The following is a 54,812-nucleotide window of genomic DNA, read 5'->3' as shown; positions in this document are numbered from 1 at the left end:
AGAAAAGGACCGGGTGATAGAGGAAAATGCCAGGGTGATAGAGGAGCTCAAACGCAAGCTGCGGGAAGCCGGTAAAGATACGTAGTAACAAGGTTTGTGGTTAATCCTGTGGGTCAAGTTTAGCCTCTGGGAGGCCCCATACTTTTCCTTCCTGACAGGCCCCCCCGACCAATTGTGTGCTTTCGGTAACCCAGTCAGCGCATGGCTTCACCGGGTATATTTTACAGAGCTTCTACCGCATTAACAGAAAAGCCGGTTATTTCGGCGATCTGGTCTGTGGGTACTCCCCTGACTTTCATCTTCCGGGCAACTTCCAGGCGGCCTTCCTCGCGGCCTTCCTCCCGGCCCTCTTCCCTGCCTTCCTCCCTTTGAATACGGCGTTCCTCTTTTACTGCCTCCACAAACCCATCAAAAAGCATATTACCCTCCTTCCCGGTAATTTGCATGGTCACTTCCCGAATTGTTTCTTCGGGGTAGTCCAGGCGGTCTAACAGAACGGTTATTACATCATCTATCACTTTACGCAGGTTTTCCGGGATTTTCAATGCCCGCTTTGCAAAATATTCCCGGGGTATCTTGCTCAAAACCGAATCCCCATCATGGGTTTCCAGCTGATCGATAAGCATGATAAGGGAGATGGTGTCGTTAAACCGGGTAATGTCCTCCTGGGTATACCGCTTCAAATCCACCAGTTCGTACTCAAACTTGGGGATGTACTTGTGAAATACCTCACCCAGGGCGGTTCGGTTCAGAAAGTTCAGCTCCGCCGTCCAGGGGCCGGGGCCGTCGTAGAAAACCACGGGTAATACCGGGGGATAGCGGAAGTCCTTGGTTGAGCTTATCCCCTTCGTTTTTTGATTTTCCTCCTTTTCGTAGTTGTCCAGGACCAGGCAAATATATTGCAGCATTTTGAAGCTGGACCGGAAATTCACCTTGGACTCGTGTTCCACAATGGCGATAACGAAAAGGGGCGTCTTTCCCCGTAGGTTAATCCGCTTTACCGTGTCCGAATCCTGTCCATCCTGAAAGAGGGGCAGGAACCGTTCGGAAAGATCTTCGATATCCTCCGCATGGATATCCTTCAACAGGTCGATGGGTATGAAATCCCGCAGGAATTCCACAAAGAGTTCGTGGTTACCCAGGATAAGTTTAAAACTGTTGTCCTGGGTATGATAAATTGACATAAGCGCCTCCTCCCCGTATTAGGGGACGGGGGTGGATTATGCTTTACCGGATACGCAGAAAGTTTATATTTTTTAGTGGCCCCCGGCGCCTTTTCCTGAAAACAAAACACAATGAAACGTGACAAAAAAGGCTCATTTTTTTTAAATATACTTGTATTTTTTAATTATTATGGGTATTATCCTGTAGTGTTTCTTTAAGATTGATTCTGTCAGGGGTACCGGGCCCAATGGGTGTGGCTGCTCAAACGAAACTAACCCATACCAAGGTAAATTGAAAAAATGTGTGTAAGTCTTTGTAATGTAATGAATTATACCCCCCCCCCCCCCCCAGTCACGGTAAATTCTTTCTCGGTTTAGTTAAACGCTTTTTTTCCTCCTTCGCTGCCCCCGGGTATTACCCCGGTTTGGGCTTATTGGCGTTTGCGCCGCTGTATACGGGTTAACGAAACGCCGTATATGCGGCGATAGATTTTTGTTCAGGAGTTTTTTATGAAAAGGAAGAGTGTTTTAAAATGTATTACCGGGGCGGCTTTGCTGCTGGCGCCGGTCATAGGGCTTATGCTGCTGGGATGCGAAAACGGTTCCAATTCCCCATCACCGGCGGTCACCAGCGTTACGGTAACCCCGGCTGCAACGGAGCTAGAACAGGGTACGAACCTGCAATTTACCGCTGCGGTGGTGGTAAAGGGGGATGCGGCGAATACGGTGACCTGGGAAATCGGAGAAACTACTAAGCCGGGTACGGGCATTACGGCCGATGGGCTTCTGACGGTGGCGAATGATGAACCCCTGGGAACGCTGACCATCACGGCAAGTTCCACCTTTGATACCGGCAAGTCCGGGAGCGCTGCGGTTACCGTTATAGCTCCTGTGCCGGTCAATGGGGTTATACGGGTTACGGTAAGCCCGAAGGATACATCGGTGGATAAAGGCAGTACCAAGCAATTAACCGCAGATGTTGAGACAGAAAATGATACGGTGTCAAAATCGGTGATCTGGGAAATTTTAGAGGACGCCGATGAGGGTACTTATATTACCGGCCTTGGCGTACTGACCGTAAGTCCGGAGGAAACCCTAACGACCTTGACTATCAGGGCAAGTTCCACGGCGAGTCCCGGAAAATACGATACCGCCGCGGTTACAATAACCGTGCCGTCAAGCGAGCCTACGGTTCTCAGCGTTACGGTGTCCCCGAACACGGTGGAAGTGGAGAAGGGAACAACCCGGCAGTTTCAGGCGGATGTTGTAGTTTCAGGCGGGGCAGCGGATACCGTTACCTGGACGGTGAGCGGCGGCATAACCGAAACCACCATTTCGGACGCCGGTCTGCTCACCGTGGCAAGCGGGGAAACGGCGGCCAGTCTGACGGTGACGGCGGCCTCTACAGCGGATACCGCTAAGTCCGATACGGCCGCAGTTACGGTGACGGCGCCGGTTACGGTCCCTGGTATAACCAGTGTTGCGGTAAGCCCCAAGACAGTTTCCGTACAGAAAGGAACAACCCAACAGTTTGCCGCCGCAGTTGCAGCGGTTGGCGGGGCAGCGGATACCGTTACCTGGACGGTGAGCGGCGGCATAACCGATACCACAATTTCTGACACCGGTCTACTTACCCTTGCAGCAGGAGAAACGGCGGCGACCGTGACGGTCACGGTAACATCTACCTTTGATACCACCAAGTCTGATACCGCCACAGTTACGGTGACGACAACACCGGTACCCAAGGCAACGGTGGCGAATGTGAGCATCCCCGGTACTGCCGGACTTGCCCTTGCCGCTCCCGCTGCTGCGGAGGTGAAAATTACCCTGACCGATGAGACTTTCAAGGACGCTATTCTTCAAGGTGATGTAGTGACCACCTGGTTCACCGGGATGCCTGCGGGTAGTTTGGCTGCCAAGGCTGCGTCTAATGCTAATGCAGGCGGCAACAGTATCAGTATAGCAATCACGGGAACCCCCAGTGCGGCAAGTTCCGCAGTGCTGGCTATAAACATCCCGGCCGACGCGCTGACCGCCAGCACCACGGCCCTGACCGTTCAGTCCAATGCGGCGGCCAAGTTTGCCATTGCCCTGGCGCCTCCAACGGCGAACCCCCTGGGAGCCACCGGTGAAAGCACCTCCTATACCGCGTATTATTCTACAAATCCGGAAGTGGAGCTGAGCGCCCCCGAAGGTGCGGATATCTGGTACACCACGGACGGCACGGACCCCACCGGGGCGGCGCCGAGCACTAAATATACCGGCGCAAAAATTTCGGTGCCGATTGTCCTGCTGCCGGGAACGAGCCTGAAGGCCATAGCGGTAAAAACAGGCCTGGTAAACAGCCCGGTATTTACCGCACGGTATGTACTGAGGCCCCGGGAAGCTACGCCCGCTGTCACTATCAATTACGAGAAGGAAACACTTGACGGATTTTTGAATACACAAACGACCTATTTCCAGTACACCGGTTTCACCGAAGATGCCTACCTCTCAGGTAGCAGGGCCGGTTTGAGTCTTACTGGTACTCTTAATAATTATAGCGCAAGTATTTCGAGTTTACTAAAACCTACATCGCAATGGATTGCCATTGTCAGAGGCGCGAATACCACCCCGCTTGGCAATGGTACCAGGGACAGTGAACCCCAGTTCATTGATCTGCCCGCACGGCCTGCGGCTCCTGCTGCGCTAGGTACTGTAAAGGTAACGGAGCCCGATGCAACTGACGGCAAGATTACCGGCACAACTGCGGCAATGGAGTATAAGCTATCCTCTGCAACAAACTGGACTGCCTGTACCGGTGCTGAAGTTACAGGACTGGCCAAGGGGGATTACCTTGTCCGCTTTAAGGCGCTTACCACAGGGGATACCAAATCTTTTGCAAGTGCGCAAGAAATGGTGACTATAGAACCGCCTGCTCCAAGTCCATACGGCATCTGGATGGGCGATACAAAAGTATCCGGCGCCGAAACCCTGACCGATGCGCTGGTTTATTTCAATACCGCATCAAATTACCAGTCGACGCCAACCAATTACACCCTCAAACTTGCTGCGGGTACGGAAATGATAAGTACGCAAACAAGGTTGTGGGGTGGTGCTAATGCTGAATATACTGCTGGTTTTCAATTTTACACCGGTTCTACGCTTACCATTGAAGGGCCGGATGATGGGAGAGCAGTCATTCAAAATCCGAATGCGGCCTCCTGGATTTTGATTGAAAATATTACGCTTGTACTTAAATCAAACATTACGTTCAAGTACACGGGAACAGCCACTAACAATGAGCCTTTGATTGATGTAACCAAAGGTACTCTTGAAATGAATACAAGGGTTTTGATAACAGGAAATCTCCATACAGGTAATGGTAGTGGTGGTGGTGGTGTTAGAGTTGATGATGGGATATTCAACATGAAAGGTGGTGAAATCAGCGGCAATAGCAGTGGACGCGGCGGCGGCGGCGTAGCTGTTTATAACAAGGCAACCTTCAATATGTCCGGCGGGAAAATTGTGGGAAATAGCACAATCACGAAGAGTGCTTCTGGTGCTAACGTTGTCTCAGGCGGAGGGGTAGGTGTCAACAGCCAGGCTAAATTTGTAAAGACCGGCGGCATCATTATGGGTAGTGCAGATGATACTGACGGCGCTAAAAACACGGTTACCGGAGCTACCACTACGGGCGCTGCAGTGTTTGTGAATAACAGCGCCGTATCGGGCACAACAACAGGCGGGTATCCGCACCGTGATGGGAAAGTAGCCGCAACCGACAACATATCCTACGATGGTTTAGAAAAAGAGGAACACGATTCTTTTGCGACATTAGGTGGTACTTGGGATTAAGCCAAAGGCTGTAATAATACGGCTCCTGCCGTGTTGTTACACAAAAACAAAGATCTGGTGAAGTTAAAACTTTGCCGTGTACTCTTGTCAGGGTATACGGCAAAGTTGCCTGTCCCGGACAGGCATAGTGACCCATAACGGGAAATTGAGAAAGGAGCAGTAGAAATGAGAAATGACAACAAGATTACAAGGAAAAGGCAGCCGGTGGTTTTCTCATTCCTGCTGCTCGCAAACCTGGCGCTCCTTGCCCTTACGGGCTGTCAAAACGATTCAGACTCCGGGGGGAGCAGCGAAGCTGATGCCCCCCCGGAGATTGGCGCCCTTACCCTGAAACGCCTTCCGGCGCAGAATGCTTTTACTGCCCGCTGGGAAACTGCCGGGGCGGCGCCTTCGGGACTGAGCTACGAACTGGTCTACAATGAAAGCGGTACAGCCCCGGCGGCGGAAGCCTCAGGGTACCCCGCTGCAGACCGGGAATACACCGTATCAGGGGGCCTGACCGGGGGCGCCACCTACCATGTGTGGGTCCGCTCGGTCCTGGAAAGCGCCAGGGGTCCCTGGAGTGCGGAGAAAAGTATAAAACTGCTGAGGGACGAAACGGGCATTACCTTCCGCATTGAGCTGTTTGATCAGACCCGCTTTGGGGTGGTACAGAACGATACGGTACGGGTGATCCTGCCCGTCAATACCCCTGCGCCCTGGCTCTTCAGCCCCCGCCTGTCCCTGGCCGAGGGGGCTGCCCTGGCTTCCGGATCACCAGCATCCGGTGCGGAACAGGATTTCAGCGATCCCGCTAATCCGGTACGGTATACGGTGATCGCGGAAAACGGCAGGGAACAGATCTATACCGTCGATATGTCCATCGGAGACGAAAGCGGCATGGAAATTCTCTGGAACACCGCCCTGCCGGACCTGGAAGGCCCCTTGATGCTTTCCCGGTCCGGTGAGGAAAACAGAAGCTTTATCACCACGGTATATGAAAAATGTACCTGGTATGTGGACGGGCTGCTTAAGGGCTCCAATACCAGTTACCGGCTGCGGGCCGTTGATTACCCTGCGGGAACCCATTTTCTCACCCTGAACGCCTATGTCAGGTATGGGGTTGATCTGGTCCCCTGGTCCGGGGAACTGGTTTTTACGGTTACTGATTAGGAATAAGGGAATAGGAGTGGGTGGTATGAAAAGAATGCGGTTCATGATTGGTACGGGGATTCTGGTTGGGCTTTTGGGGCTCTGGCTTGGGAGCTGCGGGAATGGTTTCGGTCCTGAACAGAATGGCAATGACGGAACAGTGTACCTGTATTTAAGCGGGGTAGCGGGAGTTGATTTGCCGGCCCAGGGGAACCTGCGGACCCTGGTGCCATCGGATATGGATGGCCAGTACTACCAGTTGCGCTTTACCCCCCTGGAAGCGGGGATGGAGGCGGTGGATGCCGAGGCGAATACCTCCCGGTTCATCATCAAGCTTCCCGCCGGGACCTGGAATATCGCTGCCCGAGGATGGCACAGTAAGGATGACGCGGAAGCGCTTCCCCTGTTACCATTACTGCGGGGCGTTGGACAGGTAACGGTGAAGACGGCGGAAGTCCTGAACGCCCAAATCGTAATGTACCCCCTGGAAACCGGGGAAGGAACCCTGGGCTACACAATTCGTTTCCCCGGGGATACGGTTTCTGCGTTTCTGCGGGTCTATGCCCTGCCGGGAATTGCCGCCGCTGAAGCCGAAGAAGAAGATGAAACTGAAAGCGCTGATACGGATGCCGTTACCGGAGCTTCCCAACAAAACGATGCGGTCACCGGGGCCACCCCCACCGGACAAAGCGCCGCTGCTACCACCCTTGCCGCCGAGCCGGAGGAGACGGACCCTCTGCCGGTTGCGCTGGTAGATTTACTCCAGGGCGCAACACGCGAAGCAGACGGGACCCTGCTGAAAAGCGGTTCCCTGAACCTGGGAAGCGGTTTCTACCGCATAGCCCTGGACTTGGCTACAGACGGGCCTGACGGGGAAGCGCCAAGTCTTTTGCGGAAAAGCGAAATTGCCCATATTTATGATGGCACAGAAACCCCGGCGGCCTACACCATTACGGCGGATCAGTTTACCCCGGGGAAAGTCTTTACCACCACCGCAGACTTAAAGACCTGGCTTGCGGCCCAGCCTGAAAACACGGCGGACGCCCCCTATATGGCAACGCTAAACGGCCTGGATCTGAGCAGCAGCGATACTGCGGCCCTCTTCGATGCCCTCAGCCGCTATGTGGCCCTGGACCTGCGGGGGAGTACCGGCGGCGCGGAAAAAAAATTCGCCGGCCTGACGGAAGTTGAGGGTTGGGCCAGGGGGCGGTATCTGGTGTCCCTTGTTCTGCCCGATGCTATCGAAACCATCGGGAACGCCGCTTTTCTCGGCTGTTCGTCCCTGCACTACCTCAAGCTGCCCGGCCAGTTGAAGGCCATTGGTGAAAGTGCTTTCCGGGGATGCCCCTTTCCTTCTATAACATTACCCGCAGGTTTAAACGCCATAGGAGAGGGGGCCTTTGCGAACTGTACCGGGCTGCGGGAAGCGGACCTTTCTTTCCTTACCCTGACCAGCCTGGGAACCCGGGCCTTCCAAAGCTGCACCGCCCTGGAAAGCGCCAAACTGCCCACCAGTGGCCTGCCCGGTAAGCGGCTGCCGGAAGCTGTTTTTGGGGGCTGTACCGCCCTTACCGCCGTAAGCCTGAGCCCGGGCCTGGAAACCATCAACGGGTTCATCGGCTGCACTGCCCTGTCCAGCCTGGAACTCCCCCTAAGCCTTAAAACCATAGAGGATTTTGCATTTTCAGGTACCGCATTGACGCCGGATTTGGCGCTTCTGGTAAACCTGGAAACCCTGGGGGCCCAGGCGTTCAGGGACTGCACTGCCCTGCGCACGGTCAGCCTGCCTGCAAGCCTTAAAACCATTGGAAAGGGAGCCTTTCAGGGATGCATAAACCTGGCCCTGGCGGAAATCCCCGAATCCCTGGCGGACCAGATTGACCGCGAAACCTTTTTTGCCTGCCGCCTCGTACAGTTCAAGCTCGGGTCCGCAGCCCCAAACCCCGCCCTTGTCAGGACCAGAGACGGTCTTAAAACACTGGTGACCATGCCTTCCGCCGCCGGGGATTTGATCCTCCCCGAGGGGATTGAGAAAATTGCGGATTACTGCTTTTATAGCTACTCCTCCATTGGAAAGCTCACCCTGCCCGATTCACTCATCGAAATCGGGACCCTTGCCTTCCAGAGTTGCCGGGGCCTTACCCTGGACGCCCTGCCACCGAAGCTGACAACCCTGGGCAAAGGCGCCTTTGCGTCCTGCCCCTCCCTGTCCAGGCTGGAGCTGCCTGCGAGTATCCAGTCCATCGGCATTGAAGCCTTCACGACCTGTTCTTCATTAACGCTGATTATCCACGCCGAAACGCCGCCCAGTGCGGGACAGAGTTTTACCGCGTATACAGACATAAGCATCTATGTGCCTGACGCCAAGCTTGACGCCTATAAAACCGCCGGGGCGGAGTGGGTACAGGTTGCCGACCGGATTAAGCCAATAAGCGCACTGCCAACGAGTTAGGGAAATGAGTAATTAGGAGTGAGGAAATAGGAATGAGGAGTGAGGAAGTAGGAATGAAGAGGGAGGAATCAGGGATGATCAAGGGGATTGCAGACAGAAAGACTGTGGGAAAGGTACGATGTTTGGCATTACGATCATTGCGAATTTCTACTTCCTCACTCCTCATTAGTTTTGTTTTACTGCTCTGTTTGGCCGGGTGTGAAAATGATCTCATGAATGACGACGACACCGGGGCCATCCCCCGGCCTGCGCCGGATGAGCTTACCCTTATACCGGGTGACAGCAAAATTGAAGTGCGGTGGACCAAAGTTGCCACCGCCACAGGCTACGAGCTTTACTACAGCGCCGGTTTGGACCCCGATGCGGCGGAGCGCTGGCCCCTGATCGATGTGAACGAAAGCCGCCTAGTCAGCGCCCTTATCACAGGGCTGACCAACGGAACTGCCTGCAATGTGTGGGTCAGAACCGTGTTTCCCCATGGGGTTTCGGATTACAGCATCCTTGAAAGCGCCGCCCCTTTGCCGCCCCCGGAAACCGCGCCGGAATTTATTGCCGTAGAAAGCGGGGATGAACAGCTTGGCCTGAGCTGGAACACCGTGGCCGGGGCTGCATCCTACGAAGTGTATTACAGCATAACCGAGATACCCCCGTCTCAGACTCTTGCCGGCCTGGACCCCGGCCCGGACAAGGGGCTGGTCCCGATTGCCGCCGACACCACTGCGGTATCCGCAGAATACCTGCTTAACGGCCTCACCAACGGCTCTCCCTATTACCTCTGGGTCCGGGCGGCAAACAGCGCCGGTCGTTCCGGCTTCTCCACCCCCATAAGCGGAACCCCGGTTGGCGCAGCCGCTCCCCCCAACGCCGCGGTGATCAGCACAATCATCGGCGGGGACCGCCGCCTCACCCTCATCTGGCCCGCCGTCAGCTGGGCCAAGTCCTATTCGGTCTATTACAGCGATACCGCCACCCCGCCGGCAGAGCCGGTTCCCGATACCGCACTCCGGCTCTCCGTGACAGGCAAAACCGTGAGCGCCGTTATCAGCGGTCTCAGTAACGGACAGGAATACTTTGTGTGGGTCATGGCCCATAATGCCAAGGGGGATTCACCCCACAGTAATGCGAGTAAAGGAACCCCGGAGGCAAAAGCGCCGGTCGACCTGGACAATGTAAATTTCGTTATCGGCAGCGCCGCAGAGGAATTCATCTTTGCCGAAGAGGGCAACGGTGACCGGCTGACCCAGAAAAAGGAAACCGCCCTGGCCAACCTCTATGCGGACGGCCTCAACTGGTACATTCGGGAACACCCGGAACTCTACGGCCCCATTGACTTTGTATTACTGGTTGGCCGCTACACCCGGGGCGGCTCCCTCAGAAAGGGAACCATAACCGTAGGAACCATCAAGGGCATAGTCAACAGCGCCGGCCCGGTGGTTACCAGCTCACCCTTTACCATGCTCACCCTCACCGCCGATCAGGTAACCCGTCTCTTCCAGGCCGCCGCCGGGGTATCCCACAGCGGCAACGGCGGCCACAACACCGGCGCCTGGGGAGTAGTCTCTGAAGAAGTATCCTACTCCATCGACTACGCCAACCACCCCACCCACTCATCGGGTGAACTGGTCCCGGACAGTCTCAAAATAAACGGCGAAGCCCCCAACCGCTCCTACCGCATTGCCACCCTGAACTATCTGGTAGACGCCATGGACGATCTGGACTATGCCCCGGTACTCCTTGAAGCCTCCGCAACCGGCAACAAGAAAGCCTACACCTATCCCATATGGCAAGCCGTAGCAGAATATGTATACCAACAAGACCTCCCCCTGCACCCCAACGACTACCTCAAAGCGGACAAGCCCAGGGTTACCAGGGTAAATGATGTCAATGTCAAGTAGGCTTGTTTTTACCTTGTTACTAATACTGTCCACCATACCATGGGGCAGCGCCCAGGAAGCGTCCCCAGACAACACAACCCCTGCTGAAGCAGCAGCAGCCGATGACATCCCGGTATACACCCTGCCCCCGGCAGAAGTATCAGCAACCCAGGATTCCCCCAACCTGGTAACCCGGGAAGAAATGGAACGCTACAACGCCCAGGACCTCTGGGAAGCGGTGCGGCAAGTGCCGGGGGTACAGCTCTCCGGCGGCGGCAGGCGGAACGATTCCAACTTTACCGTACGGGGCTTCGGTTCCGACAGCGTGCCCATCATCGTGGACGACATTATGGTTGCCAACACCTACCGGGGGGAGGGGGATGCCGCCCGGTACCTTACCGGGGACCTGGAAAGCATCGAGATACAGAAAGGCTACTCATCGCCCCTTTTAGGGGCCAACACCTTAGGCGGCGCAGTATTACTGCGTACCGCCAAACCCCGGGACCCAGTGGAACTATCCCTGAAAAGCAGCGCGGACTTTGACGATACCGGGGACTACAACGGTACTACCCAGGTACTCAGCGCCGGGGGCCGGGGGGAACAGTTTTACGGCAATGCGGTGTTCCAGTTCCGGGGGATAGACCACTACCGGCTCTCCGCGGAGTTTGAGCCCACCTTGGGAAACCCCCAGGAAGAAGGGAACCGGCTCTGGTCTGATTCCACGGATATGAAACTCACCGCCCTTACAGGCTGGACCCCCCAGGGCCCCTGGGAAAACCTGGACCTCTGGCTAACCTGGCTGTACCAGGATTCTGACAAGGGGATTTCCCCGCCCGATGTGGAAGTCCTGGATTTCTCCATCTGGGACTGGCCCCTGTGGAAACGTCAGAGCCTTTCCCTGCACACCGATTTTGACCAGGGTCCCCTCTCCCTCAAGTTCCTGACCTACTACGACAAATACGATAACCGCCTGGACGATTACTGGAACATGACCGCCTATGAATACGGCATCCACACCGCCCATTCGGATTACGACGAATATGCCCTGGGCTTCCGCCTGGAAGGGGGTTGGATTTTTAATCCCGAACACCAGGTTTCTGCGGCCTTAATTTTCAAGAAGGACGATCACATCGGCCTCACCGGGGAAATCCAACAGGTACACATCAACGAAGACACCTGGTCCGTGGGCGCCGAATACCGCTACACCCCCTCCTGGTTACCAAAACTGCAGCTACGAGGCGGCCTGGGTTTTGACCTGCTCAACCCCAATGAATTTGAGGGCCTGACCAATTCGCTCATGCAGGAACTGGGGGAAAAATATTACATCGTCCAGTCCCGGCAAATGCTGCTGCTCAATGCCCAGGCAGGGATTTTTTACGATATTACGGAAAATCATCAGGTACGGTTTACCTATGCCCGGAAAAACCGTTTTCCCACCATGTTTCAGCGTTACTCAACCCGGTTTGGCCGGCAAATCCCCAACTCCCTGCTGGGGCCGGAAACGGCGAACCACGTTGAACTGGGGTACCGCAGTTTCATAGGAAACTGGCTTACCCTGAACGGCGCCGCCTATTACAGCCGGATTAAAGGAAAAATAGTAACCGTGCAGGTCCCCAATCCCAAAAGCCCCTACTGGACCGTGGACTTTTCCCGGAACCTGGATGAAACATCCCTGTACGGCCTGGAACTGAGCGGGGAATTCCGCCTGAACGAATACCTGAGCGCCGGCCTCAATGGCGCCCTGGCGGCCTACGAGATAAACCACAGCGAAGCCCAGGTAACAAGCCTCCCGTACTACCCGGCGGCCAGCGGCAATTGCTATGTGGAAATCCGGCCCGGCCCGGTACTATCCCTGCTGCCCCGGCTGGAATATCTGGGTAAACGGGACATCGATGCCGAAGGAACTAAAACCATGGACGCCTATTGGCTGGTTCATTTTACGGTGACGGCGGAATTCTCAGAACACCTCAGTATGTCTGCGGGGATAGAGAATCTGTTTGATACCTACTACGAAATACGGCAGCACGCGCCCCAGGCGGGGCGGACGTATAATCTGGCTTGTACAATTAAATACTGAGGAGTTCGTCATGAGGAATAAAAGACTGGGCTTTGTTTTTCTGCTTGGGGTACTGCTGTTTACCGGGTGTGAGAATGACCTCATGAATAACGATGATACTGGGGCCATTCCCCGGCCGGCGCCGGACGAGGTTTCGGTGATAGTCGGGAATGGGCAGCTTGAAATCCGCTGGACCAAGGTTGCGACCGCCATCGGGTACGAACTGTATTATAACACCGCAGATGATCCCGATACTGCCCAACGGTGGTATCTCATTGAAGTCAACGAATCCCGTCTGGTGCGGGCCGTCATAACGCCCCTGGTCAACGGTACTCCCTACCATGTGTGGGTCAAGGTGAACTATCCCCACGGCCAATCCGAGTATAGCGAAAGGGGCAGCGGTATCCCCCTGCCGCCGCCCTATTGGCCTGATCCGATAAGCCCGGTCATCGCCGCCGGGGACGAGGAACTGGGGGTACGCTGGCCTGAGGCGATGGATGCTTCAGGCTACGAACTGTATTACAGTATCAACCCCGTACCCCCCGCAGAAACACTCAGCGCCCTGTCTCCCGATAAAGACCATGGGCTGATTTCCGTCACCGGGGTAACTGAAATGATCATCCCTGGACTGCAGAACGCCCGGCCCTATTACCTCTTTGTACGGGCGGTGAATTCTGCGGGGCATTCGACTTTCTCGGTCCCCGCTTCCGCAAGTCCCGTAGGCGCAACTGCCGTCCCTGCCGCGCCGGTACTCACCCTCATCGGTGGGGATAAGCGGCTCACCCTTTCCTGGAAAGCGGTCCAGTGGGCAAAAAGCTACAAAGTGTACTACAGCCTGGAAGCGGCCATGCCCGCAGAGCCGGTAAGCGATACCGCCATGGAACTGACGATTACCGGCCAGGATGTACGGGCGGTGATTAGCAGTACTATTGAGAATGAAAAGACCTACCATGCCTGGGTAATAGCGGTCAACACCATTGGTGATTCCCCTGCCAGCCAAATGTCCAGTGCGGAAACCAGGCCCAAGCCGCCCCTGGATCAGGACAATGTGAGCTTTGTAATCGGGACGGCGGCGGAGCGGTTTATCAATGAGGAAGCCAACAACGGTGACCGTCTGAGCCGCAAGAAGGAAACTGCCCTGGGGGATATGCTCTGCGACAGCTGTACCTGGTATGTGCGGGAAGTGCTGGGTGAACCCATAGATTTTGTGTACCAAAACGGCGGGCTCATCACCGGGGCCCTTTCCAAAGGCACTGTCACGGTGGGAGATATTAAGGCAATAATCTACCCGGGGGATTCCCTTACCATCCTTACGATGAAGGGTTCCGCCGTGCTGGAACTGTTTGAATTTGCCTCCAAGGTAAGCCACGGCGGGGGCGGGGGCAGCGGCACCGGGGCCTGGGGCATGGTGTCAAAGGAAATACGCTATACCCTGGACTATACGGGCAGGGAAAACAACGATGCGGAGCTCAAGAACCTGCGCTTCAACGGCGAGCCCATTGAAGCGAACCGGGATTACCGCATTGGTATCAATAACTATATGTATACCGGCGGTGATGGCTACTGGATGTTCCAGGTAAACGGCGCCAATGTCAAGCAAACTAACCGGACCATGGCGTCCGTACTGGTAGACTACATCTATGCCCAGGATCTACCCCTGGTTCCTAAAACCGATGGACGGGTGGCCCTTATCGGAGGAGCGGTTCAGTAGAAAGGGTCTGTTATTTCAAAATTGCCTCTATTAATGTAGTGTACAGAAAAATGTGTTTAAATAATTATTCGTCAATTTCATAGGAGAATTTATATTGAGTAGCAATTTTAGACCCTTCAAGTTCTTCGATTTTATGAGGTCCATCTATCCTTTTGGCATTAATATCGACGAAATATAGTTCATAAACTTCCGTATTTTCTTTAGCAAAATTAAATTCTGAAAATGACATAAAAAATTCCTTCGAACTTGCTTTTACTTCCACAAAATATTTTTTGCCATTATTCAAATACTCCATATCGTATATTGAAGAATTGTTTCTTTCTGCTGGTATATCGGAATTTTCAGATGTCCAACGCAATGACGAATAGATTTCTTTTAATTTCTTCCAAACTACCCGCTCGGCATCCTTGCCATTTTTTGACTTTGAATTATCGCTCTTTTCAATTGATGATCTTGTATGCGGTCGGCCATGATTATGGTTAGCAGCATTCTCTTGTGGTGCAACTGGTTTAAGCTTACTATTAGACAATGTAATCTGCGTACTTTCGTCATCAGGTATCACTGGACTTCTAGCTTCTATTTCTGAATCGCTTAGGGTTTTTTCGAATCGCTGTTTGATGATTTCTTCATATTCCACATTTAAAAAGTAAATCATTGATTTTAAATCGATATTTTCATCTATAAAATCTAAAAATTCATTTTTCGATATAATAGCATTGAGTTTATTGAAATTATTATTATAGACATTACTTGCATTATTTTGTTTCGCATTTTTTTTATTAATCGGGAACTTATCATTTAAATAAGATTCAACATTAAATTCAATATCATTGCCAATTTCATCAGTTTCAGGCATAAAATATTTAAATTTATTAAAGTCATTTAAAAAGTTTTCATGACAACCTTGTGTTAACTGTAGATATTCAGCGTATAATTTATTTTTATAATTCTCTTCCTCAGTAGATAAATAGTCCCTAATTTTTTTAACCCAAAATGGTTTAAGATCAATTGAATACCCAAAGCCGGCGCTGGTAATTGTTTTAATATTACTATTATGCGAATTTAATAATTTTATCAATGATTCTGAATTATCTATTGAATTAAAATTAATGAAATCAATATCGATCAACTCGATAGATTCATAATCAATATTTAGAGCCTCTGCCAATTCTACACGTATTTGATTCTTTGATATTTCATTTATAACATTAACTATGCCGAATGTTTCCCGCACAATATCTGACCTTTTTTCCGGAGTTCGATATAGCTCACGAATTTGATTTAAAAATTCATTATTAGGAGTGTTTGCAACTTGAGCTATTATTTCTTTCATGCATTCCGAATTCTTCCATTGGTCAAACGAGCTGGAATGGTGCAAATATATAAACCATTGTGCCTTACCTTTTATTGGCGTATAATCAGTCGATATATCCTGCTGAGTACCGCCGTCGGTTAGAGTAATATTTGAAACAATTTGAACTTTTAAATTATCTAATCTTTCTTTTAATCTTACATTTTTCTCTCCCCAAGGCTTGACATAAATTTTGAAATCCCTAAAATCTGCTTGGAATTTGTTGTTTTCCGGATGGGTTTGAATACTACTTTGTATTACTTCATATTTTTCTTCAAATTTTTTCACGCCGAAAATACTATTAAATATCTCAAAGCGGGCTTTCCTCGATGGTGTTTCCATAATATGGTAATTTCCAACATTTACTTGAATACTATTACTGAAATAAGAATCAGATACTATATGATAGCCCTTACCGCTGTGGTTCTTAGTGAATACTTGACCTAAATTGACGAATTTTGCCTTATTGTCCGACTCATCAAATGGATTATTTTCAAAATCTATAATCTCACGATATATTTTTTCAGAGATTTGACCACTTTGATCATGCTCCGGGAGTTTAAGTAACACTTCGTAGAAATAACGTGATTCTAAATCAGTTATTTTATCCTTTACACCTATCTTTGTTAAGAAATCTTTTAATTCTTTCTGCGTAATGTTTAATTGATTTGCTAAATCTTTAATCTGTTGATTTGTCACTGTCGGAACCACTCCGGAAATATTAATTCCTGGATAAGCATACACACATTGATTAGGAGAATATTTTTGTTTATTTATTTCAAACCACTTTGTGTTTTCAAAGATAAATTTAATATAGCTATGTTGGTAGTCGGTATAATTCCTTGATCGGTAGCTTTCTATTTTAGCTATGTATTTAAAATTAACGCTGCCTGAATGTTTCAAGTCAAGCTCATCTTGTAATTCAGAATCTGATTTTATCCATGCTATAATTTCTCTTAATGAAAGATCCTCAAGTATTTTTTCTAATCTATTTATAGTATTGAATTCGATATTATTTAGTTCAGATACACGCTCTTTATTTTCATTACCGGGTAGTTTTTCTGCCAAAACTTCATCGGTGAAATAACTCCTAAATTTCTGATTTTTAACTTCGCGCATCACTAATTCCGGAAACTTTTTAACACCTAATTTAATAATAAAATTTTGGAAATCAAATTTTTCATTTTCTGAAATTGAAAATGTTTTAATATTTGGAAAAGCAGCAAATTCACCGCCAATAAAAAGTTTATCACCCAATTGATTATCATAATCATTATCAAAATACAGCGAACTAGATCTTTCTACCGTCCCTTTTTTGCTGGGCAAATTAAATCTTACATCAGGAGGTGGTGTCCAATCAAGTTTTTTAGAGTAATTCTCCCATAGCCATACAACAAATTTAACCGAATTAGTATTATCATCTCCTACTGATGTATTTATTGGAGATATTATCTGAGAAGCATCGGTATCTAGAAATTTTACTTGTGGAATTAAACTATTATATTGTGATCCTGAATGACGCTGGATTATACGTTCAATTTTTGATTTAGGTTCTTCATTCAGCTCTTTTTTTATGATGCTATTTTCTTTCAATTGTTTTATTAATTCAATTTCATAACTTCTGTTAAGCTGATTCACTTTTGTCCAATCCGGTATATTTAATTCCCGCTTTCTTCCAACAAAATAAATGCTCTCATTTACTTTTACATACTTCTTTTTCTGATTTAGCATTAAGTTAGGTAAGATATCTGATTTATATTCTTTGCACCACCAAATAAATGCTTCTACTCGTTCCGAAATTGACCATTGTTTTTGCGCTTCAGAAATCATTGTAGATAATTCATCTTCTTTATACTCCAAATCAATACCATGGTATTTGGCTAATTGTCGCAATAGTTCACCATTTTCTTGTGATGGCATTTGTTTTAGTAAATTAGCAAAATATTTTCCTGTAAAAGAATCAGGAAAATTGGATGCTATAAGTTTTGGCTCGTTAGACATTGAAACAAAATCGTCATTAACTGTTGGAATAAATTTGCAATTTTTAAGCAATTTCAAATAAAAGTCAAAACGATTAAATCTACTGCTATCCCACAAACTATTCTTCATATTACTAGGCGTGAGTGTTTTAATAGCCAATAAATTATCGCCTTTATGGGTAAGAGTATTTTCTGCAATAGATACGGCAAATTTTAAAAGATGCTCAAAAACCGATCTATTCGTTTCATTCGGAGGAATATCATCGCGATTAGCATTCAATTCAAATGTTGCGTGCATAAGCATATTTAGCGGTGTTGAAAAACTTCTTATGGGGAAAAAACAATACATCGTCTCATCAGAATAATCCCATTCATCAAGAGCAATGGCAATTGCCGTTCTTATCTTTCGTTTTTCATTTTTACCAGTATCAATCTGCGGTTCGTCGGGATTCTTGAAATATAAGTATTTTTCAATAGTCTCATCCACATAGATTTCAATTTCTTCATTCTCCTTAGGTGCTTTCCTAATTATCTTTGTATATTCATCTGTTTTTATTATTATTTGCATAATATTTGGTAAAAATAACAAGGTTTTATGATCAAATCTTTGTAGCTGTTTCAATATATTCTGCTCATCATTTTGCAACGAGTCATCCGTAATAATTTGAATAGTAGTATCATATTTGTTATTTAAAGAATTCACTTCAAACGGACAATGCAAAACCGGCATTGATAGATTTGGTACATTTTTTTTCTGTTCTTGTAATATTGCACATCCGGATAGAATTTTTTCAAATTCTGAATTAGCATAATTTTGAGAAAAACCAATATGAAACTCACCGGAATGAATTTCTATTTGCCTCCCCCAATTAAGTAAAGAACGAAAACCTGTCCCCTTATTCCCGATGAAGTCATCAGTTTTATTGCTTGCAGCACCATGACACAATCTTTCGATAGTTTCTGCTGTGAATTGTGTACCATTGTTCGCCACAGTAAATATGTTGTTTTTATACTCTAGCAGGACATCTGCATTCTGGATATCTGCTTTTACAGCAGCATCATCTACGTTCTGAAGCAGCTCTAACAGTTCTCGTCCGTGGTAGTCGGTTCGTCTTTGTTCGTCCTCCTTAAAATCAGACTCTAATCTGAATTTTTCTTGGGTATACTCTCGAATATATCTATCACGAATAGTATCTGCTATAATCATCTATTCATTGTCCTTACTAAACATATCTTCGGAAAAGGGTGTCAGTCACTTTTTGTGGCTTCATTATTCATTTCCCCGGTATTTATCAATACAATAATCTCCACTACCGCATATTCCCATGTTTTATAGTCTCCGCAGGATGAAAATAAAGCGAGAAAAACGGCAAATACCAAAATATTGCAAATTGTTTTATTTTTGACCATTTGTAAACTAATCATAAATATGTTTTTTATCGTTATCCTTACGGAATTAACGCCGATACCAACGGCCTCGTGAGCCGTTGTGCGAAGTCTACTTTTATGCCTACTTTTGTCTGAAGCATGGGAATATTATAGCCGTTGGGGGTAAATTCTGCAAGTCTTTTTTCTATAAAAATTGGATAAAATGGTGCTTTTTGTCAGCCGTGGGGTTGCCTGAAAAATACTTTCCAGACAGCTCCGAACCGTAAACAATCCTGGTTGAGACTGCTGAAAAACTCCTTTTGTGGTCGGCTTCTTCCTCTTAATGATGTTCAAAAACACTATTACTGCTAACTATTTAATAAATATAGTGACTTTGTTGAAATAGTCAAGCGGGTCATCTTTATAACGACTATTTTTCCCTTATTACCTCCCCTATATCGCATATTTCATCCTCTCGGCCATACAACATTTGCCTATATTGTGTACTATACAATTTGCTTTTTGAACTTATATATTTTTCAAGCCGTTGCATTAATGCGCTTATTTTATAATTTAATTTTTTATACCATTATTAAAACACTATCTATTCAACCCAATTTAGAATTTCTAAACTTTCTACATTTATAAAATGATCTGTATTATTGGTAACAAGAGGCAAGTTATGTTTCAAACAATAGGCCGCAATAAACAAATCGTCATCACTAATGCCCTTGCCATGGTTTTGCATTTTCATTTTTACCGTTGAAGCAATGTCCAAAACAGCTTTGTCAATAGCACCAACGCCTTGAGCCAAATACATTTTCTCAAATATCGCCATTTTGTTTTTTGAATTATTTCTCAAGAGCCAATTATTGATTTCAAAATAAACAGTTGGGGGAATTACAAATTTGGTTTCTTTACTATTTTCCAGTCGCATCCGTGCGACAATCGTTGCATCTTTTTTGAGAAAATAGGAAATAATATTAGTATCAAGGGCATATGTCATAGGACTTCTGTTTCTTCGGGACTTCTGAAGTGTAAACGTTCCGGCTCACCTTCAAGCACTTCATCGGAGTTTTCTATTTCATCTATTATTTCGGCCCATAACATTTGATACGCCTTCCCTTCCCTGTCTTCGTCCACATTCTCATCTAATACCGTGACGATGGTTTTCTTTCTTTCGGGGATTTGAACAGGGGTATCGGTTACAAACCGCCCTGCCTGAAAATAACCTTGAAATGCCAGCATAGTATCCTCCTAAACCGTTACTGTCTTGTAATATAATGGTTTACTTGAACATCTTCAATAGACGAAATTGGGGTATTTTGTCCCAAAGATTCTAAATCCTAGATCCTAGCCTCTAATTTGCAAATTGCGTTCCATAATTTACCAATTACAAGCAAAATTTACTAGTTTTGGGCTAGGATTTTTAGCGGACACGGTACAATTCACCCTATTTTTGTGCTTCGTCGATAACAGTATCTATTCCAGAGGCCACTTGAGCGAGAATTTCTGACTTGATCGCCTCTAAATGCTCCATATGGGAGGGGTTTTTGCCCTTTGCCGCCGTTTCGTCGTAAAAAAGCAGGTAGGCATCGATGTCCAAGGCTCCGGCGAGCTTCACAATAAAGGCAAAAGAGGGGGTTCTGCTCCCACTTTCGATCTGTCGGATATAGGTATGAGCCGCTTTGCACCGTTCCGCCAGCGTTTTTTGAGAAATTCCCCGGTTTTTACGCCATTTTTTCATATTGCGAACAAATAAACCGTTCAAATCCATAGAATGTATTCTAAAAGCTTCTCTTTGTTAACCATAGGGAAGCTTGAAGATTACATTATAAGTATGTTATGATCCCAATGTGTTTACAGTTTTTCGGAAAATTGAGGGATTTTACGAAAATCGACGGCTGAAAGGCAGCGGGCGTAGCCCATTGCTATAAAAGGAGGATTTTATGAAAAGGTTAGTATTTTTTATCGTTATCGGAACAATATTGCTGTCATTGTTTAAAGTAGTCAACATTGTTTGAACTAAAAGAGACAAAGAAATGCTTGAATATTTAGTGTTTGGATGTTCTTTGTTATTGTATTAGTGGTATTATATACTGTTTAGCCGATTATGTACGAAATAGTTCTTAGTAAATTATTGTAGGTGATGGAAAAATCACCTGCCATTCAATTGGATAGATAGGCGGCGTTAGTCGCTTACTTTTCCTATTATTCCAATTAGCAGTGTAGCCGCTTGGCATAATTCTTTACTTTATTATTTTACAAAAATTTAGAAATTTCAGGCGTCATGGAGGGCGCCTGCGACGATAATGTTGGACAAAAAAATTGCAATTAACGTATTTTTATACGCAATACACCTAAACCTCCATCACTGCTATATAAACGAATACGTATATATCTCCTTCTCTGGAATAAACATCACCCTTCGTTTTGTTGCGGTACGCAGAAATACTATTTAGTACATCCTGTGGCTTATTATTGTTTACCGCTTGGATTTGATACCTCCAGGGAATCGCTATAAAAGGCGGGTCATCCCAGGAGAAGGTCCTCCGCAAGAATCCGGATCCATGATGGATGGACCGGAATATCCATGCCCATTCCCGAAGCGGTAAATTCCTCCCCGCTCAAAAGATCCCGCCACCGGCCGCGCCCGGCGTTCCCCAATACCTCCGGAGGCATATGGATGGCAGCCCTTTCCTCCGCCGCATTTACCACCACAAGGATACGCTCATCCCCGTCTTCCCGCATAAAGGTGTACTGTTCGTGGGTCTTGCTCAGTTCCCGAAAGGAACCTCCCCGCAGGGCCGCGTAGTTTTTCCTGAGCCGGATAAACCCGGCGATACTTCTTTCCAGGTCATCCGCCCCGGCGTTTTCCAGGGCTTTTCGCATTGCCGGTGAATCCCAGGCCGGCCGGAGGGGGCTGTCGCTGTTGGGGAAGCGCTCGCCGGGTATGCCGTACTCGCTGCCGTAATAAACGGAGGGTATCCCCGGCAGGGTAAAGAGGAGACCGTAGAGGGGAAAGAGGTGCGCCTTGTTTTTAACCACGCTGGCAATGCGGTTTACATCGTGGTTATCAGCAAAACTGTAGAGCGGGATGCGTTGGAAACTGCCCTCGGGACCGAACTGGCGGTTCAGGGTCCAGGAAAGCTCGTAGAAATTTTTATCGTTAAAGCTGGACCAGAGACTCTTGTAGAGTTCGTAGTTGGTCACCGAGTCGAGCCGGGTTCCGGGCGTAACACCGCTGCTGCCGCCGCCGGTCCACCGGGTGTAATCTCCGGCTACCACCTCGCCCATAAGCCAGAAACCGGGCTTCAGCTTTTTGCTCCGCGCAGAAAGCTCATCCAAAAAGTCCGGGAGCAGGAGATCCGCCGCGTCCAGCCTGAGGCCGTCAATATCGAATTCCCTAATCCAATATTCCGCTGCGTTTAAAAGATGATCCCGTACCTCCCGGTTATGGCCGTTTAGTTTTACTAAGTCGTAACACCCACTCCACCCCTCATAGCTAAAGGAATCCCCCGCCGGACTGGGGCGGCTGAAATCAATATTGGCAAACCAGTCCCGGTACGCCGAGGCGCTCCCCCGGGCTTGCAGATCCTTAAAGGCGAAGAAGTGCCGCCCCGTGTGGTTAAACACCGCATCCAGAACTACTGCGATCCCCGCCTCGTGGAAGCGCTCGACCAGGAGGCGCAGCGCAGCGTTATTGCCGATCCTGCGGTCCACGTGGTAGTAGTCCAGGGTATCATACCCGTGGGCGGTGGATTCAAAGACCGGTCCCAGGTAGAGGGCATTCACCCCCAGATCCAGCAGCCGGGGAATCTGATCCGTGATAGATAGCAGTCCCCCTCCGGCGGAGCAGGAAAAATCGTTCCGTTCCGGCGCACCGCAAAAGCCCAGAGGGTAGATATGATAAAAAACCCTGTCCGTCATTTTTAGACCATTAATATACCTACCGTTAGGTATATAAGAATCACAAAAAACCATGTTTTCGTCCATACTAAAACTCCTATGAAAAAATTCCGTGCATATACTGGTGAACTATTCTGAAACTGAGATGATCAGTCAGCTTGATTTCGTTATTAATGGTGAGAACCGAAAAGGTTTCCAGCAGACCCATAAACGTTTCCGCGTAGATCTTCTGCCGTCCCTTCATATTACCGTGATCCTTAGCAGCGGCGCTAAAAAGTTCTTCCAGGGCCCCCGCCAGGTTCCGCCGAAGTTCCTTCCCCGCAGAAAAAGCTTCGGTTTCCGGGGGTGCGGAAAAGAGGCTCATCATCAGGCGGTAAAAATCCGGCTTGTCCCCGGCAAATTTGATGGTAAGCCGGAAAATACCGGTCAGGTTCATAACCAGATCATGGTTGTATGCCGCCGCGTTTCGGGTACTTTCCAAAAGTGCGGCGCCATAATCCGTCACAATAGCCTCCAGCAGCCCCTGTTTGCTCCCAAAGTAATAGTACAGCGTGGGCTTAGTAATCCCCGCCTGGGTAACAATCTCCTGGACCCCCGCCGCTTCGTATCCCCGAAGGGCAAAAAGAGCGAGAGCGGTATCCATCAAATGTTCCCTGGTATTCTGAATCTCATCCATAAGTCTAGTATACCGAACGGTAAGTATAATGTCAAGCGTTTTTTCTAAATAAAGCGTCCGGGTTTGATACCAAAAATTTCAGAAAGTTGATACGCCGTTTTACGGCTAATCGGTTTTAAATTATGTTCCATGTTTGAAATCTTTTGTTTGGATACCCCTAATTTTTCCGCCAAGTCCGGCTGGGTCATCTTGTGCAGCCTCCGGTAAAAACGCAGGGTATCCCCCGGTGTTTCTTCAGCCTTCATTTCTTTATACCAGTCCATTTCGGTTACCGGAACCAGCTTATTTTCGTCATCTTCCTCAATAACCGCATTGGAACCAAAATCGCTTTTTAAAAGGGAAAGATATTTTTCCGGAATAGCGCCCTGCATGATAAACTCAGTAGGGGGCATTTTCACGACTACCAACATATTCTACCTCCCCTCATAAAGTAATCCTTTTTATATTACTCGTCAAGTCGTATACCGGAACTATAGGGTATTAGCGGGGAGGGTGTTGTTTTCCGGCCTTATCCAGCAGCGCCCGTATATTCCCGGTGGTGAAGCCCATGGGGCAGACGGTACACCAAGCGCGGGGGGTGAACAAAACGCCGAAGATAAAGGCCAGGACAGTGGCGATTTCCGCTTTGGCGCCCTTGGTCTTACAAAAACCGTGCGCTTATACCGGAGAAGTCGTTGTCGATCTTCATCTCATCCAGTATCTGGGATATCGCTCCCTGGTGATGCACCGTATGTACCAGGAGCTGGCTCAGCACGTAGGACAGGGGAACCATGTCGCCGGTGAACCACTTGGTCTGAATTTTCAGATCCCCATCACTGAGGGAGTTAAGAATATCGACCAGCGCCTGGTTTGCCCTTTCGCTGAAAGCCTTGATTTCCTTCCACTGGGTTTCGGTTAACACACCCTCGGGAAGCGCTTTGGCATCAGGCAGGGACAGCGATTTCGCCTTGTAGTCAGCGGGCAGGGATGATTGCAGGGCCCCCAGGAAGATGCCCTGGGCCCCGGCTATGTGCCGGAAAAGCTCGGAAAGGCTCTTGTAGTAGCCTCCCCGGTCCTTTTCCCGGTCATCATTGGAAAGCGTGTCCAGCAGTGCAACAATTTTCTTGTCCTTATCCTGAAGGTATTTCGCATGGGTTAGAAAAATCTGTTTCATTGTAATCTCCTCAGGGGTAAGTATACCGCATGATGAGGGCAGGGGCTATACCGACCGGCGTAAAAGAGTATTGCTGTTACAGGCATCCCCTGAAAAAACAATTTTGTTACTCCGATCCAGAAGGACAACGCTGCCCTTGGTAAGTCCGTTAATTCCCGGCAAAAAGCCTCTACAAGCGTGCGAGCGTCCGGCTCCCGTGGTTTCCTCAAACCCTAACTATTCAGTAACGCTGCGATATCCGACCGACGCCATTTCAGCGCCACATCCCCCGGGCTTTCGGAGGAAATATTCCTGATAGTTTTATTCGCCCCCAGATCGATGAGCAGGGAAACCAGATCCGGTGTACCCGTGTGGGCGGCGTAGTGCAGAATGGTGTTTCCCGTGGGGTCCCGGGCGGCGATAGCCCTGCCGCTAAAGGTGGCGTTTATTGCTTCCCGTCCTTTGGTAATGGCGATTTCTGCGGGGCTCTTCCCGTCACCGGCCACGGTAAAGACGTTGGACCCCGCATCGGCCAGGAGTTTGGCCTGGTCCCACTTATCTTTTTCCAGGGCCAGCCTGAGGGGGGTCTTCCCGTCGGCGTCAATGGCCGAAACCCGCCCACCCATATCAATGATGGTTTTTAGTATTTCCACCGAAGCGTTTGACAGGATGGCGATATGCAGGGGCGAGTGGCCGTTGTCATCCGGCACACCGATCCATTCCCTGGTGAGCAGGGCGGAAACCATCCGGGGGGAAGTTGCCAGGGCGACCTGGAAGGGGGTCTTCTCCATAATATTTTTTGCGTGGATCTTGGCGCCCCAGCCGAGGAGGAGGGTGACCATGTCGACCCGGTCCTGGGCGGCGGCAATATGCAGGGGAGTATCTCCCCGGTTGTTCCGGGTATTGGGGTCCGCCCCAATTTCGGCAAGCCGTTCCGCCGATGCGCGGTAGCCGGCGAGTATCGCTTCCATGAAGGGGGTGTTCCCTTCGGTATCACGGACTTCCAGGTCCGCACCGTTGCTGATGAGCAGGGTTTCCATCTGGATTATGCCCCAGCGTATGGAATCGTGGAGGGGGGTCTTCCCGTTCAGGGCATGGGCGTTGACGTTCGCAGCTTTACTGATAAGCGTCTGGGCCGCATTCACCGCATTCCACCGTACCGCTGCGTGGAGACAGCTGTTTCCCTGGAAATCCCGGGTTTCAATATGGGCCCCCGCCGCAAGCAGGGCGAGAACGGTGTTGCGGGAATCTACCTTAACCGCCATAAACAGGGGCGGTTCCCCCATGGCGTTGGGGACATCGGGGTTTACACCCTTCTGCACGATCAGGGGGATATGGGTGTCCAGTTTCCACTGGGCGGCATAGTGGAGTATCGAATTCCCCGCCCCATCCCGGGCCCGGACGGTGGTGGAATTGAGTATCCACTCCCGGACTTTCCCCGGGGGTATTTTTTCAGGGAAGCTCAGGTAGAGGGGACTTTCCCCGTTCGCGTTATTGGCAAAGATATCCGCTCCCCGGGCAATAAGCAGTTCTCCTGCTTCCTGCAGATCTTCCCTAACCGCTATATGAAGGCTGGTATCCCCCGCCTTATTCCGGGCATTGACCAGGGCTTTTCTATCCAGAATGATGGCCAGGATGTCCGTATCCGCGTGGACCTTCACCCCGATATGCAGGGCGGTGTTCCCGGTACTGTCGCTTTGAAGCACCGTTTCTTCGGTAATCAGGGCGGGCAGCACCGGGCTGTTGTCCCGCAGGGCTAATTCAAAGGGGGTAACACCTTCGTTATCCGCCGCAAAGAGATCCGACTTATACTTGAGGAGGATACCAATACTGTCAACGCGGTTTTCCTGGACCGCAAGGTAAAGCGGGGTCTTTCCTTCAACGTTTCTGATGGATACATCCGCTCCGCCTTTTAAAATCGTTTCGATTGTTTCCGGCGTCCGGTTCAGGGATATCAATATATGCAGGGGAGATTCGCCGTGCTCATCCCGAAGATTCGGGTCCGCCCCGTTGAGGAGGAGCATGGACAGGGCTCCCATGTGGCTTGCCAGGGGGGTCCCGATGTGCATGGGGGTATTTCCCTTGGCATCCTGGGCGTTTACATCCGCACCCCGCTGGAGGAGGAGATCCATGATGATAAGATTTCCCGATCGGGCCGCTTCGTGGAGGGGGGTGGTTCCCGCAGCGTTCTTAACATTGATATCTACATTTTTATCCAGGAGGTATTGGGCCATCCCGGTATAGCCTTCTCCCGCAGCAAAGTGCAGGGGAGCAATGCCGTCACCGATACGGGTGTTGTAGTTTGAGGCCCGTACCGCCGGGGCAAGGTGGTTATAGATGGGGTTCTCCGAGAAAGCGCCCGCCAGGATGAGTTTTTCCGCCACATCAAAATGGTCTTTAGAGTTTACCTCTTCTAAGGCAAGGTCCAGGGCGGTTTTTCCGTCCTTATCCGCAGTTTTAAGATTACTCTCCGCATCAATGATGATCTCTACGGAGGATGCATTTCCCGCTATGGCCGCCAGGTGCAGCATGGTTCTGCCGTTGGTATCCACCGCCTTAAGTGAGGTGGGGGTCAATACTGTTTTCAGGAAATCGCCCCCTATGGCGATGGACGCCACCGCAGGGGTTTGCCGCTTCGGCTGGGGATGATGAATATTGGCGCCGGCTTCAATGAGCAGACGGGCGCTTGCGCTGTCCCGTTTCTCCACGGCCACAGAAAGGGGAGTATGATTTTCACGGTCCAGTAAATCTACTTTAGCGCCCTGGGCAATAAAGAAGGCCGTCATTTCCGGGTTCCGGGCTTCCGCTGCGATATGCAGTGGGGTGCGGCCCTTGAGATCCGTAGAATCGATCCGGGTCTGTCCCACAAAAAACTTTTGAGCGGCGCCGAATTCGCCGTTTTCCAGCAGGGTCCAGACATCGTCATTGACAATTTCCTCCACCAGCGGCGGGGGAGGGGGTGGTGGAGGGGTGGCGCAGGATGTAAGCAGGGAAAGGACAATACCCAGCCCGGGGAAGAACCGTATTAAATGAGAACTCCAATTGGCGCTATTCGTATTCATCATACCTACAGATATCGACCAAATTGGGGAAAAACTTTTGTATTAAGGGAAGCTTATTTCTTTTTTGCCGGAGCTGCGGCAGCGGCTTTGGCATCCACATTGTTCAGTATCGCAGAGAGCCGGTCCTTCTCGATAAGGTCGATGAGCCGGGCTTCGGTAAATCGTTTGGCCTCATCGGAAAAGGTCCCCACGGTGATACAGATACCCTTGCCGGCCTTTGCATCCTTGAGGTGGGAGTGGAAATCCCGCATGATAAGTTCCCCGATGGAGCCCGGGGTTCTGATAAAACGGAACATCACCGTGTCGGACCACTTAGAGGTGTCAACATCCGCAAGAATATCCGCCCATTCGTTCTTATTTACCGCAATATTGGTGATCTTTGTTTTGGCCTTGGTATAAAAACTCATCACCACCTTCCTGCAGAGTGCGACAAAATCCGCCGATGGGGCCATGAGGAAGATCTGCAGGTTTTTGTTTGCGTTGAGTTCCTGGTATTTTCCGATGAGGATGTTCACATCCTTATAGGAAGCGTTGATACTCTGAATATCCTTAAGGTGGACCAGGGCCTTACCGATTTCCTGCCGCTTAAGAAACAGGGTAGCCAGACGGTACTTTAATTCCAGTAAAACATCCGGTTTGATACTCTGATGTTTCAGCCCAATCTCAAAGTCCAGGATGGCCTTCTCTTCCTGGTGCTGGTTCATGTTAATGGTCCCCGCAAAGAGGCTGGCCTTGGGACCCATCACCGGGTCGGGCCGCAGGTGGCTGAAAATCTTCAGGGCCTGATCAACCTGGTTCGCATCGTAGTAACATTCCGCCAAAGTATAGAGGGATTCCTTATCATCCGGGGCAATTTCGATGGCCTTGCGGATAAAATTCATGGCTTCCCGGTATTTTTTAAGCTTAAAAAAGGCATGTCCCAGGTAGCGCAGGGCGGCCGGGTTTTCCGGATCCTGGGTCCGGGCTTGCTGGAGCAGTTGTATGGCCTTCTCGTAACTCTTTTTCTGGAATTCCAGAACCCCCAGGTTAAAGTTGACCTCAAAATTATCCTGCTTAAGGGCTCGGGCGGCGGAAAGACCCTTGTAAGCCTCATTCTGCAAGCCCTTTTTCAGGGCGGAAATTCCGTAATGGAGGTTTATTTCAAATAGATTGGCATCCTGGTGTCCCGGGGCAATTTCCATCAGTATCTCATAGGTCTTATAGGCGTCATCCCAGGCTTCTTCTTTGTAATACAGGTTCCCCAGGGCTGTCAGGGCCTGGAGATCATGGGGATTTTGGGCTAGGCGTTTATTGACATCCTTTAAGATGGCATCCCTGCCCTTTGATTTCTTTCCGCTGCCGTCGTCTCCTATACCTTTAGAACGACCCATAATCGTTATGGCAATGAAAACACCGAGGATAAGCACCACCACAGCGGCCAGAATAGGAATGAATCCACCCATGATGACAGTATCGGTAAAAAATCAACATTCTTCAAGATTTCCCGTGACTTGCAACGGAGTTCCCCGCGCGGACCTTATCCTCCTATTAAAACGGTTGACAATGGTAATAACCACGACTAAAGTCTAGGTAAGAGTTTTTTCTCTTTAAAGGAGCAAAACCAATGGCGTCAACTATTGGTATTAAGGTCGCAAATGGTGAGTTTTATCCCATTATGGAGGAAAATTCATCGATCAAAAAACGGCTTATTCTTACCACCGTTCATGATAATCAGAAGAGTGTTCAGATAGATCTCTACAATAGTTTTGCCAAGACCATGGCCGATGCCCTGTATGTCGGTAGCCTTGTGGTGGAGAATCTAAAACCCCGGCCCAAGGGGGAGCCCTCCATAGAGATGGTTCTCGCTTCTAACGCTGCGGGGGAAATTTCCGCGGACGCCGTGGACCTGGATACCTCCGTAAACGGCGAAAAACAGCACCTGAGTGTTTCCCTTACTTCTATGGAAGAAGATGGGATGGACGAGGAAATTCCCGAATTTGAACTGGATTCCAGCGAACATCCTCCCCGGGGGCTCTATGATAAAGCATCTTCCCTACACAACAATGGTGAAAAAAAGAGCGTTCCCTGGGGTTTGGCGGCAGTTGCCGTTGTACTTCTCCTGGTGGTCTGCGGTGTGGTCTATTTTTTCTTCTTTAACAATACGGGCATAGCGATTCGGACCGGCGGCCGGAGCCGTACGGCGGTTTCGGTGCCCCCAGAGCCCACCCCGGCGGCGAAACCTGCTCCGGTAGCGTCCGCCCCAGCAGTGCAAACCCCGGCGCCTTCTACCCCTGCGGTAACGCCCGCTCCGGCGGAGCAAACCACGCCTCCGCCCCCGGCAAGCCCGGCCCCGGCAAGCCCAGCCCCGGCGGTACCGGTTATCTCCGCTTCCCAGCAGCAGCCCAAAGCTGCAGCCCCCGGAGCAGCACCCCGGGCTGCCCGGACCCGAACCCCGGCGCCGGTAGCTTCGTATAAGGTTCCCCAGACAATTCCCAGAAATGGAGCGCCCTATAAAATACGCTGGGGTGATACACTATGGGATATTTCGGAGGCATTCTATCGCAATCCCTGGTTGTATCCCCGTATCGCTCGGTTTAATAATATTCGGAATCCGGATCGTATTATTTCAGGAACCACCATCAGGATTCCTCCAAGAAATTAAGGGTTCATTGTCACCCCGGTTTTTATCTATTATCATCGTCTCCTTCTTTGGTCTCGTATCATGTGGCGCCGATAACACAGTTTTGGGTATAAACCGGGACGAGGCGGCGCAAAAACTGCGGAATGGGGATATCACCTTCATCCTTGATAGTCCCCCGGACACGATGGGGGAGCTTGCCCGTATCCACGTTTCAGCGCCCTATTACGCCGGGTTATTGCTTAAGGCCCAGGATACGGAGACCGATGCGCTGCTTGCAACGAAGTTTCCCGTACAGGAAGCGGCGCTGTTCGAGGCGGCGCTGGACGGGAAGGGGAGGGTCCAGCGGGAAGCTGCCCGGGAACTGCTGCGGTTCATCCTGGAGTGGGACGCCGTTTCGGTCCGTTCTTTCCTGGATCGCCTGGAATCCAAGGTACGGCTAAAAGCCCAGCCGGCTATTCTGACCCTCAGGGCCGCCTGCCTCTACCGCCTGGGCCGCTTTGCAGAACTTGTTACCCTGTATAGAGATACGGCTAATCTCGAAGCCTGGGACCGCGCCTTCATCCTCCTCTCTGCCTTCAAATCGGGCTCCGGAGATTCCGAAGCGTTATCAGATTTTTTGCTAAACCAAAACTCCGAGGCTTCCGGGGAAGCTGCCCTTGCGCAGCATTGGGCTCTGGGAGAAATAGGCGACCGGCTTGTGGATGCGATAGGTTCCGCCCGGGTAGAGGCAGTGGCGGGTCATTTTTCCATAAGCCGCTTGGCCTACGGTGAGGGGCTGGTCCATTTCCGGAAGACCCTGGAACTGGAGGAGGGGCTTTTCGTTCAGTACCCCGCTTTGCTGGGGGATCTGGGCCGGGCATTTCTGTACGGCTCCGCCCCGGCCGAGGGGATGGATCTGTTCCTGGACTGGAATAAGCGTAAGGACCTGGACATCCCGGAGTTACGGTACCGCATTCTCTACTATATGGGTAGAATCCAGCGCCAACTGGGCCATTATTCCCAGGGGTCGGACTATTTTGCCCAGGCCATGGACTATGCCGCCGATCCGCTTCAGGCTGATGTCTGTATCTGGTATATCCTCAGCATGAGTCTTCAGGAACAGCCCGGGGAAACCGCCTCCCTTATAAGCCGGTGGCTGCCCAGGTGGAATCAGGACGGCTATTTTTCCGACATCCTGGATCGCCTGGCCCGGTATCTTGTGGTTAAGCGCCGCTGGAACACCCTTGCGGAGGTATTTGCCCTTCTCGAAAACCGCTCCGACGGGGGAAGTATCGCAAAATACGCCTATATCCTGGGCCGGGCCGTCTCCGAAGGCCTTATGCCCGACGCTCCCAAGTCTGCGGAGGAGTACTTCCGAATCGCCCTGAACCAGGGGAACGCTTCCTTTTATTACCGGGCCATGGCCGCTTCCCGGCTGGGGGTGAATACCGTGCCCGGGCTGTCGGACCAAAGCGCTGTAGACCAGGGATCCAATGCTACGTCCGATGACTTGGAATTCCTTCTTGGCTTTTTTGAGTACGGCGCCGCTCACCTTGCCTTTACCTATCTGCAAACTGATGCGGAAAGGTTCAGCCCCGAAGAACTGCGGACCCTGGCCGCCGCCTTTGCCAAGGCGGAACGCTGGGGTGAATCCATACGGGTGGTTTCCTTCTATACGGACCGGGAGCATTATGGGATGAACCGGCGGGATATGGAGCTCTACTATCCCCGCGCCTTTGGGGATTTGGCGGAGAGCCATGCCCGGGATGCGGATATCCCCCCGGAGCTCCTCTTTGGGCTTATCCGTACCGAAAGCGCCTTTGTCCCGGAAATTCATTCCTCAGCCGGAGCAGTGGGGCTGACCCAGCTCATGTCCGCCACCGCCAAGGACATGGCGGGCCGGATTAGCCGACAGGGGGGCCCCGATTACGCCGAGGACGGGGAGATACACCTGGAGGACCCGGCGGCAAACATTCACCTGGGGGCGGTGTACCTCCGCTACCTCATGGACCGTACCGAAAGCCCCATGCTTGCCCTGCTGGCCTATAACGGCGGCATAGGCCGGATCCGCCGTTGGCGTAACGCCGAGCCGAAACTGCCCGGGGACCTATTCCTGGAAACCATTGAATACAACGAAACCCGGGAATACGCCCGGAAAGTCCTGGCCGCCGCCGCTGCCTACGGATATCTGTATTATGGTATGACGATGGAAGAAGTTATTGCCGATATCTATAGATAGGACATACGTCTCGAATCACCACAAATGGAGGAAATCGGCCCGTGCCATTGAATAGGTTTGACCCCTGAGAATAGTGAAGGTCTTTTTTGCCCGTCCCGATTTCCGCTTCCGGGTTGCTTCGCTTTTTGCCGCCCTTGTCCTTGGGCTTCTTGCGGCGCTTCTGGGGATCTCCATAACCGGGGCGCTGCTCAATAAGCCCGATCTTGCCCAGGGCCCCGGGGATTTTCTGGTACGCGCCTACGGTATTCTGTCCTTTGCGATTCCCCTCTACCTGCTGATTGCCGCCGTGATTCTGGCGGACCCCCATTTCCGGCCGGACCGGATTTTCATCCTTACCGGCACTACCTTTCCCTTTTTAACCCTGGCCATAGGTTTCGCCTTTCTGCGGGACTTTAATGTCCGTTCCCTGGAATGGGATTTTCTCGCAAAAACCGGCCGCATCGGTTTTAGCCTGATCATCATCCTCATGACGGTGATAGAAAGTTTCCTGATCATGGCCCTGACCTCCCTCTTTTTCCCCGGCCCTGAAGCTATCAAGTACGAACAAAAACCAAAAAAGCCCCCGGAGAAACCTCCGCGGCCCTTATCCCTGCCGGAGCCGATACCGGCGGAACAGGAATATCAGCCTGACCCTGAGTCGGATCTGCCTTCTATCGACAAGATCGGACTGGATCCCTTTTTTGAATCCGGGGACTTTGAGGATGATATTGGATCCGATGAATCCGATATCGATGATGATGCCGATGAATCTGATATCGAGGCTGGTGAATCCGATGACGATAACGAAGCTGATGACGAAGCGGAGTTTGACGACATCCCCCCGGGGATAGTGCCGGGCGCCGTTTCCGGGGCGGAAGACGAGTCAGAGCTGCCCTATACCCAGCCTAAGGGGAAAGCGCCGAAAGCGAAACGCCGGGGCGCATACAAGGTGCCCGTGGAGGGGATACTTAACCAGTACCCCGACGGCCAGTACTGGATCATCGACGACGCCACCAGGGCTGCGGCGGTAACCCTGAAGGGAACCCTGGAGGAATTTAAGATACAGGCGGAGGTTACGGGCATAAGCAAGGGGCCGGTGATCACCATGTTCGACATACTTCCTGCGCCGGGGGTAAAGCTCTCCAAGATCGTAAACCTTGGGGACAATATCGCCCTGCGGCTCGCCGCATCGTCCATCCGTATCGTGGCCCCCATCCCCGGCAAGCACGCCGTGGGTATTGAGGTACCCAACGCCAAGCGGAACATCGTGTCCCTCCGGGAGATCATCGAGGGTGAACTGCGCCGGGAAAAGGACCACGAGGGAAAGAAGATGGAGATCCCCGTGATCCTGGGGAAGGACATATCCGGGGAAGCCCAGACCGTGGATCTCGTACAGATGCCCCACCTGCTTATCGCCGGAGCTACGGGCTCGGGAAAATCGGTCTGCGTTAACGCCATGATTCTTTCTATATTGTACCAGCGTTCCCCCGCGGACTGCCGGCTCATCCTGATAGACCCGAAGATCGTGGAGCTAAAACTCTACAACGACATCCCCCACCTTTTAACCCCGGTGATCACCGAGCCGAAAAAAGCTTTCCAGGCACTGCAGTACTGTATCTACGAAATGGAACGGCGCTACGCCTGCCTGGATTCCATGGGCGTCCGGGACATACGGAGCTACAACCGGCGTATCAAAGAGCGGAATATGGCGGCGGAGCACATGCCCTATATCGTGGTGGTGATCGACGAGTTTGCCGACCTCATGGCCACCACCGGGAAGGAACTGGAAAACACCGTGGCCCGCCTGGCCGCCATGAGCCGCGCCGTGGGAATCCACCTGGTATTAGCCACCCAGCGCCCCTCCATCGACGTAATCACCGGCCTTATCAAGGCCAATATCCCCAGCCGTATCGCCTTTATGGTGGCTAGTAAAATGGACAGCCGTATCATCATCGACCTGGTGGGCGCAGAAAAACTGTTGGGCAAGGGCGATATGCTCTACGCCGGCGTGGTGGACCCCTTCCCCATCCGCATCCAGGGGGCCTTTGTCTCCGAAGAAGAGGTGGAGCGGGTGGTGGACTATGTTAAAGGCCTGGGCGAGCCCGACTATATCGACGACGAGATCTTCATCGACGATGAGGATGACGATCTTGGCCCCTCCCTTTTTGACAGCGGGGATGATCCCCTCTACGAAAAAGCCCTGGAAATTGTGATGCAGCAACAAAAGGCCAGCGCCAGCTATATCCAGCGCCGCCTCAAGATAGGCTACAACCGGGCGGCCCGGCTGGTGGAATTGATGGAACACAACGGCGTTGTGGGACCCGCCCAGGGATCCAAGCCGCGGGAACTGCTCAGAAACCCCTCTTTGTAAAACTATATGGAATAGCTCAGCTCAGGCCGGATACGCTTGAGAAACTGTTTGGTCCGTTCTTCCCGGGGATTAGAGAGCAGCTCCCGGGGATCCCCTTCTTCCACTATCACGCCGCCATCCATAAATACAATATGATTAGCAACTTCGGCGGCAAAAGAAATCTCGTGGGTAACAATGATCATGGTAATGCCGTCTCTGGCTACATCTTTTATAACCTGCAGGGTTTCTCCCACCAGTTCCGGGTCCAGCGCCGAGGTCGGTTCGTCAAAGAGAATTACCTCAGGGTTCAGGACCAGGGCCCGGGCAATAGCCACCCGCTGCTGTTGTCCCCCGGAAAGCTGGGAGGGGTAGGAATCGTACTTGTCCTGAAGTCCAACCCGGTCCAGAGCGGCCTGGGAAAGAGCCCTGGCCTGATCCTCCGGTATCTTCCGGGGTGTCACCAGACCTTCCATCACATTCTGAAGGGCGGATTTATGCCGGAACAAATTGAAATTTTGAAACACAAATGCGGTTTTACGCCGTACTTCCAGTATATGCTTTTTCGAAACGCTGTGCATATCCACACTGATATTGCCGATGGTAAGTGTCCCGGCATCTGCACGCTCAAGAAAATTGATACACCGCAGAAGGGTGGTCTTCCCGGATCCGCTGGGTCCCAGGATAACCATCACTTCCCCTTCCCAGACGGTCAGACTCAAACCCTGTAATATGGGAGTCTTCCCAAAGCTTTTGTGTACATCACTGATCCGTACTTTTATGGTATCAGACATATCCGGTATTCCCGCTGCTCAGGACAGACGAATGCGGTCATGGGGAGCATCCCAATCTAGCTCAGGGAGCGCCGGGATAATTCCCTTGTAGAGGAGATACGCAAAGTTTGTATAATAGGTCTCCTTGATATAATCAAAGCGGCTTCCTTTTTTAAAGGCCGGAATTGCGTAGAGTTCCCTGGCATAGCCCCATAGATTGGGAAAATCTATAAGCCGCCGCCGGTTTGCCCGGAACAGGGGGTAGTAGACCAGATCAAACCGCGCCAGGGTTACCCAGAGACAGATATCAGCCAGGGTGATCCGGTTTCCAAAAAGATAGCGGCTTCGGGATAAACGTTCTTCCAGGGAATCAAGGGCAGCGTAGAGATTTTCTACCGCTAAATCATACTTCTGCTGGGTAAGGGCAAAGGCCAGTTCGTAGACCCCTTCGTTAATTTTTTCGGATATCCAGGGAAGAAGCTTGTCAATTTCTTCCCGTAATTCCACAGGAAAGATGTCAACCCCCGGTGTTTGAAAATTAGCGAAGGCGGTGGAAAAATCGTGAATAGTATCATCATAGCGGTTGTTTATAAGACGGGCAGTTTTCCGGTCCCAAACTGCCGGAACTGAAGGCACCCCTTTAAAATTAGATGCGGTGGCTAAATAGGCGTCCCGAAGCAGGGTGAACCCATTCACCGGGTCAGGTCCGGTACGTTCCCGAAAAGCCCAGCCCCGTGCGTCACGCAGGGGATCAAGGTAGGAATAGGATATGACATTCCCCAGACCCAGGTAGTCTATGATGATCTGGACCCGTTGGGCCCAGGGGCACACATACTGCAGATAGATATGATAGCGCCCACTTTCGGCGGGGTAATCCCCTTTCCCGATCCGCTCACCAAAACGAAAGGTTTCTTCCTCAAAGGAATCAACACTGTCGGTCAGGGCGGAATAGGAACCGTATTTCTTTTCATCAATAGGACTTGCGTATTTGATCTCCGGCATTTCATAGACTCCTATAGTTTGCTTGCCCCAAGGGCATTGTGTAAATCCTCAATAAGATCCCCGGCATTTTCAATGCCCACCGAAAGACGGATGAGGTTATCCCTAATCCCCGCAGCTTTCCGCTGTTCCGGACTGAAACCGGAATGGCTCCCCGTAGCCGGATGCTGGATCAATGTTTCTACGCTTCCCAAACTTGCCCCAACGGTTATGAGCTTCAGGGAATCGAAAAACCGCCCGATATCAAACCCCGGTTTGAGCAAAAATGAAAGTATTGAACCGGGGCTTTTGGCTTGCCGCTGATTTACGGCGTACCCCGGATGTTCCGGCAGTCCCGGATAGTATATTTTTTCTACCGCAGGACTTTTCCGGAGAAATTCCACAATCCCTGCGGTGTTTTCCACCTGCCGATCAATCCGTACCGACAGGGTTTTGATCCCCCGAACCAGGAGATAGGCGTCAAAGGGCTGGGAGATGCCCCCCACTAAACGCTGAAAGGCGCGGATCTTTCCCGCCAGGGCGGCGTCATTGGTTACCACCGTTCCGGCAATAACATCGCTGTGGCCGCTCAAAAATTTGGTTGCGCTTTCCACCACAATGTCCGCACCCAATTCCAGAGGAAGCTGCAAATAGGGGGACATGAAGGTATTATCCACGATGGTAATCGCCCCATGGTTTTTCGCCGCCTTCGATACCGCCCCAATGTCGGTAATGTCGAGCAGGGGATTGGAGGGGGTTTCTATCAAGATCGCCCGGGTATTTTTATCAAAATGATCTTCCAGTTTTTTCACATCACTGGTATCAACCAGTTCATAGGTCAGACCGAAATCCTTAAAAAAAGTGTTTAACAGATCGACGGTCCCGCCGTATACATTCTGGGTTATCAGCACCTTGTCCCCGGCCTTGAGAACCGCCAGGGCGGCGGCAATGGCGGTCATGCCGGAAGACAGGGCAAAACCGTAGCTTCCCCCCTCAAGCCGGGCAACCAGGGATTCCAGGTATTCACGGGTTGGATTGGCGCCCCGGGAATAGGCGTATTTCCCCCGTTCACCAAATTTTGGCGAATGGTAGGTGGTGGTTAGATAAATAGGAAGCGTTACTGCGTTATAGGCTTCATCCGGTTTGATATGTCCCTGAACCAGCAATGTTTGAATATCCATAGATCTCTTCCTTTCAATCGGAGTTTTCTCAAGCTCCCGCAGACTGTATTTCGATTTGTCCCGGAATTTGCAGCTTTTTTTCAAGGCGTTTCATAAATCTTTGTACCACCATACAGGAGATCCAATAAATTATGGCTACCACCACAAATACTTCAAAATAGCGGTATCCCCGTGCCCCCGCGAGTTTTGCTGCGGCCATAATATCCACCACCGAAACACAAAAAGCCAGGGAAGTCCCCTGGATATTACTCATCAGGCTATTGCTGAGTGTCGGTACTGCCACAATCAGCGCCTGGGGCAGCACAATCCGTTTCATAGTTTGAATACCCGTCAGTCCCACCGAATAGGCCGCTTCAATCTGTCCCCGGTCAATTGATTGGATTGCCGCCCGGATAGTTTCGGAACTGTAGGCGCCGCAATTGATAGCAAAGGCGATGATAGCAAAGGTGGTGGGCCGGAAGCTATTTACCACCGCTTCCGGGTGGCCCCGCAGGGCGTTTACACAGGCAATAACAATAGGGATGCCGTAATAGGTCAAGTATATCTGAACCATAAGGGGGGTGCCCCGGATAAAGGAAATATAAAAATCCGATATAGGGGCCAGCACCTTTATACGGCGCATTCGTATTACTGCGGTAAAAAAACCGATCACCCAGCCTATCAACGTGGAGGACAGGGCAATCCACAGGGTCAGGGGCAGACGCGAGAGAATTTCGGGGACGGTCCCCATCATAAATTTTAAGCTGAAAAACCGCTCAATTATCGGCACCGTCCGCTCCTTCGTTAACGAATCTGCCCCAAGACCCTAGCATGGTTACCGGGAAAAATCTGATCCGAAATACTTTATCGACAAATCCTTGAGAGTTCCGTCTGTAATGAGGGTCGCCAGGGCCGCATCCCACTTTTCCTGCAGCGCCTTACTGGACTGGGAGAAAAGGAAATAAGACTTGGTAGGGGCAATGGCCTCTTGAAGATCCTCGGGCAGTTCAACGATGGTGAATTCCGCCCCGGTGGCCCGGATCACTTCGTTGGCGATAATATATTCGGTAACAGCAGCATCAAACTGACCTGTAAAGACCCCATTAATTTGTTCAGTCGGCTGAGCCTCGGATACCACCAGATTTATCTTGGCGTTAGGATGCTCTTTATTGTAGGCTTCCAGATACAGGGACTGGGTGTTACCCCTTGGAGTAATGGGCACGTTCTTCCCCACTAAATCGTCGATGGTGTGAATGTCAGTCCGCCCCAGCCGGGCAACGATTACTGTTTTATTGCGGATGTAATAATTATCAGAATAGATATACTTTGCGGCCCGAGCCTCGGTTTTTGAAAGATTATTTACAATCACCTGATACTTATTGGCGTCCAGTCCCAAAAACAGGGCGGGAAATTCCGTTTGTTCCCATTTGAGGGTTAAACCTGCCCGCTTTGCGACCTCATTCGCCACATCAATATCGTATCCTACCATTTGGCCATTCGCTTCAGTCCACTGAAAAGGCTTAGTAGCGCCGTCCCCGGCAATATTGACCACATTTGTGGAGGTCTCCTGTTTGGCTCCCGCCGCAAGGCTCATGACGGCAAGGGTAAAAATAACCCCCAGGGCAATCATTTTTTTCATAACACACTCCTTTTAATTTTTTGGAATTAATTCATAGTATATACATATAAATAATATGTATAGTATAGAAACACAATACATATGTTTTTTAATCATGTCAAGCAAAAATTTGAGAATAGCAGTGTCCGGTGTTAAACAAAAAGAATATAAGCCACGAAGGCGTAGAAGGCGAATAAATGTCCCTGTGGACCCCCTTATTTTTCCTTTTGCGCCTATGTGGTTATAATTTCTATTGTGTGATCACCAGCACGGTTATCGGGAATAATCGTATCCGAAATACTTTATCGATAAATCCTTGAGGGTTCCGTCCGAAATGAGGGTCGCCAGGGCCGCATCCCACTTTTCCTGCAGCGCCTTACTGGACTGGGAGAAAAGGAAGTAGGATTTGGTAGGGGCAATGGCCTCCTGAAGTTCATCGGGCAGTTCAACGATGGTGAATTCCGCCCCGGCAGCCTTAATAACTTCATTTACAATGATAAGATCCGTAACCCCGGCGTCATATTGGCCGGTGGCAACCCCATTGATCTGTTCAGTCGCCTGAGCCTCGGATACCACCAGGTTTATCGTGGCGTTAGGGTGCTCTTTATTATACGCCTCCAGGTATAGGGAGTGGGTGTTGCCGGTGGAGCTGATGGGTACACTCTTTCCTACCAGATCATCAATGGTTTTGATATCCGTTCTGCCCTTGCGAAGGACAATGACAATCTTATTCCGAATATAGTAATTGTCGGAATACAGATATTTCGCCGCCCGGGCTTCTGTTTTAGAGAGGTTATTGGTAACCGCCTGGTATTTATTCGAGTCCAAGCCTAAAAACAGAGCCGGAAATTCCGTGGCTTCCCATTTCAGAACCAACCCCGCCCGTTTGGCGATCTCGTTGGACACCTCAACATCATATCCCGCGAGCTGGCCGTTGGTTTCCACCCACTGATAGGGACTTGGAGCGCCGCTCCCCGCAATATTAACCACATTTTCCGGGGTTGCCTGTTTACCGCCCCCCGCCGCCAAGCTCATAACGGTAAGAACAAGACTTACCCCCAGGGCAATCGTTTTTTTCATACTACACTCCTTTTAATTTTTCTCGAAATTAATTCCTAGTATATACATATAAATAATATGTATATACTACAACAACGATACATATGTTTTTTAATCCTGTCAAGTAAAAAAAAGAAAAATCTGACCGCTAAGGCATGCAAAGGCGAAAGGGAACGAACTTATACCAAACCCTGTGCCTTTGGCGCCTTCGTGGTTACAATTCTTCAAATCATGGTAATTTCTTCCACCCCTTCCCACTTCTCGTAAAAACCTATATAAAGGAAGGACATGGAATTTAGCGAATTTACTTTACACCCCGATCTTCAGCGGGGCATAGCAGAAATGGGGTATGTAAGCTGCATGCCCGTTCAGGAACAGGTGCTTTCCAGCGCCTTTGGAGGCCAGGACCTCTATGTGCAATCCCAGACCGGTACGGGAAAAACCGCCGCGTATCTGATTGTCATATTTCAGCGTCTCCTTTCGGAACCCCTTATAAACGGAAAAAAGGCGATCATCATGGTCCCCACCCGGGAGTTAGCGGTTCAGGTGGAGGAAGAGGCGAAACAGTTGGGGAAATACCTCCCTTTTATCGTGGGGAGCTTCTACGGCGGGGTTGGCTACGTTCAGCAGCAGCAATTACTCCGGGATAACGCCCAGATCCTGGTGGGAACCCCCGGGCGGGTACTGGATCTGAACAGCTCCGGCTACATGAACCTTATGGATATCGCCTTTTTGGTCTTGGACGAGGCGGATCGTATGTTCGATATGGGCTTTTACCCGGATTTGCGGAAGCTTATCAAGGTAGTTCCCCCTGCGGACCGGCGTCAGACCATGCTTTTTAGCGCAACCCTGAACGCTTGGGTCAAAAACCTCGCCTGGGAGTATACCAAGACCCCCCACGAAATTGAAATTGAGCCGGAAACGGTGACCGTGGAAGAGATCGAGCAGGTCCTTTACCATGTTCACAGTGATGAAAAAATGAAGTTCCTCATGGGTATTCTGCAGCGGGAAAAGCCCGAAAGCGCCATTATTTTCTGCAATACCAAAAAGTACACCGAAATTGTGGCCAAGCGCCTGGAAATAAACGGTATCAACTGTGAATTTATCATGGGGGATCTGCCCCAGTCTAAGCGCCTCAAAATCATCGAGGATGTAAAGGCCGGTAAGACCCGCTTTCTGGTGGCCACCGACGTGGCTGCCCGGGGTCTGGACATTGACGACCTGTCCATGGTGATCAACTACGATATCCCCGTCGAGGCGGAAAATTACGTTCACCGCATTGGCCGTACCGCCCGGGCGGGAAAGTCCGGCAAGGCTATCACCCTGGCCAGTGAACAGGATGTCTACGAACTGCCGGACATCGAACGATATATTGGAAAGAAGATACCCTCCGTCATTGCGGACGAATCGCTCTACGGGGAAGACAAGAGCGAAGGTATGCGTATCCGTACCGACAGCTACGACGATCGGGGCCGGCGGGATGATCGCGGCCGCGACAGCCGGAGGGATGGCCGCCACGGCGACGGCCGGCGTCCCGGTCCGGGTATGCACCGCGGTGATGGACGCCGGCGTGAAGGCCCTCCCGGAGCTCCCCATCACAGCGAAAGCCCCCGGCATGCCGGACCAAGGCCGCACACGGATCGCCCCCAGGGCGAGGCAGGCGCCGCTCGGTCTGAAGGCCGTGATCGGCGTCCCGGTCCCCGGGATGGTTCCGGACGCGGCGCGCCGGAGCTGGCCAGCCTTTCCCAAGAAGAGCGGATGGCCTACTACAAACAGAAGTACGAAGGAAAGCCCGGCGAAGATTCCGCCGGAAAAGGCCAGGGAAGAAGGGGCGACCAGGACCAAGGCCGAAACACCGGCAGACGCGGGCGTGACGGCGGAGATCGAAAGCCCCGGGATCAGCGGGATGGCGGAAAGTCTCCCGACCAACGACCCGGCAGCCCTCGGTCTGCAGACCAGCGGCCCGGCGAGAAACGGCGGGGCGGCGGGGACCAGAGACCTGGTAATCAAAGACCCGGCGGCCAGAGGGTCGGCCAAGCCAAGCGACCAAACCAAGTCGCACAGACCACAGCCAAGGCCGCGCCGCAAACCGGTGGGCAGACTGCGGCGAAGAAGGGTATCCTAGGCAAGATTTTGGGGATATTTAGGAATAGACCGAAGGTCTAAGGGCTAGTGTCTCTCAATTCATTTGAGCGTCTGGTTTAATACCCCGGAGCTCGACTTTAGCGGATAGTTTTGCTTCAAGCTCTTCTGCTCGGTATCCTTGTTTTAAGAGTTCCAGAACCTCGTTTAGAGTTTCCGCCCGGCCCTCCTCTCGGCCTTCTTCTCTTTGAATGCGGCGTTCTTCTTTTACTGCCTCCACAAACCCGTCAAAAAGCATATTACCCTCCTTACCCGTTATCTGCATGGTCACCTCCCGGATTGTTTCTTCGGGGTATTCCAGGCGGTTTAACAGAACGGTTACTACGTCATCTATCACTTTACGCAGGTTTTCCGGGGTTTTCAATGCCCGTTCTGTAAAATACTCCCTTAATACTGTTATCCCTGGTGTGATAAATAGCCATAAGTGCCTCCTCCCCCTATTAGGAGGCGAGGGTGGATTGTGCTTTACCGGATCCGTAAAAATTAATATTTTTGCGGGATTTGTGGAGGCTCATTCCGAAGAAGTATATAAATATATTGACTTTGTGCGTAAATTTATATACAATAGGATTAGGAGTAAGAAAATGGCACAGATCAATATCAATATACGCATGGACGAGGGCTTAAAAAAACAGGCGGAATCGCTTTTCAGCGAATTGGGCATGACCATAAGTACGGCGTTCAATGTTTTTGTGCGTCAGGCGGTCCGGCAAAGGAAGATACCCTTTGAAATCAGCGCGGAAAGTGATCCCTTCTATAGCGAATCAAATATGAAAGTATTGTTACAATCCATAAAAGAAGCGGATGAGGGGAAGTTCATTGTAAAAACAATGGAAGAGCTTGAAGCGATGGAAAAATGAATATCGAAATATCCCAATGCCGCGGCCATTATAGCGATAAATAGAACCCTGGAAACAATCCTCACTTTCCGGTACAATGGATCCCAGCATTAAAACTTTGGAGAACAATCAGTGATTACCGTTACCGAACTCAGCCTCAGCTTTGGAGAGCGTATCCTTTTCAAGGATGTTAACTTAAAATTTACCCCCGGGAACTGTTACGGCGTTATCGGCGCAAACGGTGCGGGGAAGTCCACGTTCCTCAATATACTTTCCGGGGAAACCGAGCATGATAAGGGCGATGTGTCCGTCAGTACCGGCGAGCGGATGGCGGTGCTCCGGCAGGACCACTTCGCCTTCGAGGAGTACCCCGCCATGGAAACGGTGATCATGGGCTACGCGAAGCTCTATGCGGTACAGAAGGAGCGGGAGGCGATCTACGCCAAGGAAGACTTTACCGAAGATGACGGGATGAAGGCCAGCGAGCTTGAGGCGGATTTCGCCGAGCTTGGGGGCTGGGAAGCGGAATCCCAGGCGGGGCAGCTCCTTTCGGGGCTGGGACTGGACGAGGAGGACCACGGGAAGCTCATGGCGGACCTGGATGAATCCAAGAAAGTCCGGGTCCTTTTAGCCCAGGCGCTTTTTGGCAATCCCGACCTGCTCCTTTTGGATGAGCCCACCAACGGTCTGGACCTGGAATCCATCACCTGGTTGGAGGAATTCCTCATCAACTTTCCCAATACGGTGATCGTGGTTTCCCACGACCGGCACTTCCTCAACGCGGTATGTACCCACATCTGCGACATTGACTTTGGCAGGATATCCCTCTATTCGGGGAACTACGATTTCTGGTACCAGATGAGCCAGATGCTCCAGCGTCAGGCAAAGGATCAGCAAAAGAAAAATGAAGATAAGGCCCGGGAGCTGAAGGAATTTATCCAGCGCTTTGCCTCCAACGCCGCCAAGAGCCGCCAGGCCACGAGCCGCAAGAAGGTGCTGGAAAAGCTGGACCTGGACAATGTGGTGGTTACCAGCAGGCGGTTTCCCTTCGTTGGTTTTAAGCCGGAACGGGAAATCGGCAACAATGTGCTGCGCATAGAAAAACTGCGTGTGGGGCTTGAAAACCCCGGCGGTCCAGCGCTGTCCCAGGAACTTACCTTTACTGTTAATAAGAACGATAAGATAGCCTTAGTAGGGGCGGAGCATCTGGCAAAGACCAGCCTCTTCGACGCCCTGGCAGGGATAAGCAAACCCGCCGAAGGGGACTACTACTGGGGGCAGACCACGGCCTTCTCCTACCTCCCCAAGGAAAACAGCAGTTTTTTTAACTCCGATTTATCAATCACCGACTGGCTAAAACAGTATTCCGCGGACCAGGACGATACCTACGTGCGCAGTTTTCTTGGCCGCATGCTCTTCTCCGGGGACGAGGCCCTAAAGCCGGTGAACGTCCTCTCCGGGGGCGAAAAGGTCCGGTGTATGCTCGCCAGGATGATGCTCTCCGGGGCCAACGTACTCATTCTGGACGAACCTACTAACCATCTGGATCTGGAGGCCATCACCGCCCTTAACGATGGACTCATCGCCTTTCCCGGGGTACTCCTCTTCAACTCCCACGACCACGAGTTCATAGGCTCCGTGGCAAACCGGATTATCGAGATAGTACCCGGCAATATTCCTGGGGGGATCATCGACCGGATGATGCCTTTTGACGAATATCTGGCGGATGAACAGGTTAAGGGGCTGCGCGCAGAGGCTTATCATCATGCGGAGCGGTTGCGGATATAATATATCTTTTACAGTCCCTGTTTCCGAACTTATCGGCATAAACGGACGGGGGAGGGGCATCCCCGGCGCTCGCACGCTTGTAGAGTCTGCTTCCGCAGCCCCGCTGCGCGGGTCTACTACAGCAGGGAATTCCAAATGTGCTCGGCCGGGGATGCCCCTCCCCCGTCCGCCTTTGTCGGCAAGATGAGAAGCGGCTGGCAGCATATTTTCTATGCTTGAATCACATACCGGTGGGAAGGTGCTGGCATCATAACTTCTGCGCTTGAATTGCATACCGGTTTGTATAGTGAAGTAGTGTGCCTGATACTTTTGGTTACCTTTTAATAACTTTTCCAATAGCTGTGTACTCATAATTATTATTAGCAGTATCGCCCTGTCCAATTGCCCATGTAATATTCCGTATATCAATGGTTATATCGGGGTATTTATTTTGCGCCTCAGCCAATAGGGTGATATAGGCTTGCGTATTAATGGTGCTTCGGTATCTGAAAGAGCCGTTCACTAAAAATGTACTTTGAACATAACCAAGTACTTCCGCATTTTCTTTTGGATTCATTTTCATGTATTCCCCGGTTGCACACGAAACAAATAGGCCGGTCAATACAAATAATAAAAGCATTCCAGACTTTGTTTTCATATCCTTAATCTCCTTCTGATTTTATTTGGATAAAATTCCATGTTTATAGCCGATGTTAGCGGCGAGCATATTCCAAAGATGATGGCCAATGTTTTCGTCATTGAATTTGACAGTTACTTCGGAAAAATCTCTCAGGTAACTTAAATCTAAGAATAGTATTCCTTTGCCAATTTTAACTCCGAAACTACCGGAAGCAATAAGACCAAACGGATTAGGATGATCAACTGAAAAAAGTTTCTTGCCATAGGCTTCCGAAACGGTGTATCCATTGTTATTGGTTTTTTCGACCGTTGTATTCATTAATACTGGAGAAACATATAAACCTCCGCCAAATTCAACGGAAAAGATACTTGGTTTGAAGTTTGCTTTCAAAATCAGTGGGAAAACCATGTGTGTTTCCATGCCGGCATAGGTTTCCATTATACCGGAACCGGGATCCGTTTGTTTCAGAGCTGTTTGATTTGTTTGTGGGGCAAAATAAAACCCCATTCCGGTTCCAAGAACAAAAAATTTGGTCATCTGCCAGTCAAGCTGTATAGGATTAAGATTACCCCCCAAAACAGCTCCACCCTGTCCCGTGATTAGGCCAAGGCCGGCCTTTCCGCCAATATAGAGCTGCGGAGATTGTGCAAAAATATTTCCTGTTACAAGAAGCAGAATACAGGCTATGATACAAGCTTTCATCTTCATTAATTACACCTTCAAAAAATAATTGACTTTAAAATCTTTATACGCTAATCTTAACAAGGTGTCCAATAAAACACATAGTGAATGAATACACTACACGGTGTTTATGTCCATTTCTGGATAAAATTCCGGAAAATGTCAGGGAAAGAGACGGGGGAAGCGCCATTTATGGAGGACAAACAAGTAAAGGAAAGCCGAAAAGCTCGCTATACACGGATGGTTTTGCGTGAAAGTCTCATGGAGTTGATGAAAATGAAACCAATTTCACTCATTTCTGTCAAAGAAATATGCGCACTTGCCGATATAAGCCGTTCAACATTCTACGCCCACTATGCCGATCAAAATGGTTTACTCCAAAAAACTGAAGAAGAAATGCTTGTCTTTTTTGATAGTATACTTAATAAAAATATCTTTTATAAGAATGACAAGCATGGCGCATTACAAATCCTGGAAGAAATTTTGCAGCATATTGCGGATAATAACAAATCAGTTTATGTGTTATTTAGCGAAAATGGAAATGTAAATTTTCTTAAAACCCTTTTCAGCTCCTTGTACCGGAAAAATATTTTTAAATATCTTACTGATAAATTGCCAGATGAGCAAACCAAGGAATACTATTTTATGTTTTTCGTTACGGGTACTATTGGTATTATATATCACTGGATAAATAACGGCATGAATAAGTCAATACACGAATTAGCTAAACTTATAGTTAATTTAACATCTCAGATAAAACAGTAATTGTCTTGCCGGGTAAACTACCGACGGAGTGGAGAAGCCATGCGGCGGATTTAATATATCTTTCACGGTCTTCTTTCCCGAACTTATCGGCATAAACGGACGGGGGAGGGGCATCCCCGGCGCTCACACGCTTGTAGAATTCGCTTCCGCAGCCCTGCTGCGCAGGTCTACTACAGCGATGAATTCCAAATGTGTTCGGCCGGGGATGCCCCTCCCCCGTCCGCCTGTGTCAGAAGGATGGGAAGCGGCTGGCATCATATTTTCTGCGCTTGAATCACATGCCATTTCGTAGTATTTGTATCAATGCCTTTCCCGCTTGAATCACATACCGGTTCGCAGAGTTTGTATCAATGCCTTTCCCGCTTGAATCACATACCGGTTCGCAGAGTTTGTATCAATGCCTTTCCCGCCTGAATCGCATACCGGTTCGTAGTATTTGTTTCAATGTCCTCCCCCCCACACCATTTTGTATAGTGAAGTGAAACAAACGGAGTTAAAACCTCTGCACATAGGCGCCGGTGGGGTGGGGGAGCCACAGTGCGGGATATTTGGAATTCCCTGCTGTAGTAGACCCGCGAAGCGGGGCTGCGGAAGCAGACTCTACAAGCATCCCGCGATGGGGATTCCCCACCCCACCGGCGTTTTTGAACAAAGGTTTCAGAAACCATGCGTTGTATTTGTTTAAAGGCTTCAGCCCTCGGGACTTACCTCCCCCGGTATAGGACAGTGATACTGCTCACCCCCCAAGCGGCGCCTGTATTCCGCTTTCGCGTCCTCTATCATTTTGGGATTTTCCAAAAGGTCCAGAGCAGTCAGGGCTAGTATCTTTCCCGCCTGGTCAAGTCCCTTGTGAACCATGCTGGACTGTCCGCTGGCTACAACCTGCCAGGAATGGGACACCGTACCGTAGGGATAACAGGCGGTGGTGAACTGCGCCGTGGGGGCGTGCCAGCTTGCATCTCCCACATCGGAAGAGGCGGGCAGGGCCTTATCGGTGAAAGCATAGGGGGCAATGTCATCAACCAGGGGCTTGGCGGCTATTTTTGCCAGGTCCTCAGGACTCCTGTCGAAGAAGGTTCTGGCAGCTTTGGCCGGGATGCCTTTTTTGGAAGACTCATCAAGGGTATCCACCAAGGATTGTGCAAAGGCTAGTTCGTCCTTAGTATAACTGTTTGATCCCAGCCAGGTCATGTTCGAGTACAGGGCTTTGCTCAGGACTTCGTTGACAACGATATTGGCGCAAGCACTGTCCCAGCGCAGGCTCATGGTGGTACCCGTCATCAGGGCTGCGCCTTTGGCTATGTCTACCACCCGCTCGTAGATTTCCTGCACCTGGGATTGCCTGGGCGCCCGGATAAAGTAGAGCAGTTCCGCAGAGGCTTGCACCACATTGGGGGCGCCGCCGCCGACATCCGTGTAGGCATAGTGGATACGGGCTTCCTGGATGATGTGCTCACGGAGATAATTCACCCCCACGTTCATCAGTTCCGCTGCGTCCAGGGCGCTCCTGCCCTGATCGGGACTCATGGCGGCATGGGCGCTCCGGCCTGCAAAGCTAAAAAATATTTGGTAGTTGGCCAGGGTGCTTATGCCCATGAGGGCATTTTCCATCATGGGATGCCAGGTAAGGATCGAATCAAGGCCGTTATAAACGCCGGCCCGTGCCAAATAGGCTTTACCGGAACCGCTTTCTTCGGCAGGGCAGCCGTAGTATTTAATGGTACCGGCCAGCCCTTTCTCTTTCATATAATCCTTGATCCCCACCGCAGCCGCCGCAGTGCCGGCTCCCAGGGCGGCATGACCGCAGCCATGACCCGGGGCGCCGGGTTTAAGGACCTTCTTTTCGCTAAGCCCCGCAGCCTGGTCCATACCGGCCAGGGCGTCGTATTCGCCCAGTATGCCGATAACCGGGCTGCCCTTGCCGTAACTGGCGATAAAGGCATGGGCCATCCCGGCAACCCCCCGCTCTATGGCGAAGCCTTCCTTCTCTAAAACTCCGCAAAGGGCGTCGGCGGACTGTTTGAGGCTGAAACGGATTTCCGCAAATTCCCAGATACGATCATTCAATTTGGCGAAAATTTCTTTTTTCCCGTTTATCAACTCAATAAGTCTTTTTTTATCACCCATTTTATTTTCCTTCTCCGGGCAGGAATACCTGGATCTGTCCATTCTTGTAGAACAGCTTGGTTCCGAAATAGGAAATCGGCAGCAGGGCGAGCATGAGGAAGCCCTGGTAGAACGCAAGCAGCATGGGTTTTTTTATAATATACACAACAATAATATTCACCGCAGCAACAATAATGACCGGCAGTATCATTCCCTTTAAGCGGCCCTTAGTCTTAATACCGCCGCCAATATTACTGCCGATAGCGCCGATGGTAAGCGAACCGAACAGGGCGGGTACGATGTACCCCGAGGCGAGCTTAACCGCAGGAAGGGTCAGCACCGGCCGCAGGGGCAGGATTAGAAGGACCCCCAGGAAAATAACTATGATGGTAACAAAACTGGAAACGCTCACCGCAATGGAGGTAACGATGTCCGCTTCCTCGGTGCCGCTTTCCACATCCAAAAGCTGAAGGGCCGCATTGGCCACCGGCAGCTTCAGGTTCATGATGTTTCCGGTTATCTGGGCCAGGTATATGGAACTTCCGAATATGGGGGTATAGGCGATAACTTCGGAAATAGCCCCGGGAACAAAGAGCGCCAAAAGCCCGATGGAAGTGGTAATAATTTTGACCAGACCGGGCATGGCGTTAAAATATATCCCCGCAATAACGGGCATACCGATCATAATTGCAACGGCGATAGCCGCCCCGATACGACCGAGACGGTGCATGGAATCAATATGGGCTTTGCTTTCGGCATCAATGCCAAGCTTGTTTGTATCACTCATTGTACTGTTCTCCTTAATTCAAAAGTCCGACCCAGAGGACCGAAGACGCCATGGCCAAGAGGAGGCTGAGGGCAAGGGTGAAACCCCGCAGCCAGCCGAGTTTACACTTGTCCGCCAGAACATTCAAAATGACGGTTATCACCCCGCTGGTTACCAGGGTCAACAGTTTTGCTATACCGGTCTTGCTGTAGTCAAGAAACAGGGGTACCACAAACACTGCCAGGATCACCATGAAGAAAACACTGCTCCCCAGGGCGCCCCAGCGTTTATCCCCGACTTTAAGCTTCATGGTCCCCGCCTGTATCGATTTTGATGCAAAGGGGGAGAAGAAGAGCCCGCCGATAATACCGATGGACATGACGAACATCACCAGCACGAAATCCTCGGCGGTGGCCATGCTTAATTTGGTCATATCAAGCCCGGCTGCTTTGACCGCCGAATCGGCGGCCATGGTTTCATACGTAACCGACCCTACCACCGAAAGCCGCCACCAGGGCCAGGGTACGCCCAGGATAGTGACCAGGGAAAAGAACCCTATCACAATGGCCAGGGAAGGGATAATCGTGGCTGAAACAGCGGATTTAACCACGGTCATCAGTTTTTCCCGGGGAAAGCCCTTTGCTATGGCCCGCTTCCAGGATTTCCGCATGGATACTACCGCAAGGCCCGCCACGAACAGGATGCCAATGCTCACCATCAGGTAGATAAGCCAATGGCCTGCAACATCATAAAAACTCATAAAGCCCTCCTAAAAAATATGTTCACCACGCTTTTACCAAGGCTCAGATTATACCTCAACTAAAACACCGCATGTCAAGTGTTCCCATTTTCAGGCAAAACTGCCCCGTCTTGACAATTTTGTACGGTATGGTCTATTATAATAGACCAGTCGGTTTTAATGGGAAGATTATTATGGATCCGAATGCAAAAGGTTTAAAAGGCGAAAAGTCTAAAGTACAATTGATAGAATGCGCCGCTCACTTATTTCTGGAAAATGGTTATAACGCAACCGGAATAAACGAGATAATAACCAAAGCTGGCCTGTCTAAGGGCTCTTTCTATTTTTATTTTTCAAGTAAAAAAGAATTAGCCATATCTGTAACAGAATATCATAGCCAAATGATACTAACCAAATTTTCCAAGATTGCCCAAGGCAAAACCTGGGAAGATTTTGTCGAAAAACTGGTGGGAGTTATCATCAAGAAAGCAAAACAGGGGGGGGTATATGGGTGCCCTTTGGCGGTATTGGGAATGGAAACCGCCTTTCTTGATCCTGATATTGCCGTAAAAAACCATGCCACTTTAAAAAGTGTGGCTGATATATTTGAAGATGTACTTAAAAGGTCAGGTTTTTCCAAAGCAAATGCAGTCATTGCTGCCGAGCGTGCGTTAGCCATATTTGAAGGGCATTTGTTGCTTTACCGGTTAGGAAAGGATGGCAATGAATTAAAAAAAATTATAAGGGACTTAAAAGATTTGTAAATTAAGAAGATTAAGCCGGGCTAACTCTAAGAATAAGGAGAAGTGAATATGGTTAATGAAAAATTAATAAAAGAGAAGGCACTGGAACTCGGTTACGAAGATTGTGGTATTATAACTATTTCCGAAATTAATGATTATGCTGAAAAAATAAATGATCGTATTATAAAATTTCCTAATACCAGAAGCATTTTAGAAAAATTGAATCGGTTTACAAATTTGAATGAGCGGTTTCCATGGGCAAAATCAATTATTGTTTGTGTACGAAAATATGGCAAATACAGTATACCAAATAATCTAAAAAATTTAATCGCCAAATATTATCTAGTAGACGGGAGAATAAATGAGCAATCCATAGATTTTCAGGCGAGTATTGAGTTTGAAACGTTTTTAAATAAAACGGGCTTAAAAACAGCTACGGAAAGAAAATTTGGATTAACCGCACTGAGATGGGCGGCATTTAAGGCAGGGCTTGGGGTAATTAGACGAAATAATTTTTTTTATACAGAAAAAAGCGGTTCTTGGGTATATTTGGAAGCATGGTTGATAGATTGTGATATGGAAATGAAAAATAATAATCATTCAAAACCTTGTCCAAATAACTGTAACAAATGCATAAAGGCCTGTCCAACAAAATCACTTCGCGAGCCTTATTCTATGGACCGTTCAACCTGTGTATCATGCCTTAACACCTGGGAAGGTTGGGATATGAGGAAAGAGCCAAATAATCATAATATTGGAAATTGGATATATGGCTGTGATGTTTGTCAGGATATTTGCCCCTTTAATAAAGACAAATGGGTAGAAAATGAACAATTCCCACAATTAAATGAATTGGCGGAACATATATCATTGGAAAAAATAATCGAAATGGAGTATACCTATTTAGAAAGCATTATATCTTCTAAATTTTTTTATATAGCTAAGGACGATGTATATAAATGGAAAACAAATGCCCTTAACGCAATGTTGAATAAGTACAATGAAAATTATTTATTTTATATAAGAAAGGCATGTAACGATTCTAACGAGCATGTACGTAATATGGCGGAATGGGTATTAGATACTATTACAAATTATGCACCATCCGTGACAGAGTAAATTAGAAAATCAAAATATTTACTATTTTGTTAATATTTTTTGGAGGACTTAATGGAAAGGGGATACGTAAAAACATGTAATTGGGTAGTAAGCTTGCTGAATAATTGTGATTTTTCTGATAGTGCCAAAAGGCTTGGACTAGAGCAAATTTCAGAAAATGCGGTATTAATTAATTTTTTTGATCGGACATATAAGGTCTCAAAAGACAATATAGAGCTTATTAATCAAAAAACAATATGGACAACAGCGTCTGAAGGGTATGAATATGACTTAAAAAGTGTATTAGGATATTATGTATTATCAGATGCGAATATAGAACCACTCTATGAATATTGTGCCCTGGGACAATTTTCCGGCGGTGTATTTCGGGAAAGCAGTGGTATGGCATCAATGGCAAATAAAAAATTTGCAGATATATTTAGTAACGATTATGAAAAACTTAAAAAAATAATGAATATGTTTGGCATAGAGTATGAAGAAGGAAACAGGGATGGAAAGTATAGTTGGAATTATAAAATATTACCCAAAATACCGATCAAATTAGTATTTTATGAGGGGGATGATGAGTTCCCTTCAAAATTACAAATGCTCTATGATAAAAATGCAATAAAAATATATAATTTTGAACAATTAGCAGTTTTACATGGTATAATTACTCAAACAATACTATCTTTAGGCAAATCATAATTTGACCTGAATATTTTTATTGACAACCCAACCAATATCCATTATCTTTTTTAAGAGAGAGGGAAATTATACAATGAAAAACTGGGTTTGTAAAAAATGCGGGTATGTTTATGTGGGCGAAGGCGCGCCGGCCCATTGTCCGGTATGCCATGTTCCGGCTGCGCAGTTCAAAGAAAAAACGGCCGGTGAAGATAAAAGAGTGTTGACGTCAATTACAAAGCTCAACATCCAATATGCGCATAGGTTTTTAGGGTATATCGGCGAAGCGCAGTATCTTCACGGACACACCGGAACATTAACCTTGGAAGTTGAAGGTGAGGTTAACAGTTCAAATGGTTTTGTTGTGGCTTGCAATAGCATCAAAAATCATGCATGGGAATATTTAGTAAACTTTGATCATGCGATTATTTTACAAAAAGAAGACCCTATTCTTCCTGAACTTCTCAAGGTATATGAAGCACAAGGAATTAAGGGCGGCTCGCCATGGAATACCAGCGTCGGCATAGCTTTTGACACTGAGCTTGCAAAGGCCTATCCGGAATGCCGCCTTGTGGTTGTTAAGAAGGTTGCAACTGTTGAGAACTTGATCGAGGTTTTCTACTCTTTATTGAAAGATACTCTTAATATCAAGAAACTGACATTTACATCCGGTGACAACGCCGCTTCCTTTTGTGTAAAATAGCGATGAAAGAGAGCCCTTTTAATCTTGCCTGTTCAGCTTGAGGAGCATACGGGCAAAATCACTTGGGAAAAGGGGTATCCCATACCAAATGTTTATACCCGGCAACAACCAGCTGTCGTTTTTTCATATCTTCCTTATGCATTATTTTACTGAAAACTAAAATATTTCCTCCTTTCACTTGTCTACATAAGAAAGGAGCAATAAAATGAATAAACTCTTCCTTAAAATCAGTGATTTCTTATTATTTTTTATGGGTATTGTCTTTATATTGGCTGGAATTGTTACCTTTGGCCGTTCTTCCGTTAAACAGTCACCGTATCCGTTTTCTCATTACTCAGAGTCGTATTCGGCGGTGGAAAAAATTGAGGGGATTTTTAAATGATTAAAATTATCAAACGTCTTCCCCTTGGCGCGTGCCTTATCGCAATCGGGTTTTTGGTCATACAGATTGTCACGTCACTCCTCCTACGAAGAAGAAGGCTACCCGTATTTGTACCTTGCCATATCAAGTTTGACGGTTAAGGAAGAACGGGGGGAGGAATTCGTTGCCCAATAAGCAACTTATTGCACACTAAACCGGTAGCCGGGTATTTTTGGGACGCAAAGGTGCCAGGCATCATGGGCATTTACTACTCAGGGCGGGGTTACGTGACCTGTCCGCAGAGGAGCCGTATATTATCATT

General features: G+C 49.5%; 42 protein-coding genes. 18 read left to right on the top strand and 24 right to left on the bottom strand.

Annotated elements, in window-relative coordinates:
* Positions 1 to 221: 221 nt before the first annotated feature.
* The gene (locus TPRIMZ1_RS19600) at positions 222 to 1,184 is read right to left on the bottom strand and encodes an Rpn family recombination-promoting nuclease/putative transposase (protein ID WP_010253544.1); all 963 of its coding nucleotides are present in this window, start codon (positions 1,182 to 1,184) and stop codon (positions 222 to 224) included.
* A gap of 489 nt (positions 1,185 to 1,673) precedes the next feature.
* On the opposite strand from TPRIMZ1_RS19600, the gene TPRIMZ1_RS0101210 reads away from it, so the two are divergent.
* From TPRIMZ1_RS0101210 to TPRIMZ1_RS0101185, 6 genes are all read left to right on the top strand, one after another.
* Complete coding sequence (locus TPRIMZ1_RS0101210) at positions 1,674 to 5,000, top strand: FN3 associated domain-containing protein (RefSeq protein ID WP_010253541.1); 3,327 nt, start codon at positions 1,674 to 1,676, stop codon at positions 4,998 to 5,000.
* A 165-nt stretch (positions 5,001 to 5,165) separates the two neighbouring features.
* On the top strand, positions 5,166 to 6,152 hold the full coding sequence (locus tag TPRIMZ1_RS0101205; RefSeq protein WP_010253538.1) for a fibronectin type III domain-containing protein: 987 nt from the start codon (positions 5,166 to 5,168) through the stop codon (positions 6,150 to 6,152).
* A 25-nt stretch (positions 6,153 to 6,177) separates the two neighbouring features.
* Positions 6,178 to 8,583 (top strand): leucine-rich repeat domain-containing protein, encoded by a 2,406-nt coding sequence (locus TPRIMZ1_RS0101200; RefSeq protein WP_010253535.1) that lies wholly within the window; start codon positions 6,178 to 6,180, stop codon positions 8,581 to 8,583.
* A gap of 53 nt (positions 8,584 to 8,636) precedes the next feature.
* The gene (locus TPRIMZ1_RS0101195; RefSeq protein WP_026043442.1) at positions 8,637 to 10,478 is read left to right on the top strand and encodes a fibronectin type III domain-containing protein; all 1,842 of its coding nucleotides are present in this window, start codon (positions 8,637 to 8,639) and stop codon (positions 10,476 to 10,478) included.
* Positions 10,468 to 12,534: a TonB-dependent receptor gene (locus TPRIMZ1_RS0101190; RefSeq protein ID WP_010253530.1), complete on the top strand. Its 2,067-nt coding sequence runs from the start codon at positions 10,468 to 10,470 to the stop codon at positions 12,532 to 12,534. Before TPRIMZ1_RS0101195 ends, TPRIMZ1_RS0101190 begins: the two co-directional genes overlap by 11 nt.
* Positions 12,535 to 12,544: 10 nt before the next feature.
* Positions 12,545 to 14,224: a 5'-nucleotidase C-terminal domain-containing protein gene (locus TPRIMZ1_RS0101185; RefSeq protein WP_010253527.1), complete on the top strand. Its 1,680-nt coding sequence runs from the start codon at positions 12,545 to 12,547 to the stop codon at positions 14,222 to 14,224.
* A gap of 64 nt (positions 14,225 to 14,288) precedes the next feature.
* On the opposite strand, the gene TPRIMZ1_RS0101180 is transcribed toward TPRIMZ1_RS0101185, so the two are convergent.
* The 11 genes from TPRIMZ1_RS0101180 to TPRIMZ1_RS18175 form a co-directional block, all read right to left on the bottom strand.
* Positions 14,289 to 18,761 (bottom strand): sacsin N-terminal ATP-binding-like domain-containing protein, encoded by a 4,473-nt coding sequence (locus tag TPRIMZ1_RS0101180; protein WP_010253524.1) that lies wholly within the window; start codon positions 18,759 to 18,761, stop codon positions 14,289 to 14,291.
* A 765-nt stretch (positions 18,762 to 19,526) separates the two neighbouring features.
* Positions 19,527 to 19,928 (bottom strand): PIN domain-containing protein, encoded by a 402-nt coding sequence (locus tag TPRIMZ1_RS0101170; protein ID WP_010253522.1) that lies wholly within the window; start codon positions 19,926 to 19,928, stop codon positions 19,527 to 19,529.
* Positions 19,925 to 20,170 carry a hypothetical protein gene (locus TPRIMZ1_RS0101165; protein WP_010253519.1) on the bottom strand — a complete coding sequence of 82 codons (246 nt, stop codon included), beginning with the start codon at positions 20,168 to 20,170 and terminating at the stop codon, positions 19,925 to 19,927. Before TPRIMZ1_RS0101165 ends, TPRIMZ1_RS0101170 begins: the two co-directional genes overlap by 4 nt.
* 205 nt (positions 20,171 to 20,375) lie before the next feature.
* Positions 20,376 to 20,699: a helix-turn-helix domain-containing protein gene (locus TPRIMZ1_RS19595; protein ID WP_010253516.1), complete on the bottom strand. Its 324-nt coding sequence runs from the start codon at positions 20,697 to 20,699 to the stop codon at positions 20,376 to 20,378.
* 755 nt (positions 20,700 to 21,454) lie between these two features.
* Positions 21,455 to 22,852 (bottom strand): alpha-amylase family glycosyl hydrolase, encoded by a 1,398-nt coding sequence (locus TPRIMZ1_RS0101155; protein ID WP_232616719.1) that lies wholly within the window; start codon positions 22,850 to 22,852, stop codon positions 21,455 to 21,457.
* 76 nt (positions 22,853 to 22,928) lie between these two features.
* On the bottom strand, positions 22,929 to 23,507 hold the full coding sequence (locus TPRIMZ1_RS0101150; RefSeq protein WP_010253510.1) for a TetR/AcrR family transcriptional regulator: 579 nt from the start codon (positions 23,505 to 23,507) through the stop codon (positions 22,929 to 22,931).
* 44 nt (positions 23,508 to 23,551) lie between these two features.
* Positions 23,552 to 23,917, bottom strand: a complete 366-nt coding sequence (locus TPRIMZ1_RS0101145) for a helix-turn-helix domain-containing protein (RefSeq protein ID WP_010253507.1) — start codon at positions 23,915 to 23,917, stop codon at positions 23,552 to 23,554.
* Positions 23,918 to 23,987: 70 nt separating this feature from the next.
* Positions 23,988 to 24,113 carry a hypothetical protein gene (locus tag TPRIMZ1_RS20800; protein WP_269775806.1) on the bottom strand — a complete coding sequence of 42 codons (126 nt, stop codon included), beginning with the start codon at positions 24,111 to 24,113 and terminating at the stop codon, positions 23,988 to 23,990.
* Positions 24,114 to 24,147: 34 nt separating this feature from the next.
* Entirely contained in the window at positions 24,148 to 24,660 is a 513-nt protein-coding gene (locus tag TPRIMZ1_RS0101140; RefSeq protein WP_010253504.1) for a DinB family protein, read from the bottom strand.
* Between the two features lie 212 nt (positions 24,661 to 24,872).
* Entirely contained in the window at positions 24,873 to 27,704 is a 2,832-nt protein-coding gene (locus TPRIMZ1_RS0101135; protein WP_232616717.1) for an ankyrin repeat domain-containing protein, read from the bottom strand.
* A gap of 50 nt (positions 27,705 to 27,754) precedes the next feature.
* On the bottom strand, positions 27,755 to 29,143 hold the full coding sequence (locus TPRIMZ1_RS18175) for a tetratricopeptide repeat protein (RefSeq protein WP_010253498.1): 1,389 nt from the start codon (positions 29,141 to 29,143) through the stop codon (positions 27,755 to 27,757).
* 161 nt (positions 29,144 to 29,304) lie between these two features.
* Here TPRIMZ1_RS18175 and TPRIMZ1_RS0101125 point away from each other — a divergent pair, with 161 nt between their 5' ends.
* The 3 genes from TPRIMZ1_RS0101125 to TPRIMZ1_RS0101115 all read left to right on the top strand — a co-directional run bounded on the left by TPRIMZ1_RS0101125 (position 29,305) and on the right by TPRIMZ1_RS0101115 (position 34,889).
* Positions 29,305 to 30,342 (top strand): Hsp70 family protein, encoded by a 1,038-nt coding sequence (locus TPRIMZ1_RS0101125; RefSeq protein WP_010253495.1) that lies wholly within the window; start codon positions 29,305 to 29,307, stop codon positions 30,340 to 30,342.
* A gap of 7 nt (positions 30,343 to 30,349) precedes the next feature.
* Complete coding sequence (locus TPRIMZ1_RS0101120) at positions 30,350 to 32,539, top strand: flagellar assembly lytic transglycosylase (RefSeq protein WP_232616716.1); 2,190 nt, start codon at positions 30,350 to 30,352, stop codon at positions 32,537 to 32,539.
* A gap of 73 nt (positions 32,540 to 32,612) precedes the next feature.
* A complete protein-coding gene (locus tag TPRIMZ1_RS0101115; protein ID WP_010253489.1) occupies positions 32,613 to 34,889 on the top strand; it encodes a DNA translocase FtsK in 2,277 nt (758 codons plus the stop codon).
* Positions 34,890 to 34,891: 2 nt separating this feature from the next.
* Here the strand turns inward: TPRIMZ1_RS0101115 and TPRIMZ1_RS0101110 are convergent, their stop codons facing one another.
* The 6 genes from TPRIMZ1_RS0101110 to TPRIMZ1_RS0101085 all read right to left on the bottom strand — a co-directional run bounded on the left by TPRIMZ1_RS0101110 (position 34,892) and on the right by TPRIMZ1_RS0101085 (position 40,474).
* Positions 34,892 to 35,659 carry an amino acid ABC transporter ATP-binding protein gene (locus TPRIMZ1_RS0101110; RefSeq protein ID WP_010253486.1) on the bottom strand — a complete coding sequence of 256 codons (768 nt, stop codon included), beginning with the start codon at positions 35,657 to 35,659 and terminating at the stop codon, positions 34,892 to 34,894.
* Between the two features lie 18 nt (positions 35,660 to 35,677).
* On the bottom strand, positions 35,678 to 36,640 hold the full coding sequence (locus TPRIMZ1_RS0101105) for a glutathione S-transferase C-terminal domain-containing protein (RefSeq protein ID WP_010253483.1): 963 nt from the start codon (positions 36,638 to 36,640) through the stop codon (positions 35,678 to 35,680).
* An 11-nt stretch (positions 36,641 to 36,651) separates the two neighbouring features.
* Positions 36,652 to 37,797, bottom strand: a complete 1,146-nt coding sequence (locus TPRIMZ1_RS0101100; protein ID WP_010253479.1) for a trans-sulfuration enzyme family protein — start codon at positions 37,795 to 37,797, stop codon at positions 36,652 to 36,654.
* 28 nt (positions 37,798 to 37,825) lie between these two features.
* Entirely contained in the window at positions 37,826 to 38,566 is a 741-nt protein-coding gene (locus tag TPRIMZ1_RS0101095) for an amino acid ABC transporter permease (RefSeq protein WP_010253475.1), read from the bottom strand.
* A 45-nt stretch (positions 38,567 to 38,611) separates the two neighbouring features.
* Positions 38,612 to 39,415, bottom strand: coding sequence for a transporter substrate-binding domain-containing protein (locus TPRIMZ1_RS0101090; RefSeq protein WP_010253473.1), 804 nt, complete (start codon positions 39,413 to 39,415; stop codon positions 38,612 to 38,614).
* 252 nt (positions 39,416 to 39,667) lie between these two features.
* Positions 39,668 to 40,474: a transporter substrate-binding domain-containing protein gene (locus TPRIMZ1_RS0101085; protein WP_010253468.1), complete on the bottom strand. Its 807-nt coding sequence runs from the start codon at positions 40,472 to 40,474 to the stop codon at positions 39,668 to 39,670.
* A 267-nt stretch (positions 40,475 to 40,741) separates the two neighbouring features.
* On the opposite strand from TPRIMZ1_RS0101085, the gene TPRIMZ1_RS0101080 reads away from it, so the two are divergent.
* Positions 40,742 to 42,619 carry a DEAD/DEAH box helicase gene (locus TPRIMZ1_RS0101080; protein WP_010253466.1) on the top strand — a complete coding sequence of 626 codons (1,878 nt, stop codon included), beginning with the start codon at positions 40,742 to 40,744 and terminating at the stop codon, positions 42,617 to 42,619.
* 13 nt (positions 42,620 to 42,632) lie between these two features.
* On the opposite strand, the gene TPRIMZ1_RS20795 is transcribed toward TPRIMZ1_RS0101080, so the two are convergent.
* Positions 42,633 to 42,932 carry a hypothetical protein gene (locus tag TPRIMZ1_RS20795; RefSeq protein ID WP_038077505.1) on the bottom strand — a complete coding sequence of 100 codons (300 nt, stop codon included), beginning with the start codon at positions 42,930 to 42,932 and terminating at the stop codon, positions 42,633 to 42,635.
* 247 nt (positions 42,933 to 43,179) lie between these two features.
* Between TPRIMZ1_RS20795 and TPRIMZ1_RS0101070 the strand changes: the two genes are divergently transcribed.
* The gene (locus TPRIMZ1_RS0101070) at positions 43,180 to 43,455 is read left to right on the top strand and encodes a type II toxin-antitoxin system RelB/DinJ family antitoxin (protein ID WP_026043440.1); all 276 of its coding nucleotides are present in this window, start codon (positions 43,180 to 43,182) and stop codon (positions 43,453 to 43,455) included.
* A gap of 111 nt (positions 43,456 to 43,566) precedes the next feature.
* On the top strand, positions 43,567 to 45,222 hold the full coding sequence (locus TPRIMZ1_RS0101065) for an ABC-F family ATP-binding cassette domain-containing protein (protein ID WP_010253461.1): 1,656 nt from the start codon (positions 43,567 to 43,569) through the stop codon (positions 45,220 to 45,222).
* A gap of 313 nt (positions 45,223 to 45,535) precedes the next feature.
* Here the strand turns inward: TPRIMZ1_RS0101065 and TPRIMZ1_RS0101060 are convergent, their stop codons facing one another.
* Together TPRIMZ1_RS0101060 and TPRIMZ1_RS0101055 are read right to left on the bottom strand one after the other, a co-directional pair.
* Complete coding sequence (locus TPRIMZ1_RS0101060; RefSeq protein ID WP_010253460.1) at positions 45,536 to 45,859, bottom strand: hypothetical protein; 324 nt, start codon at positions 45,857 to 45,859, stop codon at positions 45,536 to 45,538.
* Between the two features lie 21 nt (positions 45,860 to 45,880).
* Positions 45,881 to 46,549, bottom strand: coding sequence for a hypothetical protein (locus TPRIMZ1_RS0101055; protein ID WP_010253458.1), 669 nt, complete (start codon positions 46,547 to 46,549; stop codon positions 45,881 to 45,883).
* Between the two features lie 132 nt (positions 46,550 to 46,681).
* Between TPRIMZ1_RS0101055 and TPRIMZ1_RS0101050 the strand changes: the two genes are divergently transcribed.
* Positions 46,682 to 47,287 (top strand): TetR/AcrR family transcriptional regulator, encoded by a 606-nt coding sequence (locus tag TPRIMZ1_RS0101050; RefSeq protein ID WP_232616715.1) that lies wholly within the window; start codon positions 46,682 to 46,684, stop codon positions 47,285 to 47,287.
* A 690-nt stretch (positions 47,288 to 47,977) separates the two neighbouring features.
* Here TPRIMZ1_RS0101050 and TPRIMZ1_RS0101045 read toward each other — a convergent pair.
* Genes TPRIMZ1_RS0101045 through TPRIMZ1_RS0101035 form a run of 3 tightly spaced genes read right to left on the bottom strand, consistent with a single transcriptional unit; the run spans position 47,978 to position 50,919 of the window.
* On the bottom strand, positions 47,978 to 49,414 hold the full coding sequence (locus tag TPRIMZ1_RS0101045; protein WP_010253453.1) for an amidohydrolase: 1,437 nt from the start codon (positions 49,412 to 49,414) through the stop codon (positions 47,978 to 47,980).
* Between the two features lies 1 nt (position 49,415).
* Complete coding sequence (locus TPRIMZ1_RS0101040; RefSeq protein WP_010253451.1) at positions 49,416 to 50,180, bottom strand: hypothetical protein; 765 nt, start codon at positions 50,178 to 50,180, stop codon at positions 49,416 to 49,418.
* A 13-nt stretch (positions 50,181 to 50,193) separates the two neighbouring features.
* A complete protein-coding gene (locus TPRIMZ1_RS0101035; RefSeq protein WP_010253448.1) occupies positions 50,194 to 50,919 on the bottom strand; it encodes a DUF5058 family protein in 726 nt (241 codons plus the stop codon).
* A gap of 173 nt (positions 50,920 to 51,092) precedes the next feature.
* Between TPRIMZ1_RS0101035 and TPRIMZ1_RS0101030 the strand changes: the two genes are divergently transcribed.
* The 5 genes from TPRIMZ1_RS0101030 to TPRIMZ1_RS20370 all read left to right on the top strand — a co-directional run bounded on the left by TPRIMZ1_RS0101030 (position 51,093) and on the right by TPRIMZ1_RS20370 (position 54,511).
* On the top strand, positions 51,093 to 51,662 hold the full coding sequence (locus TPRIMZ1_RS0101030; protein WP_010253445.1) for a TetR/AcrR family transcriptional regulator: 570 nt from the start codon (positions 51,093 to 51,095) through the stop codon (positions 51,660 to 51,662).
* Between the two features lie 48 nt (positions 51,663 to 51,710).
* Positions 51,711 to 52,760 (top strand): epoxyqueuosine reductase, encoded by a 1,050-nt coding sequence (locus tag TPRIMZ1_RS0101025; RefSeq protein WP_010253442.1) that lies wholly within the window; start codon positions 51,711 to 51,713, stop codon positions 52,758 to 52,760.
* A gap of 51 nt (positions 52,761 to 52,811) precedes the next feature.
* Positions 52,812 to 53,447 (top strand): DUF3786 domain-containing protein, encoded by a 636-nt coding sequence (locus TPRIMZ1_RS0101020; protein WP_010253441.1) that lies wholly within the window; start codon positions 52,812 to 52,814, stop codon positions 53,445 to 53,447.
* Positions 53,448 to 53,520: 73 nt separating this feature from the next.
* Positions 53,521 to 54,129: a 6-carboxytetrahydropterin synthase gene (locus TPRIMZ1_RS0101015; RefSeq protein ID WP_010253437.1), complete on the top strand. Its 609-nt coding sequence runs from the start codon at positions 53,521 to 53,523 to the stop codon at positions 54,127 to 54,129.
* 205 nt (positions 54,130 to 54,334) lie between these two features.
* On the top strand, positions 54,335 to 54,511 hold the full coding sequence (locus TPRIMZ1_RS20370) for a hypothetical protein (RefSeq protein ID WP_157784160.1): 177 nt from the start codon (positions 54,335 to 54,337) through the stop codon (positions 54,509 to 54,511).
* Positions 54,512 to 54,812 lie beyond the last annotated feature (301 nt).

Source organism: Treponema primitia ZAS-1 (genome assembly GCF_000297095.1).
In the GTDB taxonomy this organism is placed as follows: Bacteria; Spirochaetota; Spirochaetia; order Treponematales; family Breznakiellaceae; genus Termitinema; species Termitinema primitia_A.
The sequence above is the reverse complement of the archived record's forward strand: the minus strand, read 5'-3'. Positions and strand labels throughout refer to the sequence as shown.

What these genes read in the sequence shown, in the direction of transcription:
- TPRIMZ1_RS19600 (WP_010253544.1), bottom strand. Translation starts at nt 1,184, where the DNA reads ATGTCAATTTATCATACCCAGGACAACAGTTTTAAACTTATCCTGGGT.
- TPRIMZ1_RS0101210 (WP_010253541.1), top strand. Translation starts at nt 1,674, where the DNA reads ATGAAAAGGAAGAGTGTTTTAAAATGTATTACCGGGGCGGCTTTGCTG.
- TPRIMZ1_RS0101205 (WP_010253538.1), top strand. Translation starts at nt 5,166, where the DNA reads ATGAGAAATGACAACAAGATTACAAGGAAAAGGCAGCCGGTGGTTTTC.
- TPRIMZ1_RS0101200 (WP_010253535.1), top strand. Translation starts at nt 6,178, where the DNA reads ATGAAAAGAATGCGGTTCATGATTGGTACGGGGATTCTGGTTGGGCTT.
- TPRIMZ1_RS0101195 (WP_026043442.1), top strand. Translation starts at nt 8,637, where the DNA reads ATGAAGAGGGAGGAATCAGGGATGATCAAGGGGATTGCAGACAGAAAG.
- TPRIMZ1_RS0101190 (WP_010253530.1), top strand. Translation starts at nt 10,468, where the DNA reads ATGTCAAGTAGGCTTGTTTTTACCTTGTTACTAATACTGTCCACCATA.
- TPRIMZ1_RS0101185 (WP_010253527.1), top strand. Translation starts at nt 12,545, where the DNA reads ATGAGGAATAAAAGACTGGGCTTTGTTTTTCTGCTTGGGGTACTGCTG.
- TPRIMZ1_RS0101180 (WP_010253524.1), bottom strand. Translation starts at nt 18,761, where the DNA reads ATGATTATAGCAGATACTATTCGTGATAGATATATTCGAGAGTATACC.
- TPRIMZ1_RS0101170 (WP_010253522.1), bottom strand. Translation starts at nt 19,928, where the DNA reads ATGACATATGCCCTTGATACTAATATTATTTCCTATTTTCTCAAAAAA.
- TPRIMZ1_RS0101165 (WP_010253519.1), bottom strand. Translation starts at nt 20,170, where the DNA reads ATGCTGGCATTTCAAGGTTATTTTCAGGCAGGGCGGTTTGTAACCGAT.
- TPRIMZ1_RS19595 (WP_010253516.1), bottom strand. Translation starts at nt 20,699, where the DNA reads ATGGATTTGAACGGTTTATTTGTTCGCAATATGAAAAAATGGCGTAAA.
- TPRIMZ1_RS0101155 (WP_232616719.1), bottom strand. Translation starts at nt 22,852, where the DNA reads ATGACGGACAGGGTTTTTTATCATATCTACCCTCTGGGCTTTTGCGGT.
- TPRIMZ1_RS0101150 (WP_010253510.1), bottom strand. Translation starts at nt 23,507, where the DNA reads ATGGATGAGATTCAGAATACCAGGGAACATTTGATGGATACCGCTCTC.
- TPRIMZ1_RS0101145 (WP_010253507.1), bottom strand. Translation starts at nt 23,917, where the DNA reads ATGTTGGTAGTCGTGAAAATGCCCCCTACTGAGTTTATCATGCAGGGC.
- TPRIMZ1_RS0101140 (WP_010253504.1), bottom strand. Translation starts at nt 24,660, where the DNA reads ATGAAACAGATTTTTCTAACCCATGCGAAATACCTTCAGGATAAGGAC.
- TPRIMZ1_RS0101135 (WP_232616717.1), bottom strand. Translation starts at nt 27,704, where the DNA reads ATGATGAATACGAATAGCGCCAATTGGAGTTCTCATTTAATACGGTTC.
- TPRIMZ1_RS18175 (WP_010253498.1), bottom strand. Translation starts at nt 29,143, where the DNA reads ATGGGTGGATTCATTCCTATTCTGGCCGCTGTGGTGGTGCTTATCCTC.
- TPRIMZ1_RS0101125 (WP_010253495.1), top strand. Translation starts at nt 29,305, where the DNA reads ATGGCGTCAACTATTGGTATTAAGGTCGCAAATGGTGAGTTTTATCCC.
- TPRIMZ1_RS0101110 (WP_010253486.1), bottom strand. Translation starts at nt 35,659, where the DNA reads ATGTCTGATACCATAAAAGTACGGATCAGTGATGTACACAAAAGCTTT.
- TPRIMZ1_RS0101105 (WP_010253483.1), bottom strand. Translation starts at nt 36,640, where the DNA reads ATGCCGGAGATCAAATACGCAAGTCCTATTGATGAAAAGAAATACGGT.
- TPRIMZ1_RS0101100 (WP_010253479.1), bottom strand. Translation starts at nt 37,797, where the DNA reads ATGGATATTCAAACATTGCTGGTTCAGGGACATATCAAACCGGATGAA.
- TPRIMZ1_RS0101090 (WP_010253473.1), bottom strand. Translation starts at nt 39,415, where the DNA reads ATGAAAAAAATGATTGCCCTGGGGGTTATTTTTACCCTTGCCGTCATG.
- TPRIMZ1_RS0101085 (WP_010253468.1), bottom strand. Translation starts at nt 40,474, where the DNA reads ATGAAAAAAACGATTGCCCTGGGGGTAAGTCTTGTTCTTACCGTTATG.
- TPRIMZ1_RS0101080 (WP_010253466.1), top strand. Translation starts at nt 40,742, where the DNA reads ATGGAATTTAGCGAATTTACTTTACACCCCGATCTTCAGCGGGGCATA.
- TPRIMZ1_RS0101070 (WP_026043440.1), top strand. Translation starts at nt 43,180, where the DNA reads ATGGCACAGATCAATATCAATATACGCATGGACGAGGGCTTAAAAAAA.
- TPRIMZ1_RS0101060 (WP_010253460.1), bottom strand. Translation starts at nt 45,859, where the DNA reads ATGAAAACAAAGTCTGGAATGCTTTTATTATTTGTATTGACCGGCCTA.
- TPRIMZ1_RS0101055 (WP_010253458.1), bottom strand. Translation starts at nt 46,549, where the DNA reads ATGAAGATGAAAGCTTGTATCATAGCCTGTATTCTGCTTCTTGTAACA.
- TPRIMZ1_RS0101050 (WP_232616715.1), top strand. Translation starts at nt 46,682, where the DNA reads ATGTCAGGGAAAGAGACGGGGGAAGCGCCATTTATGGAGGACAAACAA.
- TPRIMZ1_RS0101045 (WP_010253453.1), bottom strand. Translation starts at nt 49,414, where the DNA reads ATGGGTGATAAAAAAAGACTTATTGAGTTGATAAACGGGAAAAAAGAA.
- TPRIMZ1_RS0101040 (WP_010253451.1), bottom strand. Translation starts at nt 50,180, where the DNA reads ATGAGTGATACAAACAAGCTTGGCATTGATGCCGAAAGCAAAGCCCAT.
- TPRIMZ1_RS0101035 (WP_010253448.1), bottom strand. Translation starts at nt 50,919, where the DNA reads ATGAGTTTTTATGATGTTGCAGGCCATTGGCTTATCTACCTGATGGTG.
- TPRIMZ1_RS0101030 (WP_010253445.1), top strand. Translation starts at nt 51,093, where the DNA reads ATGGATCCGAATGCAAAAGGTTTAAAAGGCGAAAAGTCTAAAGTACAA.
- TPRIMZ1_RS0101025 (WP_010253442.1), top strand. Translation starts at nt 51,711, where the DNA reads ATGGTTAATGAAAAATTAATAAAAGAGAAGGCACTGGAACTCGGTTAC.
- TPRIMZ1_RS0101020 (WP_010253441.1), top strand. Translation starts at nt 52,812, where the DNA reads ATGGAAAGGGGATACGTAAAAACATGTAATTGGGTAGTAAGCTTGCTG.
- TPRIMZ1_RS0101015 (WP_010253437.1), top strand. Translation starts at nt 53,521, where the DNA reads ATGAAAAACTGGGTTTGTAAAAAATGCGGGTATGTTTATGTGGGCGAA.
- TPRIMZ1_RS20370 (WP_157784160.1), top strand. Translation starts at nt 54,335, where the DNA reads ATGAATAAACTCTTCCTTAAAATCAGTGATTTCTTATTATTTTTTATG.